Raw genomic sequence first — 56,896 nt, 5'->3', positions numbered from 1 at the left:
CCGAGATCAACCACGTGTACTACGCGACGCACGCCCGCGGCCGCTTCGGCACCACCGCCGCGCTCCGGCTGTCCGCGGACCTGTGCGCCGCGGGTGCGGCCGTCCAGCGGTGGCCGGGGATCGCGGCCGCGCACGGGCTGGGCGACATCGCACCGCTCGACCCGGACCGGCTCGCCCGGCCGTTCGCCACGACGACCTACACCGGTCCGGAGGAGTTCCGCGCGGCGGTCCGGGCTGCGGTGCAGGCGGATCGGGCGGAAGCGGCGCTCGGCAACGTGGACAGCCCGCTGAAGGCGGCGACCGACGTGTTCCGGGACGCCCGCGAGCTCATCCGCGCCGTGGTCGAGTTCGGTGGGCTGCGTCCGGAGTCCTACCGCGATTCCTTCCTCGGGCGCTTCTTCCCGGCGCTGGCGCTGCTGTCCACCGGACCGCCGGGCATCCGGGCCGAGCAGTTCCTGGCCCTGCTGGACGCGGGCGTCCTCGCCGTGGTCGGCCCCGGTGCGACGTTCCTCCCCGACCCGGAGCAGGGCAGGTTCGTCGTCGGGTCGCCGCAGGTGCCCGGATCGCAGCGGGCGGTCTCGGTGCTCATCGACGCGAAGATCCCCAAGCCGGACCTGCGCCGGAACGCGGACCCGCTGTTCCGGCGACTGGTCGCCGACGGCATCGCCACCGGGTTCGCCACCGGCGCGGGAACGACCGCGCACGACACGGGAGGCATCGCCATCACCGCCGCGGAATACCGGGTCATCGCAGGCGACGGCGAACCGAACCGGGCGCTCTACGCCGTCGGGATTCCGACGGAGGGACCGCGGTGGTTCACCCAGATCGGCAACGGCCGCCCGGGTGCTCCGACCGCGTTCGAGCGCGACGCGGAGGTGGTCGCCGTCAGCCTGCTGCGCCGCCTCGGCGCCCTTCCCACCGGACGCCGAACACCGGCGCCCGCCGATCGCCCTGCCAACTGACGTCACGGGAGTGAACACTGTGGACGGAACGAACGCCTTCGGCGATTTCCGCGCGGCCAGGGACGTCCTGCTGAAGCACCGGCTCGACCACGACGCGGCCGTCCGCGAGTTCCGCTGGCCGCGGTTCAGCACGTTCAACTGGGCGCTCGACTGGTTCGACCGGATCGCGCGGGGAAACGACCGCGAGGCGTTGCGGATCGTGGCCCCCGGTGCGGACCAGGTCCGCAGCTACCAGGAGCTGGCGCGCAGATCGGACGAGGTCGCCTCGTGGTTGCGTGCTCGGGGCGTCGGCCCCGGCGAACCGGTGCTGGTGCTGCTGGACAACCGCGCGGAGCTGTGGGAGCTGCTGCTCGCGCTCATGAAGCTGCGGGCGGTGATCGTGCCGACGTTCACCACGATCGGGCGGGACGAGCTGGCGAGCCGGATGCACCGGGCCTCGGTCCGGCACGTGGTCGCGGAGGCGGGTATCGCGGCCGGCTGGGGATCGCTCCCCGAGCCGCAGGTACGGGTGTCCGTCGGCGGGCCGGTGCCGGGCTGGTCCGATTTCGACGACTCGGACGGACCCGGCGCGTTCGAACCGGACGGGCCGACGGCGCCGGACGAACCGCTGTTCCACTACTTCACCTCCGGCACCACCGCGCGCCCCAAACTGGTCGTGCACAGCCACACCAGCTACGCGGTCGGACACCTGGCGAGCATGTACTGGAACGGGCTGCAGCCGGGCGACGTCCACCTCAACGTCGCGCCTCCCGGTTGGGCGAAGCACCCGTGGAGCTCGTTGTTCGCACCGTGGAACGCCGAAGCGAGCCTGGTGTCCCTACCCGGTGCCAGCAGCGCGCACCGGATCCTCGACGCGCTGGAGCGCACCGGGGCGACGAGCTTCTGCGCGTCGCCGAGCACGTGGCGCGCGCTGCTCCGGGCCGGTGCGGCCGATCGGACCGTCCGGCTGCGGGAGGCGGTGAGCGTCGGCGAACCGCTCACCCGCGAGATCGTCGACCAGGTCCGGGAAGCCTGGGGAGTCCGGGTGCGGAACGGGTACGGGCAATCCGAGGTCACCGCCATCGCCGGGGTCGCTCCGGGGCTCGATGGCGATCCCACCGAGCTGGGCAGGCCGTTGCCCGGCTACGACTTGGTGCTGTGCGAGCCGGGATCGGAACGCCCCGGGCGGGAAGGGGAGCTCTGCGTGGATCTGACCGCGAACCCGGTCGGGATGATGCGCGGTTACCTCGACGGGCCGACGCCCGGCGGTGCCGCCGCGATGTACCGGACCGGTGACCTCGCGCGCTGGGACGGGTCGGGCGGGCTGCTCTTCCTGGGCAGGCTCAAGGACGTGCGCCACGGCGCGGACGGTTCCCGCATCAGCCCGCCCGAACTGGAGGCCGTGCTGCTGGAGCATCCCGCGGTGAGCGAGACGGCGGTGCTGGTGCTGGACGAACCCGGCCGGGAACCGGTGCTGAAGGCGTTCGTCGTGCCTGCCGAGTGCTGGAACGCCACGTCGGTCACCGCCGAGGCGCTGTTCGCGCACACCCGCGGCAGGCCGACGCCCGGGATCGACGTGGTGGAGTTCGTCGACGACCTGCCCCGGACCGAATCGGGCAAGACCCATCGCGACGCGCTCCGCGCCTACTCGCGCCCCGCCCTGCTGGAGTTCCGCAGGAGCGCGGAGTGAGGCTCACAGCGCGGTGATCCGCGTCCCGTCCACCTCGGGCAGCGCCTCGATGACGCTGCCCAGGTGGGCGCGCATCGCCTGCTCGGCGGCCGCCGGATCACCGGCGCAGATGGCGTCGACGATCGCCAGGTGCTGCGGCAGCGAGACGCTCGGGCGGCCGGGGTGCAGGGCCAGCCGGAACTGGTGGCGCACGTTCTGCCCGCGCAGCCTGCTGAGCACCTCGTGCGCGGTCCGCTGACCGCTGACCCGCAGCACCAGGGAGTGCAGCCGCTTGTTCAGCTCGGAGTAGCTCCACACGTCGCCGCCGGCGACCGCGGTCCGCATCTGCTCGGCGATCTCGCGCAGTTCGGCCTTGTCCGCGTCGGTGGCCCGGTCGGCGGCGCGCGCCGCGCACAGGCCTTCGACGGCCATCCGCACCTCGGTGATCTCGATGGCCTCGTCGAGGGAGACCGCGCGCACCCGGGCGCCGCGGTTCTGCACGCGTTCCACGAGGCCTTCGGTGGCCAGCTGCACGAGCGCGTTGCGCACCGCACCGCGGCCCGCGTCGAACCGTTCGGAGAGCTCGGCCTCCACCAGCCGCTGGTCGGGCGCGAAGTCGCCGCGGGTGATCGCGTCGCGGATCGCGTCGACCACCGCCGACCGCCCGGACTCGCGCTTCGCTGTCGTCACTGCCCTACCCCGCACAATTGTGAACAATGTTGTCCACCGATTCTAACCACCGGCCTCGGACGCCTGCCCCGAGGAGCTCCGGGAGCGGACCCGGATGGTCGAGCTCGCCAGGGCCATCATCACGGCGCCGAACAGGCCGGTCACCGCGAACGCGGTGAATCCGAGGTCGGCGCGGCCCGCGGCGAGCAGCGCGCCGCCGAGCCACGGCCCGAACACCGCGCCGAACCGGCCCATCCCGGCGACCCAGCCCAGCGCGGTGTCCCGATCGCCCGCGTCGTGGTGCGCACCGACGGCCGCGTAGACCATGCTCTGCCCGCTGAACAGCAGCAGCCCGGCGACGAACACCACCGCGTAGAGCACCGCCACCGGCAGGTGCACGCCCAGCACGTACACGAACACCGCGGTCAGCGCGAACCAGACGACCACGATCCGCCGCGCCCCGACCAGGTCGGCGAGGCGGCCCGCCACCAGCATGCCGACGATGCCGCCGACGTTGAGCGCGGTGGAGAACAGCAGCGCGTCACCGGTCTCGTAGCCGAGATCGCCCATGATCTTCGGCAGCCACTGCCCCACCCCGTACACGAGCATCAGCCCGGCGAACGAGGTGAGCCAGAACAGCAGCGTCACCGGCCACCGCCCGCCGCTGAACAGCGCCCGCAGGCCCGCCCAGCGGTCCGGCCGCTCGGGCGCGGGCGCGGCGGGGGCGATCCCGTGCCGCGCCGAGACCGCGGCCGCCGCTTCCGGCCTGCCCCGCGCGGCCAGGATCGCCGGGGACTCCGGCAGCAGCCGGACCGCCACCGGCAGCAGCACCACCGCGGGCACCGCGCCGGCGACGAACACCCAGCGCCACCCGGCGGTGTCGACCAGCACCAGCGCGATGAGCGGCGCGAGCGCCCCGCCCGCCTGGTGCGCGGTCATGATCACCCCGGTGGCCAGCGCCCGGCGGCTCCCCGGCCAGAACTCCATGCCGTAGGCGATGGCGATCGGCAGCAGCGCGCCGAGCCCGAACCCGCACAGCAGCCGGCAGAACCCGAACACGGCGGCGCTGCCCGCCAGCCCGGAACCGAGGGTGGCCAGGGTGAACAGCGCCACCGAGGCGAACACCGCCGGGCGGCGGCCGACCCAGCGGGTGGCGGTACCGGACAGGATCGTGCCGATGAGCATGCCGAAGGTGGTGGCGCTGCCGATCTCGCCCGCGGTGGCGTCGGTGAGCCCGAGGTGCCCGGCACCGATCATCTCGGGCAGCACCGAGCCGTAGACGAAGGTGTCGATGCCGTCGAGCAGCACCAGCGCCCAGCACAGCGCGATGACGATCGCGCGGCGCCGGGCGGTCGGGTCGGTCGCGCCGGGCGGGTCGGTCGGGGGTGTGGTCCGGTTCATGGCGGGCTCCTCGTTGAGCTGTGCGCTGCCGAACGAACGACCGGTCAGTCGACCGGCGGAGTGCCGTGGGTGTGGAAGGACTCGATGGTCTGCAGGCCCCAGGCCTGCCCCTTCGCTCGTTCCCGCTCGGTCCAGGTGATCAGCGGCCAGTCGGGGGCGAGCACCAGGCGGGTGAGCGGGTTGCACAGCTCGACGCGGTTGCCGCCGGGCTCGTAGACGTAGAGGAAGAAGGTCTGCTGGATGGCGTGCTTGTGCGGCCCGGTCTCGATGAACACGCCGGTGTCGACGGCGAGGTCGGCGGCGCGCAGCACGTCCTCGCGAGTGTCGGTGGCGAAGGCGATGTGGTGCAGCCGGCCCGAGGAGCCGGTGCGGTCCTTGGTGTGCACCAGGTCGTAGGACTTCTGGGTGAAGGTCTGCCAGCGGGCGGCGATCTCGCCGTCGTCCAGCCGGATCTGCTCGGTCGGGCGGGCACCGAGCACGTCGACGAGGAAGCCGCTGGCCTGCGCGACGTCGGCGGCGAGGTAGTTGACGTGGTCGAGCCTGCGGACTCCGACGCCACGACCGGGTTTGGCCTGCGGCTGGTTCTTCAGCGCCGGGGCGAGTTCCGCGGGCGCTTCGTACCAGGACGTCTCGTGGTAGAGCGCGATCTCGTGCCCGTCCGGGTCGACCGTGGTCCACAGCGGACCGATCCCGGGTTCGTCGCGCACCCAGCGCCCGCTGCCGCCCGCGGCCTGCACGGCGGTCTTGCGGCGGTCCAGCGCCTCGGCCGAGGAGCAGCGCAGCGCGGTGCGCCCGACGCCGGGCCGGTCGCGGCGGGTCACCACCAGGCTGTGGTGCTCGTAGTCGTCCCAGGTGCGCAGGTAGGTGTGGTCCCCGTCCTGCGCGGTGGCGGTGAGCCCGAGGAACTCGGTGCAGAAGGCGACCGTGTCCGCGGGGCACGGGGTGAACAGCTGCACGTGCCCGAGGTGGGCGATGTCGCCGAGCGGCGGCCGGGTGGGCGTGTCGGCGGCCATCCGCTCGAGGGTGGTGAGGTGCTCCGGTACGGGGTGCATGCGGCCTCTCCTCCGAAGGGTTCAGCGACCGGCGGCGGGTTCCGGTTCCGCCGACTCGGCTCGCAGCCGGATCTTGCGGGTGGCAGGGCCGAACAGCGCCAGCGCGAGCGCGCCCACCACCCAGGTTCCTGCGATGAAGTAGAAGACGGTCCGGTACCCGTACCCGCTGTAGAGCGCGGCGATGATCAGCGGCCCGAACGCGTTGGACAGCCGTCCGAGCCCGTAGGAGACCGAGGTGCCCAGCGAGCGGCCCGCCGTGTCGTAGAGCTCCGGCGAGTAGGCGTAGGCCAGCGAGGTGTAGCCGCGTTCGAACAGGTTCACCAGGAAGCCGAACACCACGACCAGCACCGGCAGGAACGTCAACCCGTACAGCAGCCCGGAACCGGCGATGATCAGGCCGAACACCACCAGCGCCCACTTCCGCTCGACCCGGTCGGTGACCTGCGCGGCGAGGAAGGACCCGAGCGGTGCGCCGACGGTGGTGAGCGCGACGAAGAAGATGGAGTCCTCCACGCTGACGCCCTCGGCGGCCAGCAGGGTCGGCGCCCACGAGGAGAAGCCGAAGAACCCGATGGTCTGGGTGATCCACAGCACCGACAGCAGCAGGGTCGGGAACAGGAACCGGCGCTGCTTGAGCAGGCGCAGCCCCGGTTTCGCGGCGGGCGCGACCGCGACCGGTTCGACGGCGGCGGGCAGGGCGCCGTGCTCGGCCGACGCCGCGTCCTCCAGGCCCCGCAGCACCGCGTCGGCCTCCTCATGGCGGCCGCGGGTCTCCAGCCACTGCGGGGATTCGACGAGCCTGCGCAGGAAGAACAGGAACAGCACGCCCAGCGCGCCCCACAGGTACACCAGCCGCCAGGTCTGCTCCCCCATCGGCACGACCAGCGCGGCGATCAGGTTGGTGACCGGGGTGCCGCAGATGCCGATCATGATCACGTAGGCCTGGAACTTGCCGCGCTTCGCCCGCGGGAACAGCTCGTTGAGGTACACGACCGCGACGACGGTCATCGCGGCGAGCCCGGCGCTGGTCAGCACGCGGAACACGCCCATCGAGGCGATGTCCCAGGCGAACACCGTCGCCAGCGACCACACCGAGAACCACACCGTGGTCAGCGTCAGCGTCCGCTTCCGGCCCAGCCGGTCGGCCATCCCGCCGGCCACGACCGAGCCGAGGAACATGCCGACGAACGACAGCGAGGTCACGTAGGCGATGTGGCCGACGTCGGCGCCCCACTGCTCGCGGACCTTCGGCGCGGTGATGGCGAAGGTGTTGATGTCGGCGAACTCGAAGAAGTACGCGAACGCCAGCGCGGCGATCGTGGTCCGGTGGAACCGGGAGATCGGCAACCGGTCGAGCCGGTTCGCCGCGTTCGCGGACCGTTCGTCGCCATTGACGGGGTGCTGCACTGCGGTCTCCTCGGGGCGGGACCGGGCTTCGTCGCCCGGCCGTGGATCAGGCTTGCTCGTCCGGCCAGTAGAGGCGCATCGGGTTGTCCACCAGCAGCGCCTGCCGCTGCTGCGGGGTGACCGCGATGTGCGGGACGTGGTCGAGCAGCAGCCCGTCGTCGGGCATGTGGTCGGTGAGGTTCGGGTGCGGCCAGTCGGTGCCCCACAGGACGCGGTCCGGGAAGGCCTCGACGGCGCGGCGCGCGAAGGGCACGACGTCGGCGTAGGCGTTGCGCTCGCCGTCGAGCGCGGGCGGGCCGGTGCGGGACAGGCGTTCCGGGCAGGAGACCTTGACCCACGCGCGGTGGCGGTCCGCGAAGTCCAGGAATCGGCTGAACTCCGGGCCGTCCGGGTCCTGCTCGACGTCGGGCCGCCCCAGGTGGTCGATCACGATCGGCACCGGAAGGCCCGCCGCGAGCTCCTCGACGTCGGGCAGGTCGCGGGCTTCGAAGTAGAGCACCACGTGCCAGCCCAGCGGCGCGATCTTCTCGGCGATGGCCCGCAGCGTCCGGGTGGGCGCGGTGTCGACCAGCCGCTTGACGAAGTTGAACCGCACCCCGCGGACTCCGGCCTCGTGCAACCGGTCCAGTTCCGCCCGGGTGATGTCACCGTCCACTGCGGACACCCCGCGGGCCCGGCCGCCGGAGGCCCGCAGCGCGTCGACCAGCGCGCTGTTGTCGGTGCCGTGGCAGGTGGCCTGCACGATCACGTTGCGGGCCAGGCCGAGGTGGTCGCGCAGCGCGAACAGCTGCTCCTGGCCCGCGTCGACGGGCGTGTACTTGCGCTCGGCGGCGAACGGGAACCGCGCGGCGGGACCGAACACGTGGCAGTGCGCGTCGACCGAGCCCGCGGGCGGGATGAACGCCGGGGCGCTCGGTTCCGGGTGCCAGGGCAGCCACCCCGGGGTGACTTCGGTGCTCATGGGTTCTCCTCCTGCCGCCGGGGCGGCGTGCGTCGGTGCACGGGACCGCCGGTTCCCGTTCCGGGAGCTCAGTCCCGGTAGGTCAGTCCCATGGCCGCCAGCTTCGGGCGCATGTCGTAGAGGTCCAAGCCGAGTTCTCCCTCCTGGAACCGCGCGCGCTTGCCCGCTTCCCCGGCTTCCCGCTTCGCGGCGGCCGCCGCCACCTCCGATGCCTTCGCCGCGGGCACCACGACCACGCCGTCGGTGTCGGCCACGATGACGTCGCCCGGTTCGACCAGCGCGTTGGCCACCACGACGGGCACGTTCACCGAGCCGAGGGTCGCCTTGACGGTGCCCTTCGCGTTGATGGCGCGGGAGAACACCGGGAAGTCCATGGCGCGCAGCTCGTCGACGTCGCGACAGCCGCCGTCGATGATCAGCCCCTGCGCACCGCGGGCGCGCATCGAGGTGGCGAGCAGCTCGCCGAAGAACCCGTCCTCGCACTCGGTGGTGCACCCGGCGACCAGCACGTCGCCCTCCTGCACCTGCTCGGCGGCGACGTGCAGCATCCAGTTGTCCCCGGGCTGCAGCAGCGCGGTGACCGCGGTGCCGCAGACCTTCGCCCCCTCGTAGACCGGGCGGATGTAGGGGCGCAGCAGGCCGACCCGGCCCAGCGCCTCGTGCACCGTGGCGACGCCGAACTCCGCGAGGGCTTCGACGGCGGCGCGATCGGCGCGCTGGACGGTCCGGTGGACGATTCCCAATTCGTGCACGGTGCTCCTTCGGGGTTCAGCGGCCTTGCGCGGTCAGGCGCGCGTCCAGCCGGGGGTAGGCGCGGCGGGCGTTGCGCTCCTCGATCGCGGCGAGGGAATCGGCGGGGAGCCCGGCCTTCTCGACGTAGCGGCGGGTGTCGTCGAAGTGGTGCCCGGTGCGGGGATCGACGCCGCGCACCGCGCCGACCATCTCCGAGGCGAACAGCACCGACTCGTGCGGGATCACGTCCAGCAGCAGGTCGATGCCCGGCTGGTGGTAGACGCAGGTGTCGAAGAAGACGTTGCCCAGCAACGATTCCTCCGGTTCCGGCTTGCCCAGCGCCTGCGCGAGCCCGCGGAACCGGCCCCAGTGGTAGGGCACCGCACCGCCACCGTGCGGGATCACCAGGCGCAGCTCGGGGAAGTCGGCGAACAGGTCGCCCTGCAGCAGCTGCATGAACGCGGTGGTGTCGGCGTTGAGGTAGTGCGCGCCGGTGGTGTGGAACGCCGCGTTGCAGCTGGTGGACACGTGCACCATGGCGGGCACGTCCAGCTCGACGAGCTTCTCCCACACCGGGTACCAGTGCCGGTCGGTCAGCGGCGGCGCGGTCCAGTGCCCGCCGGAGGGGTCGGGGTTGATGTTCACCGCGACCGCGCCCAGCTCGCGCACCACCCGCTCCAGCTCGGGCAGGGTCGTCGCCGGATCGACCCCGGGCGACTGCGGCAGCATCGCGCCGGGCGCGAACCGCTCCGGGTAGAGCTCCGAGACCCGGTGGCACAGGTCGTTGCAGATGCGCGCCCACGCCGCGGAGGTCGCGAAGTCCCCGACGTGGTGCGCCATGAACGAGGCGCGCGGCGAGAACACGGTGACGTCGATGCCGCGCTCGTCCATCTGCCGCAGCTGGTGGGCTTCGAGGGATTCGCGGATCTCGTCGTCGCCGATGACCGGGCCGGCCGGGTCGGGCCGCAGCGCCGGATCGGCCAGCCCGGCGACCTGCGCGTCGCGCCAGCGGCCCAGCGGCTCGGGGGCGGTGGTGTAGTGGCCGTGCACGTCGATGATCACGCGGAACGCTCCTCGGCAACGGGATTCCAGAGGGCGGCGGGCACGAGGACCTCGCCGGACATCAGCAGGCGGGCGGTGCGCAGCAACCCGGATCGCAGCACCCGCCCCGGTTCGGCGGGGTCGAGCCCGAGGGCGACGCTGAACTCGCCGGACGGGTGCTCCACCGAGACGGTCGGTTCGGTGCCGCGGACCTCGGCGGCGACCTCGCGGGCGACGCTGCCCTCCAGCACGCACGCGGTGGCGGCGGTGACCGCGGCCAGCACACCGATGGAGCGGTGCGCGACCCGCGGGATGAGGCTGCGGGTGGACAGGTCGCCGCCGTGCCGGGGCGGTGCGACCAGCGTCATCTTCGGGTAGTTCTTCGCCTCGACGTCGCCGAGCCCCATCGCGCGGCCGCAGACCAGCCGCAGCGCCTCGACCTTCGCCTTGAGCTCCGCGTCGCCGTCGATCTCGGCGGGGTCCTCGTAGCCGGTCGCGCCGAGCCGGTCCGCGCGGACGACCACCAGCGGCTGCCCGTTGTCGATCAACGTCACGTCCACCGCGCCGAGGCCGGGGACGTCGACGGTGTCGCGCGGGTTCCCGGTCGGCAGCAGCGATCCGGCGACCGAGCCCGCGGTGTCCAGGAACCCGATCTCGACGGGGGCGGCGGTGCCCGGGACGCCGTCGATGCGCGCCTCGCCCGCGTACTCGACGTGCCTGGTCCCGTCCGGTCCGGTGGGGGTGCGGACGGTGATCTCGGCGACCATGCCGGTGTTGCGGGTGAGCACGCGGGCGGTGGTGCGGTCGGCGTCCGGGACGACCATGCCGGTCTCGACGGCGAACGGGAGCACTGCGGCGAGCATGTTCCCGCAGTTCGCGGTCGTGTCGACGCTGCTCCCACCCGGCTGCACCTGGCCGAAGGTCCACTCCACGTCGACGCCGGGCCGGTCGCCCGGGCGCACGATCCCGATCTTGCTGGTGAGCGGGTGCGCTCCCCCGATGCCGTCGATCTGCCGGTCGTCGGGCGAGCCGAGCGCGGCCAGCAGCACGGCGTCGCGGATGGGGACGTCGGCGGGCAGCGCCCGCTCGTCGAAGAACGGGCCGCGCGAGGTGCCGCCCCGCAGGAACAGGCACGGGATCGCGGTCTGCGCACCGCGGCGGTGCGAGCGCGCGGCCTGGCCGGCGTCGGCGGGCATGGCATTCCTCCTCCGGGGCGCCGCGGGTGCGGCGCCCGCCGTGGTCATGCCGAGGAACCTAAACTATGAACACGATTGTTAACAATCCCTTCGACAAAATCGGGCGTCGATCCGGGCTCCCGCCACCGGGCGCCCGACGAGGCCGCCGGCCCGGCCCGCGCTCCGGCACCAGCGCGCTTCCAGCGCTGCGACCAGCAGCGGGGCGCCATAGCATCGCACCGCCACGGCCCTCCAGCGCCTGCGAGGAGTGCGGATGTCCGAACACCACGGAGGCTCCGACGAACCGGAGCTCGCGGGCTTCGACCACGAGCCGGAACTGTCGGCGGCGGAGCGGGAACTGCGGGGCGTGCCCACCGAGACCCCCTCCGGCGACCCGATCCGGAACGTGTACTACGTGGCCTTCGTCGCCGCGCTGGGCGGACTGCTGTACGGCTACGACACCGGGGTCATCTCCGGCACCCTGATGCAGATCGCCCAGGACTTCGGGATCACCGAGTCCTACCGGCTGTTCGGCGCCACCCTCCCCAGTCACACCATCCAGGAGATGATCACCGCCTCGATCCTGGTGGGCGCGGTGATCGGCGCGCTCAGCGCGGGGTCGTTCGCGATCAGGTTCGGCCGCCGGGCGACGATCATCACCGTCGCGGTGATCTTCGGCGGCGGCGTGGTGCTGGCCGGGCTCTCCCCCGAACCGCTCACGCTGATCGGTAGCAGGCTGCTGCTGGGCCTGGCGGTCGGCGGCTGCACCCAGACCATCCCCACCTACATCGCCGAGCTGTCCCCGCCGGAGCGGCGCGGCGGGTTCGTGACCTTCTTCAACGTCGCCATCGGCATCGGCATCCTCGCCGCGGCGCTGGTCAACGTGGTGTTCCGCGAGGTCGCCTGGCACTGGAAGATCATGATCGCGGTCGTGCCCGCGGTCCTGCTGATCCTCGGCATGCTGCGAGCCCCGGAGAGCCCGCGCTGGCTGGTGCACCGCGACCACACCGGCGCGGCGCGGATGGTGCTGCGGTGGGTCCGGCCCGACGGCGCCACCGCCGACCGCGAGGTGCGGGAGATCGAGCACGTGCTGCAGCGGGAGAACGAAGCGCGGGGCGGCCCGTGGTCGGCGCTCGGCGAGAAGTGGCTGCGCCCGGCGCTGGTCGCAGGCCTCGCGGTGGCGATCTTCACCCAGATCACCGGGCTGGAGATGATGATCTACTACACGCCGGTCATCCTCACCATGGTCGGCTTCTCGTCGGGGTTCTCGCTGTGGGCCAACGTCGGCGTCGGAATCGTCTACGTGGTGATGACGCTGGTCGGCAAGCTGGTCGTCGACCGGATCGGCCGCCGCAGCCTGATGCTGGCCATGCTGCCCGGGTCGGCGATCTCCATCGCGCTGTTCGGCCTGCTGTTCCTCGTGTCCGGGCAGCGGCCGAACCCGTGGCTCGCGCTGGTGCTGCTGCTGGCGTTCATGTTCTTCCAGGCCGGCGGCATCCAGGTGGTGGGCTGGCTGATCGGCTCGGAGATCTACCCGCTGCGGATCCGGCCCGCCGCGACCGGGCTGCACGCCGCGGCGCTGTGGGGCTCGAACCTGCTGGTCACCTCGACCGCGCTCACGCTCGTCAACGCGCTCACCCTGGGCGGGGCGATGCTGGTCTACGCCGCGCTGAACGTGCTCGCCTGGGTCGTCGTGCTGTTCCGCGTGCCCGAGACGAAGGGGCGGTCGCTGGAGACCATCGAGCGCAGCCTCAACCGCGGCACCTTCCTGCCCGAACCGGTGCGGCAGAGGTCCTGACGCAGCCGCGCGGTTTCACCAGGTGCTCGCCGCGGCGCGCAGCTCCCCGAAGACCGAGCGAAGGTGGTGGCCGAGCCCACGCCGCTGCGGGTCGGCCAGCCAGTCCGCCGACGCGAGCTGGTAGGCGGACACCGCAGCCGAGGCGGTCAGCTCGGCGGCGGGCCCGGCGGACCCCCTGCCCCGGAGCGCTCCGGCCAGCGCGGCGCCGAAGGCCGCCATCTTGGCCAGCTCGCGCTCCTGCAGCTCGGCCCGGGAGTCGATGATCCGCCTGCGCTGCTGCGCCGTCTCGCGCCGCCGGTCGAACCAGTCGGTGGTCTCCAGCAGGGCGTCGACGACGACGTCCAGCGGGGACCGGTCCGAGGATGCCGCGCCGATCGCCTCGACGAGCCCGGCGATGAACCCGTCCTGGGACGGGAAGAGCACTTCGCGCTTGTCGGCGAAGTGGTTGTAGAAGGTGCGTTCGGTCAGCCCGGCGCGTTCGGCGATCTCGGCGACGGTGGTGCGCTCGTAGCCGCGCTCGGCGAACAGCTCGATCGCAGCGGCTTGCAATCGTTCCTGCGCTCGTCCCGGCCACCTGCCCATGCCCGGCAGCCTAGTCGATTGCAGGGACTGCAATCGACGCTGTAGGCTCATTTCAGTCTCTGCAATCACCTGGTCGGTCCCACCGGTCCCGGGCGGGCGGCGGCGCCCACCGAGCGCCCGTCCGCGCAGTCCGGCGGCGATCCGACCGAGCTCAAGGAGCCGCGACATGACCACCGCAGCAGGCCGGACCGGGGTGTTCTTCGGCGGGACGTCCGCGGCGGAACCGGGCATGGCGAACCTCGTCGACCGCGCCGCGGAACTGGCGCACGAGGCGGCCGCGGCGGGCGTGCGCACGATGTGGTTCGGGCAGGGCCTCGACTACGACGCGGTCCAGCTCGCGGCGCTCGTGGGCCGCGCCGAACCCCGCATCCACGTCGGCACCGCCGTCGTGCCGATGTACCCGCGCCACCCGCTGCTCGTCGCGGCGGCGGCGAAGACCGCGCAGGCCGCCACCGGCGGGCGCTTCCGGCTCGGCCTCGGACTCGGCGCGCGCACCGCGCTGGAACCCGTGTTCGGCCTGCCGTACCCGCCGCAGATCCAGCACCTGCGCGAACACCTCGCCGTCCTCCGGCCGCTGCTCGACGGCGACGACGCCCCGTTCGAAGGCGACACCCTCGCGTCCCGGCCGATCACTCCGACGTCCGTGGCCGGAGCCGCACCGCGGATCCCGGTCCTGGTGGCCGCGATGGGACCGCGGGCGCTCGCCGCCGCCGGGGAGCTCGCCGATGGCACGATGCCGTTCCTCGCCGGACCGCGAACCCTCGCCGAGCGGATCGTCCCCGCCATCACCGAGGCCGCCGCGGCGGCGGGACGACCGGCCCCGCGGATCGTGGCCGGGGTGCCCGCGGTGGTGACCGACGACGTCGCCGCGGCGCGCACCCGCGCGGCGGAGGTGCTCGGCTTCTACGACGGCATCCCCTCCTACCGCAACGTCATCGCGGCCGAGGGGAAGGCGAGTGCGGCCGACCTCCTGCTCACCGGCGACGAGGACACCGTCGCCGCGGGCCTGCGCCGCTACCTGGACGCCGGGGCCACCGAGCTCATGCTCACCCACACCGACCTGCTGGACGCGGACTCCCGCGCCCGGACCTGGGCGCTCGCCGGGCGGCTGTGAACCGCGGCGACGCCCGCGACCGACCCCGGGCCTCCCGGACCTCCCACGACGAAGGGAAGAACGACCGTGCCGACCCTCGACTCCCCCATCGCCGGGCTGCGGGCCACCAGCACCGCGCGACTGCCGTTCCAGCACAACGTGCTGCTGCGCTCGTTCCTGCTGGAACGGCCCGCGGGCACCGTGGCCGTGTACAACTCGCCCGGGCTCACCGCGGACGCGGCGGCCATCGCCGAGCACGGCGGCGCCGACCGGCTGCTGATCAACCACGAGCACGAGGGCATGTACGGCGACCCCGGCCTCGACGTGCCGGTGTTCGTCCACGAGCGCGACCGCGCCGCGACCGCCCGGCAGATGCGCGTCACCGGCACCTTCGGCGAGCGGCGGATGCTCGCCGACGACATCGAGGCGATCCCCGTCCCGGGGCACACCGCAGGCACCACCTGCTACCTCTGGGACAGCGGGGACCACCGCTTCCTGTTCACCGGCGACTTCATCTGGATCGAGGACGGGGAGTGGAAGGCCGTGGTGCTGGACCGGGGACTGCGCCAGGACTACCTGGCCAGCCTCGCCCTGGTCCGCGAGCTGGACTTCGACGTGCTGGTGCCGTGGGGCGTCACCGAAGGCGACGGCTGCGTCGCCCGGACGGACCGGTCGGACGCGCGGCAGCGGATCGACGCGATCATCGCGCGGGTCGAGGCGGGCTGCACCCGCTAGCGCCCGGCGCTCATCCGAGCGTCAGCAGCTCCTCGGCGGCGGTGGCGTCGGTGACGAGGCCGTGGATCAGGCCGGAGCGGATCGCGGCCAACATCGCCTTGATCTTCGTGGCACCACCGCCGACGGCGATCACCTCCGGAACCTGGCGCAGCAGGTCCGCCGGGATCGCGATGCACCGGTCCTCCAGCCCGGCGACCACGCCGCCCTGCACGTTGAGCAGCGTTCCGCACACCTCGGCCTGCACGCCCTTGGCGAGCAGCGCCCGCCGCTCCTCCACCGGCAGCGAGTCGTGCATCTTCGAATCCGGCGGATCCCAGCTGCCGACGCCGACGACCGCACGGGTCACCGTCCGGTGCAGCTCCAGCGCCCGGGCGATGCCGGGCTGGCTGCGCAGCCCGCGGGCCGTGGTGGTGTCGGCGACGACGAACGGCGCGTAGATCGGGCTGGCCGGGCCGCCGTTGACCGCGGACACCTGCCGCACCAGCTCGACGGTGTTCTCCGAGACCGACCCCGCGACCCCGGTCAGCTGGACCACCGGGCAGGTCGCCAGCCGGGTCAGCGACTCGGGGATCGAACCGAGCGTGCGGCCCCAGGCGACGCCGAGGCAGTCGTCCTCGGTCACCACGTCGCCGAGCAGGTCGGCGGCGACCTTGCCGAGCTGCCGCCTGCGCGTGGCCGGGTCGTCGGCGGTCACCACCGCCAGCGCTCGTTTGAGCCCGAAGTGGCGGCGCAGCCGGTCCGAGAGCCCGGCGTCCACGCCGGACGGGAGCTCGACGGTGATCCGCACGATCCCCTCCGCGTGCGCGGCTTCGAGCAGCCGTGCGACTTGGAACCGCGACAGCGCGAGATCCTCCGCGATCTGCGATTTCGTCCGCTTCTCGAAGTAGTGCTTCGTCGCGACGAGCGCGGCCAGCATCTGGCGCTCGGGACCCACCTGGTCTCCCCACTGGCGCAGTGGCCGCTCATTTGAGCGGCCGGTGTTGACTTTTGAGCGGGACGGGCTCGAAGGTAGCACCTCGTCGACATCGGGGTCCGACGCGCGAGGAGAGCAGTGCACGGCAACGCGACAGGACCGGCTCACCGGAGCCGGACCGGGCGGCAGGGACGAACCACCGCCTCCGGTCGACGCTGCCCGGCCCCTCGCAGCGAGCTCGACCCGGCCTACGAGCGCTCGGCTGATCGGCGCCTCGCCGGCCCGGCACGGCCGGGTCATCCCCGTACCCCGCTGCCCCGCACCGGCCCACCGGGCGGGGCGGCGACGACGAGCCTGCGGAACCGACCGGCTCGGGACGGCGCCGGAGGAGCGGACTCCGCGCCGAGTCCGCCCGTCCGGCCCGCCCCGGCCGCGCCGGTCTCCGCTCCCCCGTTGGCCCACGGCCCGCTGGGCGCGCGCGGTGGCGGAGTGCACCTCGCCCCCGCGTGCAGCAGCCTGCCCCTGGCAACGGAGCTGATCCGCCCCCTCCGGCGGGCGGATCGATGAACGAGAAGTGGAACCACTGGAGGCAAAGGTGCCGAACCCCATTCCCAGCCGGATGTCGGCTGTCGTCGTCCACGGCCCGGAGGACTACCGCCTGGAAGAGGTGGACGTCCCCGCACCGGCCGCGGGCGAATTGTTGATCGAAGTGGAAGCGGTCGGCGTCTGCGCGAGCGACCTGAAGTGCTACCACGGCGCCGCGAAGTTCTGGGGCGACGAGAACCGCCCCGCCTGGGCGCAGAAGGGGATCATCCCCGGCCACGAGTTCGTCGGCACCGTCGTGTCCGGTGATCAGGAGGCGCTGCAGCACCACAAGGTCGAGGTCGGCGACCGGATCGCCTGCGAGCAGATCGTGCCCTGCGAGGAGTGCCGGTACTGCCGCCGCGGCGAGTACTGGATGTGCGGGCCGCACGACATGTTCGGCTTCCGCAATTACCACGGCGCCATGGCCCAGTACACGCTGGTGCCGAAGAAGGCCCGCGCGCACAAGGTCTCGCACGACCTGAAGCCGGAGCACGCCGCCTACGCCGAACCGCTGTCCTGCGCGCTGCACGCGGTGGAGCGCGCCGACATCAAGTTCGGCGACGTGGTCGTCGTCGCGGGCTGCGGCCCCATCGGCCTCGGCCTCATCTCCGGTGCGCGGCAGAAGAACCCGATGACGCTGGTCGCGCTCGACCTCGACGACGACAAGCTCGAACTGGGCCGCCGCTGCGGCGCCGACGTCACGTTCAACCCGCTGAAGGACGACGTGGTCGCCAAGGTCGCCGAGCTGACCGAGGGCTACGGTGCCGACGTCTACTTGGAGGGCACCGGCGCCACCCCGGCGGTCGGGCAGGGGCTGAACCTGCTGCGCAAGCTCGGGACCTACGTGGAGTACTCGGTGTTCGGCTCGGACGTGACGGTCGACTGGTCGATCATCTCCGACGACAAGGAGCTCAACGTCCTCGGCGCGCACCTCGGGCCGAACTGCTGGCCCGCGGCGATCAAGCTGCTGGAGCAGGGCAAGATCCCGGTCGACGAGATCTGCACCCACCAGGTCGGATTGAGCGAATTCCAGCAGGCCCTCGACCTGGTCGCCGACACCTCGGGTGCGTCGGTCAAGGTCTCGATCCTGCCCAACGCGTGAAGGGCGGGACTGACATGACCACCACCGAGACCACCGGCGCGCGGCGCGAGACCTTCCTCGACCGGGTCGGCATCCCGCACTCGCTGCGCTGGGGATTCTTCGCCGTGCTCGTCTTCATGACCGGCAACGGCACCGAGACCAACTTCATCTCGCCGCACATCGAGACCGTGCTCGACAGCCCCGCCACCACGGTCAGCACGATCATCTCCATGTACGGCGTGTCCGTGCTGGTGGGCAGCTACCTGTCCGGCGTGCTGGCCGACCTGTGGGGGCCGCGCCGCGTGATGCAGCTCGGCGCCGCCGTGTGGGTGGTGTTCGAGGCGCTGTTCCTGGTCGCGCTCGGCACCGGCAGCATGCCGCTGGTGTTCCTGACCTACTTCCTGCGCGGGTTCGGCTATCCGCTGTTCGCGTTCGCTTTCCTGGTGTGGGTCAACGTGGTCACGCCGGTCGAGCGCAACGGCAAGGCCGTCGGCTGGTTCTACGTGATGTTCACTGGTGGCCTGCCGACGCTGGGGTCGCTCTACGCGCTGGGCATGATCCCCGTCTTCGGCGGCGGCACCGGCGGTGAGACCGGGGCGATGATCGCCTCCATCGCCCTCGTGGTGATCGGCTTCCTGATCGCGCAGTTCGCGGTGCACGAACCGCACGGTGACCGCCGCGTCGCCGCCGCGGAGCTGTCCACCGGCGAGGTGCTGACCGCGGGCCTGCGGCTCACCGCGCGGCGGCCGAAGATCCTGATGGGCTTCCTGGTGCGGCTGATCAACACCGCGCCGCAGTACGGCATGTTCATCATCCTGCCGACGGTCATCGCCGACGAGCTCGGCTGGGGCCAGTCGCGCTGGCTGGTCATGACCACGCTGGTCTACGCGTCGAACATCCTGCTCAACGCCGTGTTCGGCGCCATCGGCGACAAGTGGGGCTGGCGGCGCACCGTGCAGTGGTTCGGCGTCTTCGGCTCCGCGCTCGGCCTGCTCGCCTGGTGGTACGTGGCGCACCTGGTCCCCGCCGGTTCGGCGTGGGGCTTCTGGGCCGCGACCGCCGCGGGCTGCGTGTTCGGCGCGCTGCTCGCCGGGTTCGTGCCGATGGGCGCGATCATGCCCGCGCTCGCCCCCGAGCAGAAGGGCGCCGCGATGGCCATGTACACGACCGCGGCCGGCGGTGCGGCGTTCCTCGGTGCGGCCGTCCCGGCCGTCGTGCTCGCCATCGGGCTCGGCAACGCCGGCGTGGTGTGGGCGTTCGTCCTGCTCTACGTGGCCGCGTTCATCATGGTCGGCTACCTGAAGGTGCCGGAGGACGAGAACCGGCGGGCGGTGGCCGCGAGCCACTGACCGATCCCGCTCGACCGACGCAGGTCCGCCCGTGCTGCACGGGCGGACCTGCTCGTGTTCGGGGGTCGTGCTGGGCGACTCACGCTCGGCGGCCCGCGCTCAGCGGCCCACGCCCAGCGGCCCACGCTCGGCGGCCCACGCCCAGCGGCCCGCGCCCAGCGGCTCACGCTCGGCGGTTCGCTCTGGCGGATCGTGCTGGGCGGCCGCTCCGGCAGCTCGCACCGGCGGCTCGCGCTGGACGGCTCGTCTTCGGCGGCGGCAGCGCCTCGGCACCGTCCACATCGGCCGGACGGGTGTCCGGGATCACGCGCGGCGACGGGAGTTCGGGCGGGGATTCCGCTTGACCATGCCGCGACGGCCGGGGATGTGCTGGGCGCATGCCGCTCACCGCCGCCACCTACCTCGCTTCGCACCTGCTGAGCCTGCTCGGCAACGGGATCGCCGCGGTCGCGCTGCCGCTGATCGTGCTGCAGACGACCGGGAGCCCGCTGGGCACCGCGGTGCTCGCGGGCGCGACCGCCGTCCCGGCCGTGCTCGTCGGACTGCTCGGCGGGGTGGTGGTCGACCGGATCAACCGGCGCACCGCCTCCGCGGTCGCCGACCTCGTCTCCGCGGTCTCGGTCGCCGCGCTGCCGCTGGTCGACCTGGGGTGGGGCCTGAACCTGACCTGGTTCGTGGTGCTGGGCATCGTCGGCTCGTTCGGGGACGTGCCGGGCACGACGGCGCGGGAAGTGCTCGCGCCGGTGGTGGCCAGGCACGCCGGGATCGACATGGCCCGGCTGATCGGGCTGCGCCAGGCCGCGAGCTCCGCGGCCCTGGTGATCGGCCCGGCCGCGGCGGGCCTGCTGCTCGCCGCCTTCGACCCCACCTCGGTGCTGTGGATCACCGCGGGCACGTCCGCGCTGGCGGCGCTGCTGACGCGGACGTTGCCGCGCCACCTCGGCGAGGTCGAGGGCACCGCGGCGCCGCGCCGATCGGTGCTGCGCGAGCTGGGCGAAGGGTTCGCGGTGGTGGGGCGCAGCCGGTTCCTGCTCGGCACGTCCGGGCTCGTCGTCGGCCTGGCCGTGGCGCTCGGCGGGCTGCAGGGCATGGTGCTGCCGCTGTACTTCGACCTGATCGCCCGGCCCGACCTGCTCGGGCTCGTGCTCACCGCGCTCGCCGCCGGGATGCTGGGCGGTGCGGCGCTCTACAGCGGCGTCGGCGGCCGGTGGTCGACGCGGACGTGGCTGGCGGCCGGATTCGCCGGGACCACCGCGGGATTCCTGCTGATGGCGTCGCTGCTCTCCCCCGCCGTGGTGTTCGCCGGAGCCGCCGCGCTCGGCCTCGGCAACTCGGTGGTCGGCGCGGTCACCGGGGTGCTGCAGGTCGAGCGGACCAGCAGCGCGGTGCGCGGCCGGGTGCTGAGCTTCAAGACCACGCTGCTCACGATCGCCGCGCCCGCGGGCATCGGGTTGGCCGGGGTCGTCGCGGAGTTCGGGTCGCCGGTCCTCGCCGGGTTCAGCGTCGCCGCCGTGTGGGTCCTGGTGCTGCTCGCGGTGCTGGGCAGCCGCGCCTTGGCCGAGCAGGTACCCACCGCCCCGGTGGCCGAGCCTGTCGTTGCCCAGGGCTGACTCGCTGTTTCCCCACTCCTGTTGCGTCGCACTGGGATGGCGGAACCTCAGCGGTTCCCCCGCTGCCCGCTTTCTCGGTGTGGCCGCGATTTCTCCTGCACCAAGCCCGTGCACAGCGAAATCGCCATCCTCGCGAGGGGACCGCTGAGAACCCGCTGGTGGTCCCGGTTTGGTGGTCGGCGGCTCGGCGGCTCCGCCGCTGACAGGACCCGCCGGGCAGGGCCGGAGACCCGCAGTGCGGCCGCGGGTGCACCGGCCGGCTGGAGCGTGTGGTGGGCTGGCGGTCGCCGCCCGCTGCCCGGCCGCGGGCGGCGAGGCGATCACACCGGCGTGACCAGGAGGAACCGAACCATGCAGACCATCCGCCACGACGTCACCGACGGCGTCCTCGTCGTCACGCTGGACCGCCCGGACCAGCTCAACGCGTTCACGGTCACGATGGCCGACGAGCTGGAGGACACCTTCGTCCGGGCGAACGCCGACGACTCGGTGCGCGCGGTGGTCGTCACCGGCGCCGGTCGCGCCTTCTGCGCGGGCATGGACCTCAGCGCCGAGGGCAACGTGTTCGGCCTCGACGAGTCGAAGGAGCCGACGCTCGCCGACATGGCCGATCTGTCCGATCCGGAGCTGCACCGCGTCCGCGACACCGGCGGCCGCGTCACGCTCGCCGTGCACGACTGCGCCAAGCCCGTCATCGCCGCCATCAACGGTGCGGCCGTCGGCATCGGTGCGACCATGACGCTGGCGATGGACGCCCGGTTGATGTCGAGCCGCGCCCGCTTCGGCCTCGTGTTCGGGCGGCTCGGGATCGTGCCGGAGGCCGCGTCCTCCTGGTTCCTGCCGCGCATCGTCGGGCTTCCCCGGGCGCTGGACCTGGCCTACCGGGCGGACATCCTCGACGCGGCGGCCGCCGCGGAAGCGGGCCTCGCGAACAGCGTGCACGAACCGGAGGCGCTGCTCGACGAGGCGCTGCGGCTCGCCGACGCCTGGACCCGGGACCGCTCCCCCGTCGCGACCGCGCTGACCCGCCAGCTGATGCGCCGCGGCAGCGCCGCCCCGCACCCGCGCGACGCGCACCGGGTCGACTCGCTCGCGATGTTCTACACGAGCACCGGCGACGGGGCCGAAGGCGTCGCCGCGTTCCGGGAGAAGCGCACGCCCGACTTCCAGGGCAAGGCCTCCGACCTCCCCGCCTTCTACGCGGAATGGCTCGACGAGCAGCGGTGATCCGGGTCAGCCGTTCCGGACGAGACCGCGTTCGTCGTGGGTGACGGCGGGCCAGGGGCGGCGGGAGCGGTCCAGGGCGCGGCCGAGCACGTCGAGGACGTCGTCCAGTTCCGCGTCCACGTCCTCCTGGTCCACCGCCAGATCCGGTTCGGCGGTGCGCCGGAGGAACGCGGGCAGGTCCCGGAGGCGGTCCCGCAGCCAGGCGATCGGGTCGGCGGTGAGCTCGGCGTCGAAGACCCGGTCGCCGGGCTCGCCGTCCTCGACGCGCGGGTGCCAGTGGATGCGGTCGGCGCGGCCGGGGCCGGACTCCAGCAGATCGAGGCGGCAGAACGCGGGCCGCACCGTCCACGGGTCGGAGGCGTAGATGCTGCCCTCGCGGTGCTCGTCGACCGCGCGGAACTCGATGCGCACCCCGCGTTCCCGCACGTCCGGTCCGGTCTCGGCGGGGTCGCGGAAGTCGACCTCCTCCGCGGTGATCGCCAGTGGTCCGAACTTCCAGGCCGTGAGCATCCCGGTTCCTCCTCTCGTGGTGCCGCGGCGGATCGTCCTACGGACGTGCGCCGTCGTGTCGCAGCACGACCTTGCCGCACGAGTCCGGTTCGGCCAACCGCGCGGCGGCGCGCTCGGCATCGTCGAAGCCGAAGGTCGAGTCGACGATGGCGTGCAGGCCGCTCGGCCGGCCCGCCGCACGCACCAGGTCGTCCGCGTCCGGCACCGGCAGCGCCGACCGGTGGTCGACGGCGACCAGTTCGGCGCACGCCCCACCGGTCTGCGCCATCACCGGCTGCCCGACGTCGACGCCGCGCACCTGGGCACCGACGGCGACGACGTGACCGGCCATCTCGAAACCCACCCGGTCCGCGGGCACCCGCCAGTCCGCGCTGTCCGGCACGTAGTCGCCGCGGCGCATCAGCAGGTCCGCCCGGTTCAGCCCGGCCGCCACCACCCGGACCAGCAGATCCGCCGGTCCGATCACCGGTTCCGGGCCGTCGGTGAGCTGCCACCGCACCGGTTCTCCCGCGCTGACCACCATTCGCACCACGCCGGTATCACGCGCTAGGCGCGGTGCAGGACGCCGGAGCGGGCGGTCCCCCAGATCGGGATGTCGCGCAGTTCCCGCGGATCCACCTCGTAGGGGTCCTCGTCGAGGACGGCGAAGTCGGCGTGCTTGCCGGGTTCGAGGCTCCCCGCGGTGCGTTCCATGCCCAGCACGTGCGCGGCGTCCACGGTGATCGCCCGCAGCGCCCGGTCGACGCCGATGCGCTCCCCGGGGGCGAGCACGGTCTCGCCGTCCGCGCCGCGCCGGTTCACCGCGACCCACGCGGCGGTCAGCGGGTGCATCGGCACGGCGACCAGCGCGAAGTCCGAGTGCAGGGCGAAGGTGACGCCTTCGCGTTCCAGCGAACCGAGGCGGCCGACGGCTTCGGAGCGGTCCGGCCCGTAGCCCTCGTGGCTGTGCACGTGGCTGCGGTAGTGCACGAAGTAGCAGTTGACGCTGGCCTGGGCCCCGAGGGCCTTCACCCGGCGCGCCTGGTCCGGTGTGCTGATGCAGTAGTGCTCCAGGGTGAACCGGTGGTCGAAGCGGGGCCGCCGCTCCTGCAGCTTCGCCAGCGCGTCGAGCGCGGCGTCGATGCTCTCGTCCCCGTTGGCGTGGCAGTGGATCGGGATGCCCGCCTCCCAGAACGGCAGCATCCGCTCGTGCAGCACGTCCCACGGCACGTCGTTGCGCACCCCGTTGCTCAGGTCGAGGTAGCCGGGGAAGCGGACCCGCAGCGACATGGCCGGGAACGAGCCGTCGGCGAGGAACTTGACGCCGCGGAAGAACAACGTCTCGCTGTTGCGCTCGTGCAGCCGCGCCAGGTGCTGCGCCGCGCCGGGGCCGTGCTCGTCGTGCAGCGTCATCTCGGAGGACACCAGGCCCATCCGCAGCGGGGTCGCCGGATCGTTGAACGCGGCGTCGTGGATGCGCCACTCGTGCTCGGGGTCGGTGAGGCCGAACAGCAGTTCCGCGGTGGTGGTGACGCCGGAGCGCACCGCGATCGCGGCCATGTCCCGCAGGCCCCGCTCGCCGGTGTCGGCGACGAGGTCGGCGGCCGAGCGCCCCACGGCGGCCTTGTGCGCCGCGAATTCGATGAACTGCCCGTTGAGCCTGCCGTCGGGGTAGCGCATCACGCCGTGGACGGTGCTGTCCTCGGTGACGCGGGTGGTGCGCAGCGCGGCGCTGTTGGCGTAGAGGTAGTGCGGGGCGAGGGAGATGATGAACACCGGCCGCCCCGGCACGACCTGGTCGAGTTCGTCGCGGTGCAGGTGCCCGCCCTGCACCGCCGGGTCGAAGCCCCAGGCGACGAGCGCCTCGCCCGCGGGGGTGCGGGCGTCGAGCGCGCGCAGCTCCGCCAGCACGCTGTCCCGGGTCGGATGTCCGGGGTTGGTGCCGCACGGGCCGGGCGACTCGATCGGTCCGAGGTACGGGACGCCGAGGTATCCGGAGGACATCGCGAAGTGGGTGTGCGGGTCGATGAACCCGGGCATGATCACCTTGTCCCGCAGGCTGTCGTCCACTTCGTAACCGTGCCGGTTCAGCCACGGCTTCATGGATTCGATGCTGCCGGTGGAGAGCACGCGCCCGTCCAGCACGGCGACCGCAGGCGCGGTGGGACGGCCGGGGTCCATGGTCAGCACGCGCTTGGCGGGGAAAACCGTGATCTTCGCGGTCATGAGGTGCACGCTCCTCTGCTGGACGCGGGTTCGGTCTCGGACAGCGGTCGGCGGGAGGTCTCCGGCAGGGTCCACGCGGCGACGAGCGCGATGAGCGACGCGCCCACCAGGTAGTAGGCCGGGGCGAGCGGGTCGCCGGTGACCTCGATCAGGAAGGTCGCGATGAACGGCGCGGTGCCGCCGAACACGGCGTAGGCGAGGTTGTAGGTCAGCGCCGAGGCGGTGTACCGCACCCGGGTGGGGAACAGTTCGACGAGCAGCACCGCGGTCACCACGTTGCAGGACACGACGCCCAGCGCCAGCAGCAGCTGCCCGCCGATCGCGGGCACCACCCCGGCACCGCCCGCGAGCAGGAACGCGGGCACCGCCCCGACCACGAGCAGCCCGGCGGCGGCGGCCATGGTGGTCTTGCGCCCGAACCGGTCGGAGAGGCGGCCGACGACGGGGCACAGCGCCGCGGCGAACAGCAGCGCGACCACGTTGGACAGCAGGGTGGTGTGCGCGTCGTGCCCGGTGAGGACCTTCAGGTAGGTCGTCATGTAGGTGGTGAACATGTAGAACGACAGCGCTGTGGTGCAGATGAACAGCCCGAGTTCGAGCATCGTCCGCCCGTGCGAGCGCAGCGCCTCCCGGACCGGTGCGGGGGCGACCTCGTCCTGCTCGGCGACGTGCTGGAAGTCCGGCGTCTCCGCCAGCTTCTGCCGGATGTAGAAGCCGCAGACGCCGAGCGGGGCGGCGATGAGGAACGGCAACCGCCAGCCCCACTCGGTCATCGCGGCCGCGCCGAGCGCCCCGCTGCAGGCGAAGGACACCACGGCGGCCAGGCCGAACGCCGCGAACGTGCTCACCGGCAGGAAGCTGGAGTACCAGGCGCGGCGTTCCCGGCGGCAGTGCTCCAGCACGAACGCGCAGGCCCCCGCGTACTCGCCGCCGCTGGAGAAGCCCTGCACGCATCGGATGAGCACGAGCAGGATCGGCGCGGCCACCCCGATCGCGGCGTAGGACGGCAGGACGCCGAGCGCGACGGTGGCACCGCCCATGAGCAGGATCGTGATCGCCAGCACCCGCTTGCGGCCGACGCGGTCGCCGAGCGCTCCGAAGTACGCGCCGCCGAGGGGCCGCAGCGCGAACGCGACCGCGAACGCGGCGAACGTCTTGAGCAACCCGGCCGTGGCGTCGCCGCTGGGGAAGAAGTTGGTCGCGATCTCGGTGGCCAGGAACCCGTAGAGCGCGAAGTCGAACCATTCGACGAAGTTCCCGATGGAGGCCGCGCGGATGACCTTGCGCAGTTCCGTCGCTTCGTGGTCTTTCGTCATGGCACCTACCGGGGTCAGTCGCTGCGGAAGAGGCATTCGTCGGCGGCGATCCCGCACCGGATCTCGCGCACGGTCACGGGTTGCGGGCGGCCGGAGGCGTGCTGCAGCGCGCCTTCCAGCCACGCTTCGAACAGGTAGCAGGCTCGGTCCACGGAGCGGACCGAACCGGCGACGGGCAGCAGGGCGGAGTGCTCGACGCGCACGCACAGCTTGCCGCGCACGGGGTCGAGCACGTCGATCGCGAAGCGGCCCCAGCCGCGGCGGGTGAGCTGGTCCAGGTAGTGCTCGACGGTCGCGGTCCCGGACAGCCCGAGCCGCGCCGATTCGTGCTCGCACCAGTGCCGCGCCGAGCGCCTGCCTGCGTCCCGGTACAGCTGACCGGCCTCGTCGCGGCCGACCCGGGCTTCCACCGCGTCGAGGTTGTTCACCAGCAGGTGCTGGGGCACCAGCACCATCGGCAGTCCCCCGACCTCCCACCGCCCGGACACCGGGTCGATCTCGACCGGAACCGGTGGTTCGAACTCGCCGCGCTTCTGCATGCAGAGATAATACAAAGACTCCTCCGCAGGTCAAGGGTCGTCGATCGATGTGCCAGGATGGTCGACATGGGACGGCGGCAGCGGACGCAGATGGAGCGCGCGTACTCGGAGGTCAAGGCGCGGTACATGACGCTGCGCCTCACCCCGGGCGAGTGGATCGACGACGTGGCGCTCAGCCAGGAGCTCGGCCTGAGCCGCACGCCGATGCGCGAAGCGCTCTTCCTCATCGCCTCCGAAGGGCTCATCCGCGCCCAGCCCGGCGGCGGGTTCACCGTGCGGCCGCTGGACCTCGCCGGCATCAGCGGCCTGTTCGAGGCGCACATCGTCACCGCGAAGGCGATCGCGCGGCTGGTCGCCAACCGCGCCACCCCGGCCGAGATCGCCGAGCTCCGCGCCGCGGGCGCGGCCGTCGACGACGCCATCGGGCGCCGGGACGCACCGGACATCGCCGCGGCCAACGCCGCGCTGCACCACCTCGAAGCGCGCATCGCCCGCAACGAGTACCTCTCGGCGCTGGCCGCGCGCATCCACGACGAGGGTCAGCGGCTGGGCTACCTGGCGTTCGGCGGCGCCGAGGACTGGAACGCCCGCCGCCTCGACGACCACTTCGAACGGGTCAGCCACGACCACTCCGCGCTCATCGACGCCTACGAGGCGCGGGACCCCGACGTCGCGGAAACCGTTGCAGTGGCCCACGTCCGGCTGTTCCGGGAACGGATCCTCACCTACATCGCCGCCAGCGGTGCCGACGACGTGGACCTCTCCGGCGACCTGCTGGCCTCGGTCCGGCTCGGCACCGCCGACGTGCGCGACGCCCGCTAGCCGAACCGGCGGTGCCCGACCGGCCGGACGGGCGCACTTCTCCACCCGCGCGGACATCCGTCGTGCTGCTCTACTCGTCGGGACATCGGCGACGAGGCTGGAGGCGACGCGTGGCAGCGCAGGGGCAGGAACAGGGGCACGACCGGACGGCGTACTCGATCCCGGGCCTGACCGGGCCGGTGGAGATCGTCATCGATCGCTGGGGCGTTCCGCACATCTACGCCGACGACACCTACGACGCGTTCCGCGCGCAGGGGTTCAACGCGGCGCGGGACCGGCTGTGGCAGATCGACTTCTGGCGGCGCCGCGGGCTGGGGCGGCTCGCCGAGGTCTTCGGACCGGAGCACGTGGAGCGGGATCGCGCGGCCCGGTTGTTCCTGTACCGCGGGGACATGCGGCGGGAATGGATCTCCTACGGCTCCGACACCAAGCGCGCCGTGACCGCGTTCGTCGAGGGCATCAACGCGTTCGTCGAGCTCACCCGGCACGACCCCGAGCTGCTGCCGGTCGAGTTCCGCGAACTGGGCTGCGCACCGGAGCGGTGGGAACCCGAGGACGTCCCCCGGATCCGCAGCCACGGCCTCTTCCAGAACCTGCGCGAGGAGGTGGCGCGCGCCAGGACGCTGCGCGACCTGCCGCCGGAGGTGGAGGAGCTGCGCCGACGCCGCGAACCGGCCCGGGACCTGACGATCCCGGAGGGGCTCGACCTCGGCCTCATCCCGGACGACGTGCTGGCGGTGTACGACCTGGCCACCACCCCGCCCGCCTTCGGGCCGCCCGACCCGGCGAACCCGCCGGACCTGATTCCGCCGGAAGGCAGCAACAACTGGGTCCTCGCCGGGTCCCGGACCCGCTCCGGGCGGCCGCTGCTGGCGAACGATCCGCACCGCGCCGCCGCATCGCTGCCCGGGCTGCGCTACCTCACCCACCTGTCCGCACCGGGGTTCGACGTGATCGGCGGCGGCGAACCGGCGCTGCCGGGCGTGTCCATCGGGCACAACGGGCGGATCGCGTTCGGCCTCACCATCTTCGCGATCGACCAGGAGGACCTGTACGTCTACGAGACCGCGCCCGACGACCCGCACTCCTACCGGTACCAGGACCGCTGGGAACCGATGCGGCGGCTCATCGAGACGATCGCGGTGCACGGCGGCGAACCCGTCGAGGTGGAGCTGCTGTTCACCCGGCACGGGCCGGTCATCCACCAGGACCCGGCTCGCCGCACCGCGTTCGCGGTGCGCGCCGCCTGGCTGGAGCCCGGGATGGCGCCGTACCTCGGCAGCATGGACTACATGCGGGCCCGCGACCACGACGAGTTCCTCGCCGCGATGAACCGCTGGGGCGCGCCGGCGGAGAACCAGGTCTACGCGGACACGAGCGGCACCATCGCCTGGAAGGCGGGTGGCATGGCACCGGTCCGGCCGAACTGGGACGGCACGCTGCCGGTGCCCGGCGACGGCCGGTACGAGTGGGACGGCTTCTACGACGCCGACCAGCTGCCCGGCGCGGTGAACCCGGAGCAGGACTACCTGGTGACCGCGAACGAGTGCAACCTGCCCGCCGACTTCCCGCCCGACCGGCACCTGAGCTACGACTGGTCATCCCCGGCCCGGCGGCACCGCCTCGACGAGGTGCTGCCCCGCACCACCGACGCGACCCCGGCGGACATGGTGGTGCTGCAGAACGACTTCTCCAGCGTGCCCGCCCGGCGCATCCTCGCCGTGCTGCGGCGGCTGGACGTCCCGGCGGGCACCGACGGGCTGGCCCTGCTGCGGGACTGGGACGGCGAGCTGGCCGCGGATTCGGTGGCGGCCACCCTGTTCGAGGTCTGGTACCGGCAGCACCTGCGCCCCGCGCTGCTGACCCGGGCCGTGCGGCGGCACGTGGGCGCCGACGCCGCGGCGGAGGTGGCGCGCCGCATCTCCCCCTTCGAGGACGTGTCCACCGACTCCCGGATCGACCTGGAACTGCTGGAGGAACCGGGCGACCGGCTGGGTCCCGACCCGGACGGCTTCCTCGCCGCCACCGCGGCGCACACCCTCCCCGCCGCGATCGCCGAGCTCGAAGCGCTGCTCGGCCCGGACCGGTCGGCGTGGCGGTGGGGACGACTGCACGTGGCCCGCGCCCGCCACCCGCTCGCGGCGCTGCTGCCCGGGGTGCCCGCGGACCGGCTCACCGCGGGGCCGGAACCGCGCGGCGGCAGCGGCGACACCGTGGGGGCCACCGCGTACGGGCCGGACTTCGTGCAGAACTCCGGGGCGACGTTCCGGATCGTCGTCGACGTCGGGGACTGGGACTCCTCACTGGCGATGAACGCGCCGGGCCAGTCCGGGCGGCTGGACGATCCGCACGCGACCGACCTGTTCGGGCCGTGGAGCCGTGGCGAAGCGTTCCCGCTGCTCTACAACCGCGAGCAGGTCGAGGCGGCCGCCGAGCGGACCATCCGGCTCGACCCCGCGTGACCGGTCGCCGGGCGGCAGCTGCTCGCGGAGGATCGGCGACCGACACCTCAGTCCGAAGTGGACGAACGCGCCTCGTGGAAGCCGCGGCGAGCGCGGTGCGGCCGGGAGCGGACGGTGCCGGACGATCGGGACAGCGCTTCGGACGGCTCCTCATCGTCGAGGAAGCGTTCGGCGACGGGGATACTTCGACGCTCGTCGAGGTCCGGCATGCGGCGAACCCGCCGGACCGCGTCGACATCGACGACGTCCTCGAACGGCCCGCGAAACCGCACCGCGCAGTGCCGGCGTGGCGCGGCCGCGGTGCCCCGGTGCAGGGGTGATCCCAGCGTGCGAGTACTCCGGCGGTCGGCCATTGCACTTGCGCGGCGGGTGCCGGATCCTTCTCCTGTCAGCGGCGAGGCCGCTGCGGGGCCGGCCGCCAACCTGGTGCCGCAACGAGAGCTCCACACCGCCGATGAACGAGACGGGACCGCCATGTCCACCGCGCCACTGGCCGACCTCGCCGCCGAACTGGACGCCGCCGATCCGCTGGCGGGCGTCCGGGACCGCTTCCTGCTGCCGGAGGGGCTCGTCTACCTCGACGGCAACTCGCTCGGCCCGCTCCCGGCCGCGGTGCCGCCGGTCGTCACCGACGTGCTGCACCGGCAGTGGGGCACCGGACTGATCCGGTCGTGGAACGACCACGGCTGGTGGGACGCGCCGCTGCGCGTCGGCGACGCCGTCGGCGGGCTCATCGGCGCGAGCCGCGCTGAGTCCCCCGCACCGTCCGCCCCCGCACCGTCCGCGGAGCCGCCGCAGCGGACCGGCCGGGACTCCCCGCCGGAACCGCGCCGATCACGCGTCGTAGTCGACGGTGACCTCGTCGGAGCAGGGCAGGGTCTGGCAGGTGAGCACGAACCCGGCGTCCACTTCGGACTGTTCGAGGGCGAAGTTGCGCCGCATGTCGACCTCGCCGCCGGTGACGAGCGCGCGGCAAGTACCGCACACACCGCCCTTGCAGGCGAACGGCAGGTCGGGCCGGGACCGCTGCGCACCGTCCAAGATGGACGTGTCGCGGGGCGTGGACATCGAGGTGGCCCGGCCGTCGAGCACGACGGTGACCTCGCTGGCCGCGCCGTCCACCGCCGCGTCGGGGTGCCGCACCGGTGCGGGCGGGGCGTCGTCGACGAAGAACAGCTCCAGGTGGATGCGGTCCTCGGCGACCCCGGCGCCCGTCAGGTGGTCGCGGGCGGCGGTCACCAGTTCGAACGGCCCGCACAGCCACCAGTGGTCCACCGCGCCGAGGTCCCCGAGCAGCGGGCCGAGCGCGGCGAGCTTCTCCGGGTCGAGCCTGCCGGTGAACAGCTCGGCCTCGCGCGGTTCCCGGGACAGCACGTGGACGAGTTCCAGCCGCGCCGGGTGGCGGTCCTTCAGGTCGGCGATGTCGTCGGCGAACATCACCGTGTCGGTGCGGCGGTTGCCGTACAGCAGGGTCACCGTGGCGCCGGGTTCGCGCAGCACCGTCGCGGCGATCGACAGCATCGGCGTGATGCCGGAGCCCGCGGCGATGAGCACGTGCCTGCCGGGCACGTCGGGTTCGGGGGTGAAGTTCCCCGTGGGCGTGCCGACCTCGACCTCGTCGCCGGGGCGCAGGTCGCGCACCAGCCAGGTGGAGAACAGCCCGTCCGGGACCTCCCGCACCCCGATCCGCGGTGCGGAGCCCTCCGGGGAGCAGATCGAGTAGGAGCGGCGTTCTTCGCGGCCGTCGACGGTGCGCCGCAGCGTCAACGACTGGCCGGCGCGGAACGCGTAGCTGCCGGCGAGCTCGTCCGGCACCTCGAAGGTCACCGCCACGGCGTCGTCGCACAGCCGGGAGACGTCGGCGACGCGCAGCGGGTGGAACTCACCGCGCAGCCGGGACGCAACGGGGGTGCTCACGTCAGATCTCCTTCACGTGCTCGAACGGCTCAGCGCAGGAGCGGCAGCGGCGCAGCGCCTTGCACGCGGTCGCGGCGAACCGGGACACCTCGACGGTGTCGGGCGAACCGCACTGCGGGCAGGTCACCCGCCGCACGGTGGGGCCGAGGGTCAGCGGGATCGGCCCGGCCGTCGGCGACGGTCCGGTGCCGGGCGGCGCGATGCCCGCTTCGGCGAGCTTGCGGCGCCCGTCCGCGCTGATCCAGTCGCTGCTCCAGGCGGGCGTGAGCGCGGTGCGGATCTCCACGTCGTCGTACCCGGCGGCGCGCAGCGCGTGGTCGAGGTCGTCGCGCATGGTGTCCATCGCCGGGCAGCCCGAGTAGGTGGGCGTGATCGTGACGACGACCCGGCCACCGGACTCGGAGACCTCGCGCAGCACGCCGAGGTCGGCGAGGGTGAGCATCGGCAGCTCCGGGTCCACCACCGTCGCGGCGACGGCGCGCGCGTCCTGTCGCAGGCCGGTCACCACGTCGCCCCCGGCATCGCGCGGGCCACGCTCTGCAGCTCGGCCAGCAGGAATCCCATCGACTCGGTGTGCACGCCGTCGCGGCCGGTCCGGTGCGAGACCCCGGCGATCGGTGCCGCGTCCGGCTCGGCCAGCGTCGCGGCGGCGAACACCTGCGCCAGCACCGCGTCGAACTCGGCGCGCAGGCCCGCGGGGTCGACGCCGATGCCGTCCGCGGCGAGCGCCGCCTCCACCGGGTGGGTGGTGAACAGCTCCGCCACGTACGGCCACACCGCCGCGAAGCCCGCCGTGACGCGCTCGTGGGAGTGCTCGGTGCCGTCGCCGAGCCGAACCACCCACTGCGCGGCGTAATCGCGGTGGTAGGTGACCTCCTTGACGCCCTTGTCCGCGATCGCGGCCAGCACCGGGTCGCGGGAGCCGGTGAGCCGCTGCAGCAGCGCGAGCCGCCAGGTGGCGAACACCAGCAGCCGGGCGACCAGTTCGCCGAAGTCACCGCGTTCCAGCTCGGCGAGCCGGACGTTGCGGAACTCGTGCTCGGCGCGGGAGAACGCGTAGTCGTCCTCCCCGCGGTCCCGGCCTTCCGCCTTCCCGGCGCGGGCGAGCAGCAGCCGCGCCTGGCCCAGCAGGTCGAGGCCGATGTTCGCGATCGCCACCTCGTCCTCCAACTCGGGCGCCCGGGTGCACCACTCCTGCAGCCGATGCGAGAAGACCAGCGCGTCGTCGCCGAGCATCAGGCAGTACGCGGCGAGCTCGGCGCCGTCGACGCCGGCCGGGACGGTGGTGTCCACTCCGGACAGCGGGTCCTCGAATCCGGTGCCGAACGCCCAGCGGGCGTCGCCCTCTTCGGTGAGGGCTTCGTAGGCGTTGTCGAAGGACATCGGGGCCTCACATGTGCGGAACGGACTCGGGGATGTCGTAGAACGTCGGGTGCCGGTACACCTTGTCGCCGCTGGGCGCGAAGAACGGGTCCTTCTCGTCGGGCGAGGAAGCGGCGATCGCCGCGGCGCGCACCACCCAGATGGACACGCCTTCGTTGCGGCGGGTGTAGAGGTCGCGGGCGTGGTGCAGCGCCATCTGGTCGTCGGCGGCGTGCAACGAGCCGACGTGCACGTGGTTAAGCCCGCGCTTGCCGCGGACGAACACCTCGTACAGCGGCCAGTCGTGCCGGGCTCCACCGGAGTTCGAGTCGCTCATGCGGTCCCCTCCTCGTGCTTCTTCGCCGCGTGCGCGGCCGCGGCTTCGCGGACCCAGGCGCCGTCCTCGTGGGCGCGGCGGCGACGGGCGATGCGCTGGGCGTTGCACGGGCCGTTGCCCCGGAGCACGTTCTTGAACTCGGCCCAGTCGACGGCGCCGAAGTCGTAGTGCCCGCGGTCGGCGTTCCACGCCAGGTCCGGGTCCGGGAAGGTGACGCCGAGGGCGTCGGCCTGCGGTACGGACATGTCGACGAAGCGCTGCCGCAGCTCGTCGTTGGTGTGCCGCTTGACCTTCCAGGCCATCGACTGCTCGGTGTTCGGCGAGTCGGCGTCCGGCGGGCCGAACATCATCAGCGACGGCCACCACCAGCGGTCGACGGCCTCCTGCACCATCTCCCGCTGCTGCGCGGTGCCGCGCATCATCGTCATGAGCAGCTCGTAGCCCTGCCGCTGGTGGAAGGACTCCTCCTTGCAGATCCGCACCATCGCCCGCGCGTACGGGCCGTAGGAGCTGCGGCACAGCGGCACCTGGTTGCAGATGGCGGCGCCGTCGACGAGCCAGCCGATCACGCCGACGTCGGCGAAGGTCAGCGTCGGGTAGTTGAAGATCGACGAGTACTTCTGGCGGCCGGAGATCAGCTTCTCGGTCAGGTCCGCCCGGTCCACGCCGAGGGTCTCCGCCGCCGAGTACAGGTACAGCCCGTGCCCGGCCTCGTCCTGCACCTTCGCCAGCAGGATCGCCTTGCGCCGCAACGAGGGCGCGCGCGTGATCCAGTTGCCCTCCGGCTGCATGCCGATGATCTCGGAGTGGGCGTGCTGGGCGATCTGGCGGACCATCGTCTTGCGGTAGCCCTCTGGCGACCAGTCGCGCGGCTCGATCCGCTGGTCGCGCTCGATGTTGCGCTCGAAGTGGGCTTCGAGCTCGGTCTCGGGGAGCGTGGCGGTCATCGGTCCTCCTTCGCGACGAGGGTGAGCACGTCGTACTTCGCGACCGAGTCGCCGTCCTGGTTGGTGACGTCGGCGTCCCACCGGACCTCGCCGTAGTCCTGGTCCACGCGCGGGGTGATCTGCTTGGCCGTCAACGTCACGGTCAGCGCGTCGTCCACCTGCACCGGCGTCAGGAAGCGCAGGTTCTCCAGCCCGTAGTTCGCCAGGACCGGACCGGGTTCCGGGGAGACGAACAGGCCCGCGGCGAAGGACACGACCAGGTAGCCGTGCGCGACGATGCCGCCGAACAGCGGGTTCGCCGCGGCCGCTTCCGGGTCGGTGTGGGCGTAGAAGGTGTCGCCGGTGAACTCGGCGAAGTGGTCGATGTCGGCGCGCGTGACCGTGCGCGGCCCGGCGACGACGGTGTCGCCGATCTCCAGCTGTGCCAACGACTTCCGGAACGGGTGCACCTCGGCTTCGCGGCGAGGGGCGCCCTCGACCCAGCGGCCGGTGACGCCGCTGAGCGCGGCGGGTGAGCCCTGCACGGCGGTGCGCTGCATGTGGTGCAGCACGCCGCGGACGCCGCCCATCTCCTCGCCGCCACCCGCGCGTCCCGGTCCGCCGTGCACGAGCTGGGGCATCGGTGAGCCGTGCCCGGTAGACTCCTGCGCGTCCGCGGCGTCGAGCACCAGCAGCCGCCCGTGGAACGGTGCGACGCCGAGCACGACCTCGCGCACGAAGTCCGGGTCGGCGGACACGACGGAGCCGACGAGGCTGCCGCCGCCGCGGGCCGCCAGCTCGACGACCTGCTCGGCGGAGGTGTAGGACAGCAGCGTCGATACCGGTCCGAACGCCTCGACCTCGTGCGGTTCGGGCCGTTCCGGGTCCGCGCGCAGCAACACCGGGGACAGGAACGCGCCGGTCTCGGCGTCCGCGCCGGTGACCTCGACGTGCTCGGGGTCGCCGTAGACGACCGATCCCGCGGCGAGCAGCGCCTTCAGCGAGCGGCGGACCTCCTCGCGCTGCTCCAGGCTCGCCAGCGCGCCCATCCGGACCCCGTCGGCGTCCGGGGCGCCGACGGTGACCTTCGCGAGCCGGGCGGACGCGGCCGCGGCGACGTCGTCGAGGAGCTCGGCCGGGACGAACGCGCGGCGGATCGCGGTGCATTTCTGCCCGGCCTTGACCGTCATCTCGGTGGTGAGCTGCTTGACGAACAGGTCGAACTCCGCGGTGCCCGGGACCGCGTCGGGCCCGAGGATCGAGCAGTTCAGCGAGTCGGCCTCGGCGTTGAACCGCACCGAGTTCCGCACCACGGCCGGGTGCGCGCGCAGCTTCTGCGCCGTGGCGGCCGAGCCGGTGAACGACACCAGGTCCTGCGCGGTCACGTGGTCCAGCAGGTCTCCGGCGCCGCCCGCGACGAACTGCAGCGAGCCTTCCGGCAGGATGCCGGATTCGACGATCAGCTCGACCAGCCGGGCCGTCAGGTAGGCGGTCTGGCTGGCGGGCTTGACCAGGCTGGGCACCCCGGCGAGGAACGCGGGGGCGAGCTTCTCCAGCGGTCCCCAGACGGGGAAGTTGAAGGCGTTGATCTGCACGGCGACGCCGCGCAGCGGAGTGGCGATGTGCTGCGCGAGGAACGTGCCGCCCTTGCTCAGCGGTTCGACGGCGCCGTCGACGTAGACGGTGTCGTTGGGCAGTTCGCGCTTGCCCTTCGACCCGTAGGCGAACAGCACGCCGATGCCGCCGTCGACGTCGAACTTCGAGTCGCCGAGCGTGGCGCCGGTCTTCGCGGACAGCGCGTAGAGCTCCTCGCGGTGCTCGCGCAGGTGCGAGGCGAGCGCCTTGAGCAGCGCGGCGCGCTGGTGGAAGGTCAGCCGCCGCAGCGCGGGACCGCCGACGTCGCGGCCGTACCGCAGCGCGGCGGCGAAGTCGATCCCGGCCGAGGAGATCCGCGCGACCTCGTCCCCGGTCGCGGCGTCGTGCAGCGGCGCGCCCCCGTCCGCCGCCGTGTGCCACTCCCCGGAGACGTAGCTGCGCAACAGCTCTGTCGCGTGACCCATCAACCCTCCCCAACCATTAACCGACCGAACGTTCGGGAACTAATGCTAACGCGCCCGCCGGACCGGGGGAAGCGAGAACGCCGAAGTTCGCGCGCCACCGGCCCGGCGACCGGCTAGTCCCAGTTGTGGAAACCGCGCCCCGTCTTGCGCCCCAGCTCACCCGCCGCGACCTTGTCGCGCAGCAGTCGCGGTGGCGCGAACCGCTCCCCCAACGCGCCGCGCAGGTGCTCGGCGATGGCGAGCCGGACGTCGAGGCCGACCAGGTCGGTCGAGCGCAGCGGTCCCATCGGGTGCCGGTAGCCCAGTTCCATCGCGGCGTCGATCGCCGCCGCGTCCGCGACGCCCTCCTCCAGCATCCGGACCGCCTCCAGCCCCAGCAGCACGCCCAGCCTGCTGGTGGCGAACCCGGGCGAGTCGCGCACGACCACGTCGGCCTTCCCCAGCCCCCGGACCCACTCGCGCACCTGCTGCACCACCTCGCCTGCGGTGTCCGGCGCGTGCACCACTTCGACCAGCTTCGACGCGGGCACGGGGTTGAAGAAGTGCATGCCGAGGAACCGGGACGGGACGCGCAGCGCGGCGCCGAGTTCGGTGATCGGCAGCGAACTGGTGTTGCTGGCCAGCACGGTGCGCTCGCCGAGGACGGCCTCGGCCGCGGCCAGCACGCCGACCTTCAGGTCCGCCAGCTCCGGCACCGCCTCCACGACCAGGTCCGCGTCCGCCGGGAGCCGATCGATGCCGTCGACGACGGACACGCGCACCAGGACCGCCTCCGGGTCCTCGGCGAGCTTGCCGCGCTCGGCGGCCTTGGCCAGCCCGTCGGCCAGCCGCGCGCGGGCGGCTTCGGCGGCCGCCGCACCGTTCTCGACGACCGAGACCCGGGCGCCGCCGGTAGCGAAGACCTGGGCGATGCCCGCTCCCATCCGGCCACCGCCGATCACCCCGACCTCGCGGGGAGCTCCCTGGACGTCCTGCACGACCACCTCCGTTCCCGGAACCGGGCGGACCGGTCCCGCTCCTGCGACCTCGCGGCGGGCGCCGCGAACCCGTTGCGCCGCGCGGACTTCCGCGCTCGTGCTCCCTTGACATCCGGCGCCCGCGCCGCTTTTACTGAGCTCACATTACTTACCGTCCATTCGGTCGGTTTTCAAGGCCGCGGCGCCGCGGACCCCCACCTCGGCGGGACGTGCGGCCCGCTTCGCGAGACCTCGGCAGCCAAGGGATTCCATGACCACCACGCCCGGCAGGACCACCGCACCCCGCCCCGCGACCGCCGATTCCGGCGCCGACCGCTCCGGTGCCGCCCCGCGCTCCGGTGCCGTGCCGCGTCTCGGTCCCGCACCGCGTCTCGCCGACCTCACCCCCGACGAGCGCCTGAGCGTCGACGAACTGCGCGCCCGGCAGCTGGACCGGCTGCGGTGGACGCTGCGGCACGCCTACGAGAACGTGCCGTTCTACCGCCGCAGGTTCGACGAAGCGGACGTGCACCCGGACGACTGCCGGGAACTCGCCGACCTGGCGAAGTTCCCGTGCACCACCAAGCAGGACCTGCGGGACGAGTACCCGTTCGGCATGTTCGCCGTGCCGCAGGACCGCGTGCGCCGCCTGCACGCCTCCTCCGGCACCACCGGGAAGCCGACCGTGGTCGGCTACACCGAGCAGGACCTCGACACCTGGGCGACGGTGCTGGCCCGCTCGATCTTCGCCGCGGGAGGGCGGCCGGGGCACAAGGTGCACAACTCCTACGGCTACGGCCTGTTCACCGGCGGGCTCGGCGCGCACTACGGCGCCGAGAAGCTCGGCTGCACGGTGATCCCCGCCTCCGGCGGCATGACGGCGCGCCAGGTGCAGCTCATCACCGACTTCCAGCCCGAGGTCATCATGGTGACCTCCTCGTACATGCTGACGCTGCTCGACGAGTTCGAGCGCCAGGGCATCGATCCCCGCACCAGCTCGCCGCGCATCGGCATCTTCGGCGCCGAACCGTGGACCGAGCAGATGCGCCGCGAGATCGAGGAGCGGATGGACCTCGACGCCGTCGACATCTACGGGCTCTCCGAGATCATGGGGCCCGGCGTGGCGCAGGAGTGCGTGGAGAGCAAGGACGGCCTGCACGTCTGGGAGGACCACTTCTACCCGGAGGTCGTCGACCCGATCGACGGCGACGTGCTGCCCGACGGCGACACCGGCGAGCTGCTGTTCACCTCGCTGACCAAGCAGGCCATGCCGGTCATCCGCTACCGCACCCGCGACCTCACCGCGCTGCGCCCGGGCACCGCGCGCCCGTCGTTCCGCCGGATGGACCGGATCGCCGGCCGCAGCGACGACATGATCATCCTGCGCGGGGTGAACGTGTTCCCGACCCAGATCGAGGAGATCGTGCTCGACGTCGACGGCCTGTCCCCGCACTTCCAGCTCCAGCTGACCCGCCACGACCGGATGGACCGGCTGACGGTGCGCGTCGAGGGCCTGGACGGCATCGACGCCGACCAGCGCGCCGCGGCCGCCCGGGAGATCGGGGCGCGGGTCAAGGACGGCGTCGGGATCTCCGTCGGCGTCGAGATCCTCGAACCGGATTCGCTGGAGCGCTCGGTGGGGAAGCTGCGCCGCGTGATCGACCGCCGCGAGCCGCGGTAGCACCGCGGACTGCACCGAACGCCGCACTTCGCTCCGCCGGACGGACCCGCACGGGGGCACGTTCGCCGGTTCGGCGCCGCGAGATTCACGACTACCGTTGTTCCACGTCGGGAAACTCGACGAGCCCAGATGGAGGGACGGTCCATGCCGAAGCCCGAATCTGCCACCAAGGACCCGGACAAGGGGTATGTCGCGCTCCTCGGCTGGAGCCTGAACGCGGTGGAAGCCCTCGACCGGTTCGACCGGAGGTACGTGGTCGTCGCCCCGGACTGGGCGGAGGAGTACTGCGCCGAGCACGACATCCCCTACCTGCGCTGGAACTTCGAGCGGCTCAACGACCGCTCGATGGAGATCGCGGAGCTGTTGCAGGACCGCGGCGTCGACGTGGCGATCCCGCTGTTCGAGGAGACCGTGGAGTGGGCCGGGGCGATCAACTCGGTGCTGCTGGACAACCCGCGGCTGCTGGGCCAGGCGATGTTGTTGCGGGACAAGGCGTTGATGAAGCGGCGCGCCCAGCTCGGCGGCATCCGGGTGGGGATCTTCGAGGAGGCGCACGACCGGGACGACGTGATCAGATTCCTCAAGCGGGTCAACCAGACGCTGCTCAAGCTCGACGGCGACCCGAACGATCCGATCCACATCAAGGCCTTCGACAAGGCCGGTTGCCTCGGGCACCGGGTCATCCGCACCCCGGACGAGATCGACGCGATCCCGGACGAGGAGTTCCCCGTCCTGATGGAATCGCACCTGGACGGCTGGGAGTTCGCCGTCGAGGCGTGGATCCACAACGGGAAGATCATGTTCCTGAACATCTCCGAGTACGTCACGCTCGGGTACTCCGTGTTCGTCCCGGCGACGCCCGCGCTGGAGCGGTTCCGGCCGCAGATCACCGAGCAGGTCGAGAAGCTGATCAAGGCCTTCGACATCGAGTTCGGCTTCGTGCACCCCGAGTACTTCGTCACCAGCGACGGCGAGATGTACTTCGGCGAGGTCGCCTACCGGCCACCGGGGTTCCGGGTCTTCGAGCTGCTGGAGCGGGCCTACGGGTTCAACGCCTACCAGGGGCTGGCGCTGGCGTTCGACCCGAAGACCACCGAGGAGGAGATCAGCGATTTCTTCCCGCGCGAGGTCGTGGACGCCACCGGCGTGGCCGGGTGCTTCGGGGTGTACCCGCGGCGCCGCGTCGTCAGCGAACTCCAACTGCCGGAGGAGACCGAGGACGACGACTACTATGAGTCCCACGATCTGACGGCCCCACCGGAGGAGACCGTGACCAAGCGGACCGCGTTCGGCAACCACTGGGGCCTGGTGTACTTCTTCGGGGACGACCCGCACCGGATGCGCGACCTGTTGAAGCAGCAGGAAGAACTCGACTTCTACGTCTGAGGTCTCCGCGCACGCGGGAGGCCTCGCAGGGAGAGACCCGTGGAACCGACCGCCGACGCCGCAGGTGCGCCGACGACGCTGGACCGGCGCGTCGGTTCGCTCGACGACGCCGTCCGCGCCCTGTCCGAGACCCGTGCCTTCGGCAAACCGGCGAAGCTGCGCCGGGTGCTGGAAGCGCTGCGGCGGGTCCTGCGGCAACCGGGCGGTGCGGCGGCGGTCCAGGCCCGCGCGCAGGCGCTCGACGAGGCCGGCTTGTTCGACGGCACCGACTGGTCCTCGCCCGAGATCCTCATCCCGGCGCTGGCCGGGCCGGGACTGCGCTGCGAGAACGCGGACACGCTGGTGCTGGAGGCGACCAGCGAGCTGCGGCTGCTCGCCGTCGCGCGCGGCGAGTACGCCCACGCGTCGTTCTCCGCCGACGACGCGCACCAGTTCCTCTCCCAGGTGCTGGCGATGAACCTGGACCTGCTGTTCACCCCGCCCAACGAGGCGGAGCGCACCCGGCAGGGGCGGAACGCGCAGCTGATCCGCGACCTGTTCCAGTACCTCGCCGACGGCATCGGCTACGACAGCGTGCTGGGCGAACTGGTCGACGAGATCTGGCGCATCCTGCGCCAGCGGCCCATCCAGGTCGAGCAGGTGCAGTCGCTGATCACCCGGATCTCCATCTACCGCAGCGATCCCGACGTCGACTTCGGCGCCACCTCCGCGCAGGGCCTGGACCGGCTGATCACCAGCCTGTTCGGCACCACCGAGGCGTGCCGGGACGATCCCGGGGTCGAGGTGTTCCGGGAACGGCTGGAGGCGATGGACACCAGCGCCCTGCAGTACGAGGCCAGCGGGTTCGCCCGGGCCATGCACGACACCGGGCTGGTCTCGCCGTACCACGCCGAACTGCTGCGGTTCCTGCTGCGCGGCAGCGACTACCTGGTCCCGGAGGCGCTGGGGCTCTCCGACATCGGCCGCACCTGCCTGCTGCGCTACCGCGACCTGGTGCACCGGCTGATCGAGGACGCCGTGCACCCGCAGACGGCGCAGTGCGTCTACGGGCTCGCGCTGCTGCTGGACCGCGGCGTGCTGCACGAGGCGCCGGTGGAGCCCGCGCTGTGGCGGCAGCTGTCCCTGGAGCTCTCCCCCGTCGCCCGGGACCGCCTGACCGCCGTCTTCGGCGACCAGCCGGGTCCGGTGGCACGGCTGACCGCCGGGGTGATCTCGATGCTGGGCCAGCCGCTCGGCGTCGGGCAGGGCGACAACCCGACCTGCCAGTCCGCCCGCGCGCTGTCGATGTGGGCGTACAACGACCCCGACTACCTGCTGCAGCTGGTCGTGTGGGCGGCGCGGGACGACGAGATCACCATGCACTTCGAGGGCAACCCGGTGTCGTCGCGGGACAGTGCGGGCGGAGTCGCCAAGACGCTGCCGGTCGACCTGGACCCGGTGTCACTGGTCGTGGTGCCGCACCTGGACCGGATCTACGCCGAGATGGGCCGCCGCTGCGCCGACCGCCCCGGCGACCCGCACCGCTGGGTCAACCCCGAGTTCCACGGTTGGTGGGCGGCCCGCGGGTTCTGGATCAACGTGGACGTGGCGACCGGGAACCTGGTGGACCTGGACGAGTTCCTGCGCCGCTTCCACGCCGGCTACCACCCGGGCTACAACGGCGGACGGCCGCTGATCCACCCGCAGCCCGCCGGGATCGCCGTCACCGACAGCGCGGCCCGCTACATCGGCTGGCACGCCATCACCATCCTGCGCGTCGCACCGGATCCGCAGGACGTCGTGCGGGTGTACTTCTTCAACCCCAACAACGACAGCGGGCAGGACTGGGGCGACGGGGTCGTCGTGTCCACCACCGGGCACGGCGAGCGGTTCGGGGAGGCGTCGCTGCCGTTCGACCAGTTCGCCTCCCGCGTCTACATCTTCCACGTGGACCCGCTCGAACGCGGTGAACCGGAGCGCGTCCCCGCCGAGGACGTCCAGCGGATCATCGGCTACGTGGAGCGCAGCTGGGGCCGCGACCGGCTGCGGCCCGGCGCGCTGCAGGCCTCCGAAGGACCGCACCACGAGTCCACAGTGGACTGACTAGCCCGCGTCGGCCTCCGGATACCCCTTCCGCTCGGTCCACAGCTCCGGGCGCTTGCGGCCCGCGAACTCGTGCACGTACCCGCACCGAGCGCAGATCAGCCCCGTGGCCGACCGGTTCGCCCACGCGAGATCGAGGAACTCGGCACCACCGGTGTTCATCTTGATCTGCCGGGACCAGAACAACGCGTACTCGCACACCACGCATCGGAAAGGGCGTCGCAGCACGGTGGCGAGCTTCGGACCGGAGTTGATCGCACCCATGCGCCGATGTTGCCAGCCCTCGACCCCGAACAGGGACGAAATGCCCCGAACGGATCCCCCCGACACCCCGACGAACCAATCCGGCCGTCGGGTGCGGGGGCTCGGGGACGCTTCATCCGGGCGGACACCGGCACCACGGGCGCGGCACCTGCCGCGAAGATCCGTTCCGCACCCGCACTGCCGGACCCGCTCCGCAAGTTCCCCGTACGGCAGCAGTCCAGACACACTCCTGCTCGCAGCCGTCCGCTATGCGCGGCTCCGGCCCGGACCGCGCCCTGGCGCTGGCGACCTCCGGCGACTCCACGTCGAGTCCGGACGTGGCCGACCCGACAGCGGTTTCCGGACGGCACTGATCGCTGCGCCTGCGGGAACCCCGGCGGTCGTGGCCCGCCACGCCACCCTCGACTGGACTTGCCCACCCTCACACCGTTGAGAGTGATTCGCACGGACGTCGGTCAGCAGTGCCACTTCCAGAACTCACCGCGCTCATGCCGATCACCAACCCGAGCGGCGCCCGCCGGGTGAAGCGCGGCGACCGGCCGGATACCCGGCCCGGAAAAACGGTGTTCGAGGAAGGATCAGGCGCCGGGGCGGATCCCGTCGATCAGCATGGTCACCAGCTGTTCCACGCCGACGTGCCAGCCGTCCTTCGCCAGATGTCCGCTGAGTTCCATTCCGGCGATGCCGTGCGCGCTCGACATCAGCAGCGCACCGTAGCGGCGCGCGTCCGGTTCGCCGACGATGTCGGCGACCAGGGCGAGGAACTCGTTCTCCAGGCGGCTCGCCGCTTCGGCGGCCACCGGGGTGCCGGCCGACGTGCTGAACATCAGCGCGTACCGGTGCGGTGTCCGGCGGGCGACGTCGATGAGCGCCAGCAGGGCTCGTTCGAGTCGCGCGCCCGGCTCGAAGCCCGGATCTCCCCGCAGCGCTTCCACTTCGTCAGCCAGGGAGTTCCAGGTTCCGATGGCGAGCTCGGTCAACAGGTGTTCCTTGTTCGTGAAGTGCCCGTAGGGCGCACCGCGCGAGACTCCGGCGCTGGCGCCCACCGCGCGGAGGGTCACCGCGTCGGGACCTCCCTCGTCGAGGAGTTCGGACGCGGCGCGGATGAGAGTGCGCCGAGTCGCTGCAGCAGCCTGGGCCCGTGTCACGAGGACAACCTTACTTGACAGCGTCATCTGAATGGGGAACGGTTGCTCATGTGACACTGTCACACCAGTTGTCCGCCGACGATGCCCGCGCGCCGCGAGCGAGCCTTCCCGTCGGGAACGTCGGATCCGGCAACGAGAGCGTCGGCGCGGCCCGCACTTCGCGGCACCACACCGATCCGCTCGCACAGCAGGCTCATTCCTACTGGAGGCATCGACTCCCATGGCACCGCCGCACGAACCGCTCCCCGACCTCGCGGGGCGCACCATCGTCGTCACCGGCACGACGTCCGGCCTCGGCCTCGCCCTGTCCGGCGCCCTGGCCAGGGCCGGTGCCCGCGTCCTGATGACCGTTCGCGACGCCGAACGCGGCGCGGCGGCCGTCGAACAGGTGCGGGACGGACTCCAGGGCCGCGGCTCGGCCGAGGCCGTCCAGCTCGACCTGGCCGATCTCGCTTCGGTCCGCACCGCCGCCGCTGACGTCCGGGACCGGACCGGCGACCGGGTGGACGTGTTGATCAACAACGCCGCCGTGTCGCTGGGCCCGCACGACCGGACTCGGGACGGGTTCGAGTTGCAGATCGGGACCAACCACCTCGGCCCGGCCGCGCTCACCTGGTTGCTGATGCCGGCGTTGCGGGCTGCGGGCAGCCCCGAGCTGCCCTCCCGGGTGGTGACGACGTCGAGCCTCGGGCACCGCACCGGCGGACTCGATCTCACCGACCCGCACTGGGATCGCCGGCGCTACTCACCCACGCTCGCCTACGGGGCGTCGAAGCTCGCGAACCTGCTGTTCGCCGCGGAGCTCGACCGGCTGTTGCGGCTGACCGGGGACCCGGTGCTGTCCGTCGCCGCCCACCCCGGGCTGACGGCGTCCGAGCTGCTGAACAACAGCCTCAGCCGCGGCGGCACCTGGCGGGCTCGCCTGCTCGTGCTCCCGGACCGGCTCCTCTCCCAACCGGTCGCCGCCGGGATCGCGCCCCAGCTCCGCGCGGCGACCGGACCGGTGCGCGGCGGCGACTACGTGGGCCCCACCGGGCGGTTCGAGACGCGCGGCCCAGCCGGGCCCGCCCGCCGCTCGGCGGCCGCCCGAGATCCGGAGCTAGCCCGCGAGCTGTGGGAGTTCACCGCCGCCGGCACCGGCGTCGCCCCCGATCCCGAGCCGCCGATCCGCGCGTGACGTCGCCCCTGCGGACGCCGGTGCAGCCCCACCGGACCGCGGGGCCACGACGAGCGAGCAGTCAGGACGGCGATCTGATCCCGCGCCCGCATCGACCGCCGGCCAGGCCGCCGCGGTCACCGGAGTGCTCCGCGGCGGCAGGCCCTCACGCTTCCTGCAGGAACCGGTCGAGGACGCGGACGCCGAACCGCAGCGCCTCCACCGGAACGCGTTCGTCGACACCGTGGAACAGGGCGCTGAAGTCGAGTTCGGCGGGCAGCCGCAGCGGCGCGAAGCCGTAGCAGTTCATGCCGAGCCTGCTGAAGGACTTCGCATCCGTGCCACCGGACATCATGTACGGCAACGTCTTCGCCGCCGGGTCCTCGGCGATCAGCGAGCTGCTCATCGTGTCGACCAAGCGGCCTTCGAACTTGGTCTCGACCGGCGGCAGCCCCACCCATTCCCGCTCGACGTCCGGGCCGAGCAGTTCGGCGAGCTCCCGGTCGAACGCCTCTTCGCGCCCCGGCAGGATCCGGCAGTCCACGGCGGCCTCCGCGACCGACGGGATCACGTTGTGCTTGTACCCGGCGGTGAGCATCGTCGGGTTCGCCGTGTCGCGCAGCGTCGCCCCCACGATCCGCGACAGGTTGCCCAGCTTCGCCATCGACCCGTCCAGGTCGTCGGCCGGGAAGTCCCAGCCCGTGAGCTCGGTGACGCCGTCGAGGAACTCGCGCACCGAGTCGTTCAGCACCAGCGGGAACCGGTGCCGCCCCAGCTTCGCGACGGCCTCGGCGAGCTGGGTGACCGCGTTGTCGTCGTGCACCATCGACCCGTGCCCGGCCCGCGCGCGCGTCCGCAGCTTGAGCCAGCGGATGCCCTTCTCCGCGGTCTGCACCAGGTAGGCGCGCACGCCGTCCTGGAAGGTCACCGAATAGCCGCCGACCTCGCTGATCGCCTCGGTGCAGCCCTCGAACAGCTCCGGGCGGTGATCCGCCAGCCACTGCGCGCCCTGCAGCCCACCGGCCTCCTCGTCCGCGAGGAACGCGAACACGATGTCCCGCTTCGGCGTGATCCCGTCCCGCTTGAACCGGCGCGCGACGGCCAGGCTCATCGCCAGCATGTCCTTCATGTCCACCGCGCCACGGCCCCACACGTAGCCGTCCTGCACCGCGCCCGAGAACGGGTGCACCGACCACTCCGAGGCGTCCGCGGGCACCACGTCCAAGTGCCCGTGCACCAGCAGTCCACCCCGATCCGAGCCCGACCCCGGCAGCCGCGCGATCACGTTCCCGCGGCCCGGGTGATCGCCCGACTCCACGTAGGTCGTCTCGTACCCGACCTCCGCCAGCTTCCCCGCGACGTACTCGGCGGCCACCCGCTCACCCGCGAGCGTCGCCGGATCGCCTGTGTTCGTCGTATCGATCCGGATCAGCTCGCTCGCCAGCTCGACGACCTCGTCCTCGGCCAGCCGCAGCCCCGCCCCATGATCGTCCGCAGCGGTCTCCATATGCTCGTTCACCAGGCCTTTCTATCACTCCGAACCCCTACAGGGGGGTGGGTCCCAAGCCCTGAAATCGATCAGCTAATCTAGTGTCACAACAGAACGGAGCCGCCGAGGAACACAGGCGGCGCTGAGGCGTCCGAGTGGCGGAATGGCAGACGCGCTAGCTTGAGGTGCTAGTGCCCTATTAATGGGCGTGGGGGTTCAAGTCCCCCCTCGGACACGCACACTATTCACCCGGCTTCGTGCCGGGTGAATTTTTATGTCCGCTGCGCGGACTTCGTGCTGGTAGCGGACCTGGAGGTCCACGGCGGTGTACAGGCCCGCCAGGTGGTCCGGTTTCCCCTGGTGAAGCGCGGCGCCGACGTCGCCGAGCGAGTCGATCATGGCGTGGATCTCGGCGTCGGTGAGCGTGCTCGGTGTGGGCGCGTGCTCCAGTTCGGCTCTGAGCGCGGCTCGTTCGTTCTGGGCCGCGTTGATCGCATCGACCATCGCGGCGGGATCAACTCCTGCCTCGATGGCGGCGGTGAACCTGCTCAGCCGTGATTCGGTGTCGGCGAGTTTCTGCTTCAACCGACCTTGTTCGCTCGGGACACCTCCGGACACACCTTGTGAGGCGACCAGGGCCGCCACGGTGCCATCCACGTTCCGGCGATCGAACAGGTGCCCGAGCCAGCCGTTCACCGCCTCGCGGATGAGGTCTTCGCGGAGGTACACCGCGGGCGGATGCGACTCCAGCACCGGCGAGCCGGGCGCGAGGGTGCGGGCCGGGCACCGGTAGTACATGCCGTGCGCCCGAGGACTCGCCTCCATCTTGCGCCCGCACAGCGCGCAGCGGATCCGGCCGCGGAACAAGTAGGTGCGCTTCGTGTCCCGACCGCTGCGCTCGGTCTTGCGCGCGGTCTTGAGCCCACCGGAGGCTTTCGAGCGGCGCAGCAGTTGGGCCTGCGTGAACTCCTCGATCGAGACGATCGGAGGGTGCGCGGGTTCCCTCGATCGCACGATGCGATCCGGAGCCGATCGCCGGAACCGGACAGTGTTCCCGGCAGCCACGTCGTCCGGGTCGATCAACATTTCCTGCCGGGTCCAGCGGCCGAAGAACGCATAACCGGTGTAGCGCGGATTCTCCAAGATCGCTCGAACCGTGCTGGCCTGCTATCCGTCCGCGATGCGATGCCGGTTCTGCTCGGGCCGCCGCTCCGACGGGCACGGGATGCGATCGCGGTTGAGCGCGTTCGCGATGGCGCGGTCACCCTTGCCGTCCAGGTACTCGGCGAACATCCTTCGCACGACCACCGCGGCATCCTCATCGATGGCCAGCACCCGCAGCCGGTAGCCCTCCGCCGCCTTCCTCGGGTTCGGGTGCGGACCGCCGTCCGCCGTGACGTAGCCGTACGGTGCCCGCCCGCCTTGGTGGCGCCCCTCGTTCACGACCTGTGCATCCATCGCGGCCCGGACACGGGCCTGCACGTGCTGGCGTTCGGACTCGCTCATGCCGCCGAGCACGCTCATCAACATCTTGTGCGAGGGGTTGCGGGCGTCGAACTTGCCGCCCAGTTCAGGAACCCACAGCTCGACCCCGTGCGCGGCGAATTTCGGTGCGATCAACGAGAACTGGTTGCCGAACCAGCACCGCGTTCCTTCCCCGACGACCACGGCGCTCCACCCGCGGTTCGGGTTCTTCAAAGCCGCCAGCAGGCGCCCCGCTTCGTCCCTGCGCTCCCACGGCACCGACCGGGACTGCCCGATGTCGAAGTACTCGGCCGCCACCGTCGCGCCGAGGGGTTCGACGAACTTGCGGGCGGTGTCGAGCTGCCAGGCGTGCGAGGTCTCCGGGTCCTGGTTGTCCTCGGTCGAGCACCGCCCGTAGAAGGCGACCGGCCCGATCGCCTGGTCGACGGGCTCGACGGCTTCCACGCCCATCAGGTCGTCGAGCGTCGCCCACGGATCACTGATTTCAGCAGTCACGTGCACCTCCCTCCCGAGGCCGTTCCGGGGCCTCGTTCGTCGTGATGTCGACCAGTATGGCAAGCAGCGCGCGGCAAGTCTGCTGGTTGAGATCCGGAAGTTCTGCCGGGACGCGGACGGTGATGGTCAGCTCGGTGTCGTTCGCGCCGCTCATGCCTCCTCGTCCTCTGCCTCCGCATTAGAGCCGATTTCATCAGCCGTGAAGCGCTGGACGGCCGCGCGGATCTCGGCGGTGAAGTAGCCGCGGACCCGCCGGGTCTCGCCGTTGTCGGCGGGAACCCGGTTGCGGGTGGGTCGACACCCGAGCTCGCCCATCTGCTGCGCGAAGATGCCGGGCACCACGTCGAGCGCGGCGGTCAGCTCCGCGGACGGTACGAAGTCCCGTTCGTCGAGCCCGGAACCGAGGTGGTGGCACACGGCCGCGAGCGGTTCGGGCAGGTTCTCCGAGACCGGTGTGCGCGCGATACCGGCACCGATCGCCTTGACCACCACGGTCTCGTCGATGGCCTGGTGCGCGTCGTCGCCGCTGGCGTGGCCGCTGAGTGTCCCGGCGGCTTCGCGGAGCGCTCGGCCGCGCTGGCAGATGCTCCGCCATTCGGCGTTGAGCAGGTAGAAGGTTCGCACGGTCAGCGCCAACGTCTCCTCGCCCGCGTCGGTATCGCCGTCCGGGCGGAGGATGCCGACTCCCTTGTGGTGGGTGAGCAACGTCGAAGCGTCGAACCCCCGGGTGTTCATCTGCTCGCCGAGCACGATGTTGGAGTCCCGCCAGTCCATCACCCTCAGCGCGAACCGGGACCCGAGCACCGCGCGCAGCCGGGACGGGATCGTGTTCGAGTCCGGCCGCTGGGTGGCGAGGATGACCACCACGCCGACCGCCGGCCCCTTCCGGGCGAGGTAGGTCAGCAGGTCCGCGATGTACCCGCCGAGCGTGGTCTTGCGCCCGCCCACGTCCTCGCGTTCCGGGTTCTCCAGGTACACCTGGACCTCATCGATGATCACGGCGGTGAGCGGCATCCCGAGCGCCGAATCCTTCGATATGGCAGGGGTGATCTTCGACTCCGGGCATACCTCGTCGTCCAACTTGGACATCCGCGCGTAGCGGCTCTGCACCTCGGCGACGAGCTCGGCCAAGTGGTCGCGGACGGCGTTGGTGTGCTCGATCTCGTCGCCGCAGACGAAGCGGTGCGCGACCGATTCGGCGGCCTCCCAGTCCTTGCCGCCCTTGCCGTCGAAGACGTAGAGCCGGGTGTGCGGGTCGAGCACGAGCCCTGCCGCCGGTACTCGCACCGCGGAGGTCTTGCCCTGGCGCGGGATCGCCCCGACCAGCAGCGAGGTCCACACCAACGGCAGGTCGACCCGCCGGTTCCGCGCGTCCACCCCGAACGGGACCGGCCGCCAGGCGTCCCACCACTCCGCGTCGAGCAACGGGAACCGCACCGGCGGACCGGCGTAGGGGTCCTCATCCGCCACCCACAGGAACACCCGACCCGCGTGGCCGCCACGGCCGCGAACCCGCTCGACGATGAGCTGAACCTCGTCGACAGCCAGCGCCGAGGCCAACACCTCCCGGTTCTTGATCGCGTCGGCGGCCTTGCGGGTGGCCGGGAGATCCACGGTGATCGCCCAGCCATCACCCGCCCGCGCCGCCCGTTCGACCAGGCGCAGCGATTCGTCCTTGCCGATCAGCTTCGCGTCGCGAAAGGCGTCGATGAGCACTTGCGGTTCCATCGTCCACGCGAACGACCGCGGACCCGACAGCACGGACTTGCGGCCCGGCACGCCTTCCTTCCGCCGACCGGCGACGGCGAGCGCGACCGCCGCGATCCCGCCCGCGCTCCACAGCGCCACCGACCCGAAGCACAGTTCGGCCACCAGGAGCGCTGAAGCCGTGAACAGTGCGACGGCAACCGTGAGCTTCCAGCGGAACAAGGTGAGTTCACGGATCTCGATGAACTTGTCCGCCAGCTTCTCGGACTGCTCGGCCGCCTCCCGGTAGTCCACGACGCGGACCCACCGGCGCCACGCCCGCACGGCGAGCACCAGGCCGCGCCACACCGCGCCGAGCAACGCCTTCGGCGAGCCGAGCAGGAACACCGTCGCGTCCACTGTGGCGTTCTTCGCGGCTGCCCGTGAACGCAGCGCGGCGGGGACATGCGTGGAGTGCCGCCACCACTCGGCGAAGCGGCGCCCGCGGCTCGGCTTCGGCATCTCGTCGACGAGGTCCGCCTCGAACACGTGGCGTTCGACAGGTCCGGTGCTCATCCGCGCACCTCCTCCGCGAGCGTGGCGGCGAGCCGGGACGACAACCCGCGCGAGCACCCGGAGACCTCCCGAACCCAAGCGGGTGTGACGTCCGTTCCGGGAGCCCACGCCGACCGGGCGCAGTCCAAGTACTCCTCGAAGCTCACCCGCCGCTTCGGCGCGGCGTTCCCGTCCGGCGCGGGGTGTTCACCGCCGTTCACGACCGTTCCCCGCGCGGCCTCGCCGAGCTTGTCGCGGAGGTCCGTCACCGCCTCGGCCGCGACGAACACCACCAGCGGCGGCACCGAGTGCAGCACCACCAACGCCGCCGAAGCGTCCGCGAACGCCTGCCAGGTGTTCATGACGTAGGTCGCGGCGAGCGTGAACCACTTCGCCCCGCGTACCCACCCACCGGTGCGGATTCCGTAGCGGGCGGTGGCCTGCTCGGCGCGCAGCACCGCGAGCAGCACCAGCGACACCATCGGATCGAGCAGCCACGCGGCCCACCACGGCAGCGACCAGGTGGCGCGCCCGCGGCGGCGAAGCTCTGGACGTTGGTCATGGTGAACGCGAGCCCCAGCAGGATTCCCGTCCAGCACAACCGGTCCACCTGCGCCCTGGTGCGCTCGATCGCCTCGGCCTCGGCCTCGGGTGAGGGTTGGCTCCTCTCAGCTTCCCGCCGGTTCATCGTCGGCCGCCCTTCCGGCGCGGCGTCTCCACGGTGACGGTCAGCGCCTTGGTGACGGTGTAGGCGGCGAGCAGCGCGGGAACGGCGAGCACCGTCCAGAGGACCGCGCGGTTCTCGGCGTGGGTGATCGCGATCCACTGCACGCCGACGATCACCGCCGCGCCGAGCAACACCCGGCTCGCGAGCGACATCACCCGTGTCCCGACCTGCGCGGCGTCGTGCGCCCGCTTCGCGGCCCGCGCGCTGGCCCGCCGCAGCGCGACCAGGGCGACGAGCACGGCGGCACCGATCAGGATCTCCACCGGAGTCAGTTGGGCCATCATGGTCAGTCACCTCCTTCGGCGCGTTCGCCGCGCTGGCGCCAGTGCATGAGCAGGTCGCGCCGGTCGTCCTCGGGCAGTGCGCCGAAGACCCCGGCGGTGTTCTCGCCCGCGGTGCGCAGGTCCAGTTCCAGGCACTCGTCCTGGACCGGGCAGCCCGCGCAGAGCCGGGCGGCGAACTCCCGGTCCGTGCGTGCGTCGGCGGGCGGTTCGTCGTGTGGGTCGCTGGTCAGGCAGCTGCCGTCGCGGCCGACGATCTCGGCGAGCGAGTCGGTCGGCGCCCAGCGCAGCCGGTCCAGCCGCCAGGCGATGCCGATCAGCCGGGGGTCGTTGAACGGCGTGTTCATCGGCCACCCCCGTTCTCGGCGGGCTCGCCGAGCAGCCGGGTGAGCGAGCTGGCCGGGACCACGAGCCGTCCGCGACGGAACACGGCCCGCAGGTTCCCGACCCGGACGGCGCGGGAGACGGTCGCCGTCTCAACGCCGAGGATCGAAGCGGCTTGCCGGACCGTGTAGGTCGAGCGGTCGGAAGTACGAAGTGCGGAACGCATCAAAAATCCCCTTGGATTAATGATTTCATCACTATATTGATGAAATCAGCGCAGAATGGGACGTGTTGATTCACCGCGTCACCACGAGTGCGGTGTCACGGGTGGGAAGTGGGGGAAGAACCGTTAACCTCGGCGCCGAGGCGGAGCGCGGAGGAATTAGGTGTCGGAAGACTGGGCGGCAGTCGCCAAGGCCATCAACGAGCGCGTCAACGCGCTCGGGTGGCGGCAACGGGAACTCGCGGACCGATCGCGCGTCTCACAAGCGATCGTCAGGGAGATCCAGCACCACACGGTGGAGCGCCGGCGGAGCGCGCGAACGCTGGAATCCCTGTCCAGCACCCTCGGGTGGCACCCGCAGCACTTGGACGCCGTGCTGCACGGCCGCACACCCCCTGAGCAGGGCGAGGACACCGGTCACGTAGATCCGCTGGCGTCCCGGCTGGACGCCGTCGAGGACCGCCTGGCCGAGATCACCGAGCGCCTGGACGACTTGAAGACCGACCTGAGAGCGGTGGCCGAGAATGTGCGTCCGAAGCGGTAGCCGGGAATTCGTGTTCGTGCCGTTTTCCATGCCATTGATTCCACCGGGAATCGCCGCCGAGACCCATGCGGCTTCGACGCACTTCCAGTGCAGGAGCAGTGCGGAACCGGTGCACGACGGATACGTGGAGCGCTGAACGGTGGACTTGACCAGCGGATGGACCGGCGAGACCGCGTGCGCATTGCAGGCGGCGTTACGGCTGAGCAATGAGGGCTTCGCCGAACACCTCGGAATCGGCGTGCGCACGGTGGCCGGATGGCACCAGAAACCGGACCTGCGCCCGAAGTCCGAGATGCAGCAGCTCTTGGACACGACGTTGGAGCAGGCCGCCGCTCAGGTGAAGGACCGCTTCGCCGCGCTCACCGGCAGCTCGGACGCGGCGGACGAGCCCGCGACCACCGACGCCGAGGACAGGTTGAGCGCCGACCGGAACATCGGCGCGGCGCTGGACTGGATCGACGAACGCGCGGGCTGGGAGCCCGGCACCGCCCGCCGGAAGACCGCGGCCCGCCTGGTCCAGCTCGACGCGCGGTCGCTGGAGGACCGGGGCAAGAAGCGCGGTCGCGTCAACCAACGCGACATCGCGCACGCCCTCGCCGAGTACTACGCGAACCGACCGGAAGGCCACGGCCTCTACAGCGCGCGGTACGGCGACCACGAGTCGGTGACGAGCATCCTCACCAACCCCGACTGGCTCGACCTGCGAGTACCGCTGATCGCCGCCCACGATCGGCTCCGGGCTACGACCGCCACCGACGCCGAGCTGTCGTTGGACGAGGAGGCCGCGGCGCGCGCCGTCGACCGGCTCGCGGAGACGTTGACGCTGGGCGTGCGCATGGTCGACATGCCGCTGTACCGGCTGCTCGGCGCGGACTTCGACGGCGGCCAGGTGGGCGGGTCGCTCGGCGTGACGCGGTTCGTCGAGTACGCGCTGACGATGGACCTGCTCGAAGGCGAACTGGTCGACACACTCGCCGCGGGACGGGCGCCGGAACCGGGTGCGTTGCCGCTGCGGGATCGCCACCTGCCGGACGTGGCCGCGGTGCTCGATCTGCCCGCGCGGATCTGCGCGGGCGGCACGCTGGCGCTGTGCGCGTTCGCCCGCCCGGCGAGCCCGCTGCGCGGCGAAGCGGACTTCCTGCTGCTGGTCCAGGAGCGTTCCGGCCACGTCGTGAACGCCTCCCGCCGCCTCGCGGTCACACCGAAGGGCTTCCACCAGCCGTTGACCGACGTGCGCGCCGACGCGCAGATCGGCGCGACGCTGCGGCGCGAGATGGAAGAGGAGCTGTTCGGCCGCGACGAGATCGACAACACCGTTGGCGACCAGCGCAAGGCCGACCCGATGCACCCGAGCAGACTGACCGAGCCGATGCGCTGGCTGCTCGACGAACCCGGCCGGCTGCGGATGGAGAGCACCGGATTCGGCTTGAACCTGGTGAGCGGGAACTTCGAGTTCCCCGGTCTGATCGTCGTCGAGGACGAGGAGTTCTGGCACCGCTTCGGCGGGCAGGTCGAAGCGAACTGGGAGGCGTCGAACCTGCGCCAGTACTCCAGCCTCGACGGCGAGGCGCTGGCCGACCTGGTGCGCGATGTAGCGTGGAGCAACGAAGGATTGTTCGCGCTGCTGCAAGGACTTCGGCGGCTCGCGGACCTCGGCGGCGAGCGGGTGAACCTGCCGGACATCGAATGGGAGCTTCGCTAGTGGGCGACAACTGGTACAGCGGGAACGCCGCCGAAGACGGCCAGGAAACCCGCGGCTGGCTGCTCGGCCACTTCCGCCCCGAAAACGACGTGCGGCACTCCACCGACGCCGAAGTGAAGTGGGGCATCCACGAGCCCGGCGAAGCCCGGACGGAGTGGGCATCCGACGCCGACCGCACCACGATGCTGCTGCTCGTCCAGGGCCGTTTCCGGCTCGATCTCGTGGACACCAGCATCACGCTGGAAAAGCGGGGCGACTACGCGGTGTGGGGTCCGGGACACGAACACAAGTGGGAGGCGTTGACCGACGCCGTGGTGATCACCGTCCGCTGGCCGACTTCGTGAACGTGGTCGTCACCTCGGGGATGTTCAGCCGCGGGTCGTCCTGCCCGTTGAGCCTGCGGAGCCCCTGAAGCAGCGCGAAAAGCCCTTCGTTGCTCCACGTCTCGTCCGCGATGAGCTGGTTCAACAGCTCGCGGTCCAACGTGGAATACAGGCGCAGTCCGGACGCTTCCCAGTTGGCTTCGATGTCGCCGCCGAACCGGGTCCAGAACTCCTCGTCCTCGATGACGACCAGGCTCGCGAACTCGTAGTTCCCGCTGACCAGGTTGAGGCCGAAACCGGTGCACTCCGCGCGCAGGCGGCCGGGTTCGTCGAGCAGCCAGCGCATCGGGGCGGAAAGCCTGCTCAGGTGCATCGGAGCGGCGACGCGCGTTCCCGACGTTCCGTCGACTTCGGGGCGGCCGAACAACTCCTCTTCGAGTTCCCGGAACAGCGTCGAACCGATACGCGTTTCCGCCCGCGCTTCCTTCAACGGCTGGTGGAAGCCCTTCGGGATCACCGAGAGCTGACCGGTCGCGTTGAGCACGTTGCCGGAGCGCTCCTGGACGAGCAGCGCGAAGTCCGCCGGGCCTCGGTAGGGGTCGGCCGGTCGCGCGATGGCGCAGAGCGCCAAGACTCCGCCGACGCAGTTCCTCGCACTCAGATCGAGAACTCCGGAGAGGTCCGGCAGGTACTCGTCCCGAAGCGGTAACTCGCCAGGCCGGGTCGGTTTCCCCTGGCTGATCGCATCCAGCAGCTCGCCTTCGAGGAGATCCGAGGTGAGCGCGTATTCGGCGAACGGGGAGAGGCTCAGCGAACCGTTCACCGTGTCGTCGGTGAAATCGACATCATGCAGCCGGTACAGCGGGGCGTTGGTCATGCGCACGCCGAGCGCGGTGGCTTCGGCGAGGCGGTGCACCGCTTTCCTGGTGTCGATCGGCTGCGCCGCTGGGGCTGAGTGCTGTTCGGCCAACGCCAGCACGTCGCGTTCCGCTGCGAGTGGGATACCGAGCCCGGTCCAGTCCGGCCGGGTGAGAAGGCTGGTGCCGAACTCACGGCCGTCCGCTCTCGCCCGGTGGACCGAATGTCCGTTGGCGACGCCTTCCCCGTAGTACTCGGCGAGCGCGTCAACGACCGTGGTCCGTCCCACCCGCGAGCGGCGGGCGTTCCGGTCGAGCAGGTCTCCCACGCTGAGCCGGGACAGCCGGGATCGCACCTTCCCCCTGGTGGTCCCGGCTGCCCGTCCGGAGTGCTGATCGAGCCAATCGACGGCGGAGAGCAGATCTCCGGACGGCTCGGTCTTGGTCGTCGGCGGTTCCGTCCCGGCCGTGCGCGGCGGCTCTGTCCCTGCTCCCGACTCCGCCAGTGCCCGGCGCGGACCGGTCGGACGTCCTTCGCCGCGGTCTGCCGCCGAACCGGTCACCGCAGTGGCTGGACACGAGGCGGGCTCGCTGAGCAGCGCCTCGATGCTGTCTCCGAAGATCCGTTCCAGCAGCCGCGCCGTAGCTGGCCGCACCGGTCCGAGCGGCTTCCCACGAGCCCCGCGCCCGGCGACGAGCCGTTGCAGGTGCCGGACACCGAGCGTGCCCACCTCACCGTGCTCGCGCGCGAACGCCTCCGCGTACTCGGCGAACTCCTCCAACGTCTGCCGCCGCTGGCGTATCCGCTGTTCGAGCACCGTCCGGTAGCTCCACACCGCCGATCCCTCCCCGAAGAGGCCGCCCCGTGTCGTCCGCAAGTCGCCCCGAAGTCGTTCCGCCCTGATTTCGACAGCAACAAGCTGATTTCAGTGTGACTGGTCGCTGCGCGAAGTGCTCGACGGCACCGCCGAACCGGAGCTGGCCGAGCGGGTCGACGTGGTGGAACCGCTTGTGCGCCACCGATTTCCCGCCTGCCGTGTTGCGCGCCCACAGCC

At 71.9% G+C, this 56,896-nt stretch carries 51 protein-coding genes, 1 tRNA gene and 2 pseudogenes (1 of these 54 cut by a window edge); 19 read left to right on the top strand and 35 right to left on the bottom strand.

The genetic code is table 11. From position 1 onward, the window contains the following. A protein-coding gene (locus tag ABZ805_RS07345) for an FAD/NAD(P)-binding protein (protein ID WP_358435726.1) crosses the window boundary here: on the top strand, positions 1-962 show its 3' portion. Its footprint begins 1,087 nt before the window's first position; 962 of the gene's 2,049 nt are visible here — the last part of the coding sequence; the start codon falls outside the window, past its left edge; its stop codon occupies positions 960-962. Between the two features lie 19 nt (positions 963-981). Then, a complete protein-coding gene (locus ABZ805_RS07340) occupies positions 982-2,631 on the top strand; it encodes an AMP-binding protein (protein ID WP_358435723.1) in 1,650 nt (549 codons plus the stop codon). Positions 2,632-2,634: 3 nt separating this feature from the next. On the opposite strand, the gene ABZ805_RS07335 is transcribed toward ABZ805_RS07340, so the two are convergent. The 8 genes from ABZ805_RS07335 to ABZ805_RS07300 form a co-directional block, all read right to left on the bottom strand. Beyond that, complete coding sequence (locus ABZ805_RS07335) at positions 2,635-3,300, bottom strand: GntR family transcriptional regulator (protein WP_358435720.1); 666 nt, start codon at positions 3,298-3,300, stop codon at positions 2,635-2,637. Between the two features lie 42 nt (positions 3,301-3,342). After that, positions 3,343-4,680 (bottom strand): MFS transporter, encoded by a 1,338-nt coding sequence (locus ABZ805_RS07330; protein ID WP_358435717.1) that lies wholly within the window; start codon positions 4,678-4,680, stop codon positions 3,343-3,345. 44 nt (positions 4,681-4,724) lie between these two features. After that, entirely contained in the window at positions 4,725-5,732 is a 1,008-nt protein-coding gene (locus ABZ805_RS07325; RefSeq protein ID WP_358435714.1) for a VOC family protein, read from the bottom strand. A 21-nt stretch (positions 5,733-5,753) separates the two neighbouring features. Then, on the bottom strand, positions 5,754-7,139 hold the full coding sequence (locus ABZ805_RS07320) for an MFS transporter (protein ID WP_358435712.1): 1,386 nt from the start codon (positions 7,137-7,139) through the stop codon (positions 5,754-5,756). A gap of 46 nt (positions 7,140-7,185) precedes the next feature. Next, the gene (locus ABZ805_RS07315; RefSeq protein WP_358435709.1) at positions 7,186-8,100 is read right to left on the bottom strand and encodes an amidohydrolase family protein; all 915 of its coding nucleotides are present in this window, start codon (positions 8,098-8,100) and stop codon (positions 7,186-7,188) included. Between the two features lie 68 nt (positions 8,101-8,168). After that, positions 8,169-8,852: a 4-carboxy-4-hydroxy-2-oxoadipate aldolase/oxaloacetate decarboxylase gene (gene ligK / locus ABZ805_RS07310; RefSeq protein ID WP_358435707.1), complete on the bottom strand. Its 684-nt coding sequence runs from the start codon at positions 8,850-8,852 to the stop codon at positions 8,169-8,171. A 16-nt stretch (positions 8,853-8,868) separates the two neighbouring features. After that, positions 8,869-9,894 (bottom strand): amidohydrolase family protein, encoded by a 1,026-nt coding sequence (locus ABZ805_RS07305; RefSeq protein ID WP_358435705.1) that lies wholly within the window; start codon positions 9,892-9,894, stop codon positions 8,869-8,871. Then, positions 9,891-11,069 carry a 4-oxalomesaconate tautomerase gene (locus ABZ805_RS07300; RefSeq protein ID WP_358435702.1) on the bottom strand — a complete coding sequence of 393 codons (1,179 nt, stop codon included), beginning with the start codon at positions 11,067-11,069 and terminating at the stop codon, positions 9,891-9,893. Before ABZ805_RS07300 ends, ABZ805_RS07305 begins: the two co-directional genes overlap by 4 nt. Before the next feature lie 253 nt (positions 11,070-11,322). Here ABZ805_RS07300 and ABZ805_RS07295 point away from each other — a divergent pair, with 253 nt between their 5' ends. Next, positions 11,323-12,846 (top strand): sugar porter family MFS transporter, encoded by a 1,524-nt coding sequence (locus ABZ805_RS07295; protein WP_358435699.1) that lies wholly within the window; start codon positions 11,323-11,325, stop codon positions 12,844-12,846. Between the two features lie 15 nt (positions 12,847-12,861). On the opposite strand, the gene ABZ805_RS07290 is transcribed toward ABZ805_RS07295, so the two are convergent. Next, a complete protein-coding gene (locus tag ABZ805_RS07290) occupies positions 12,862-13,428 on the bottom strand; it encodes a helix-turn-helix domain-containing protein (protein ID WP_358435696.1) in 567 nt (188 codons plus the stop codon). Positions 13,429-13,594: 166 nt separating this feature from the next. Here ABZ805_RS07290 and ABZ805_RS07285 point away from each other — a divergent pair, with 166 nt between their 5' ends. Together ABZ805_RS07285 and ABZ805_RS07280 are read left to right on the top strand one after the other, a co-directional pair. Beyond that, complete coding sequence (locus ABZ805_RS07285; RefSeq protein WP_358435694.1) at positions 13,595-14,542, top strand: TIGR03564 family F420-dependent LLM class oxidoreductase; 948 nt, start codon at positions 13,595-13,597, stop codon at positions 14,540-14,542. A gap of 66 nt (positions 14,543-14,608) precedes the next feature. Beyond that, positions 14,609-15,256 (top strand): MBL fold metallo-hydrolase, encoded by a 648-nt coding sequence (locus ABZ805_RS07280; RefSeq protein ID WP_358435691.1) that lies wholly within the window; start codon positions 14,609-14,611, stop codon positions 15,254-15,256. A gap of 10 nt (positions 15,257-15,266) precedes the next feature. Here ABZ805_RS07280 and ABZ805_RS07275 read toward each other — a convergent pair whose 3' ends face one another. Then, positions 15,267-16,190 carry a sugar-binding domain-containing protein gene (locus tag ABZ805_RS07275; RefSeq protein ID WP_358435689.1) on the bottom strand — a complete coding sequence of 308 codons (924 nt, stop codon included), beginning with the start codon at positions 16,188-16,190 and terminating at the stop codon, positions 15,267-15,269. A gap of 574 nt (positions 16,191-16,764) precedes the next feature. Between ABZ805_RS07275 and ABZ805_RS07270 the strand changes: the two genes are divergently transcribed. The 4 genes from ABZ805_RS07270 (at position 16,765) to ABZ805_RS07255 (ending at position 22,021) form a co-directional block, all read left to right on the top strand. Next, entirely contained in the window at positions 16,765-17,856 is a 1,092-nt protein-coding gene (locus tag ABZ805_RS07270; protein ID WP_358435686.1) for an alcohol dehydrogenase catalytic domain-containing protein, read from the top strand. A 14-nt stretch (positions 17,857-17,870) separates the two neighbouring features. Further along, complete coding sequence (locus ABZ805_RS07265; RefSeq protein ID WP_358435683.1) at positions 17,871-19,184, top strand: RbtT/DalT/CsbX family MFS transporter; 1,314 nt, start codon at positions 17,871-17,873, stop codon at positions 19,182-19,184. Positions 19,185-19,561: 377 nt separating this feature from the next. Beyond that, positions 19,562-20,794, top strand: coding sequence for an MFS transporter (locus ABZ805_RS07260; RefSeq protein ID WP_358435680.1), 1,233 nt, complete (start codon positions 19,562-19,564; stop codon positions 20,792-20,794). Positions 20,795-21,145: 351 nt separating this feature from the next. Next, positions 21,146-22,021 carry a crotonase/enoyl-CoA hydratase family protein gene (locus ABZ805_RS07255; protein WP_358435677.1) on the top strand — a complete coding sequence of 292 codons (876 nt, stop codon included), beginning with the start codon at positions 21,146-21,148 and terminating at the stop codon, positions 22,019-22,021. 6 nt (positions 22,022-22,027) lie between these two features. Here the strand turns inward: ABZ805_RS07255 and ABZ805_RS07250 are convergent, their stop codons facing one another. Genes ABZ805_RS07250 through ABZ805_RS07230 form a run of 5 tightly spaced genes read right to left on the bottom strand, consistent with a single transcriptional unit; the run spans position 22,028 to position 26,591 of the window. Beyond that, positions 22,028-22,531, bottom strand: coding sequence for a hypothetical protein (locus ABZ805_RS07250; protein WP_358435674.1), 504 nt, complete (start codon positions 22,529-22,531; stop codon positions 22,028-22,030). Between the two features lie 37 nt (positions 22,532-22,568). Continuing rightward, entirely contained in the window at positions 22,569-23,054 is a 486-nt protein-coding gene (locus ABZ805_RS07245; protein ID WP_358435898.1) for an alcohol dehydrogenase catalytic domain-containing protein, read from the bottom strand. 23 nt (positions 23,055-23,077) lie between these two features. Next, positions 23,078-24,736 carry an amidohydrolase gene (locus ABZ805_RS07240; protein WP_358435671.1) on the bottom strand — a complete coding sequence of 553 codons (1,659 nt, stop codon included), beginning with the start codon at positions 24,734-24,736 and terminating at the stop codon, positions 23,078-23,080. Then, positions 24,733-26,052: an MFS transporter gene (locus ABZ805_RS07235; RefSeq protein ID WP_358435668.1), complete on the bottom strand. Its 1,320-nt coding sequence runs from the start codon at positions 26,050-26,052 to the stop codon at positions 24,733-24,735. Before ABZ805_RS07235 ends, ABZ805_RS07240 begins: the two co-directional genes overlap by 4 nt. Positions 26,053-26,066: 14 nt before the next feature. Next, complete coding sequence (locus tag ABZ805_RS07230; RefSeq protein WP_358435665.1) at positions 26,067-26,591, bottom strand: DUF5943 domain-containing protein; 525 nt, start codon at positions 26,589-26,591, stop codon at positions 26,067-26,069. Positions 26,592-26,657: 66 nt separating this feature from the next. Here ABZ805_RS07230 and ABZ805_RS07225 point away from each other — a divergent pair, with 66 nt between their 5' ends. After that, complete coding sequence (locus ABZ805_RS07225; protein WP_358435662.1) at positions 26,658-27,413, top strand: GntR family transcriptional regulator; 756 nt, start codon at positions 26,658-26,660, stop codon at positions 27,411-27,413. Positions 27,414-27,523: 110 nt separating this feature from the next. Further along, positions 27,524-29,875, top strand: a complete 2,352-nt coding sequence (locus ABZ805_RS07220) for a penicillin acylase family protein (RefSeq protein WP_358435659.1) — start codon at positions 27,524-27,526, stop codon at positions 29,873-29,875. A 47-nt stretch (positions 29,876-29,922) separates the two neighbouring features. On the opposite strand, the gene ABZ805_RS07215 is transcribed toward ABZ805_RS07220, so the two are convergent. From ABZ805_RS07215 to ABZ805_RS07180, 8 genes are all read right to left on the bottom strand, one after another. Further along, positions 29,923-30,084, bottom strand: a complete 162-nt coding sequence (locus tag ABZ805_RS07215) for a hypothetical protein (RefSeq protein WP_358435657.1) — start codon at positions 30,082-30,084, stop codon at positions 29,923-29,925. Positions 30,085-30,709: 625 nt separating this feature from the next. Further along, on the bottom strand, positions 30,710-31,792 hold the full coding sequence (gene paaE, locus ABZ805_RS07210) for a 1,2-phenylacetyl-CoA epoxidase subunit PaaE (protein ID WP_358435655.1): 1,083 nt from the start codon (positions 31,790-31,792) through the stop codon (positions 30,710-30,712). A 1-nt stretch (position 31,793) separates the two neighbouring features. Continuing rightward, positions 31,794-32,300 (bottom strand): 1,2-phenylacetyl-CoA epoxidase subunit PaaD, encoded by a 507-nt coding sequence (gene paaD, locus ABZ805_RS07205; RefSeq protein WP_358435652.1) that lies wholly within the window; start codon positions 32,298-32,300, stop codon positions 31,794-31,796. Continuing rightward, a complete protein-coding gene (gene paaC / locus ABZ805_RS07200; protein ID WP_358435649.1) occupies positions 32,294-33,175 on the bottom strand; it encodes a 1,2-phenylacetyl-CoA epoxidase subunit PaaC in 882 nt (293 codons plus the stop codon). Before paaC ends, paaD begins: the two co-directional genes overlap by 7 nt. Before the next feature lie 7 nt (positions 33,176-33,182). Then, complete coding sequence (paaB, locus tag ABZ805_RS07195; RefSeq protein WP_358435646.1) at positions 33,183-33,491, bottom strand: 1,2-phenylacetyl-CoA epoxidase subunit PaaB; 309 nt, start codon at positions 33,489-33,491, stop codon at positions 33,183-33,185. Then, entirely contained in the window at positions 33,488-34,438 is a 951-nt protein-coding gene (gene paaA, locus ABZ805_RS07190; protein WP_358435643.1) for a 1,2-phenylacetyl-CoA epoxidase subunit PaaA, read from the bottom strand. The genes paaB and paaA overlap by 4 nt, the downstream gene beginning before the upstream one ends. Beyond that, complete coding sequence (gene paaZ / locus ABZ805_RS07185; RefSeq protein ID WP_358435640.1) at positions 34,435-36,477, bottom strand: phenylacetic acid degradation bifunctional protein PaaZ; 2,043 nt, start codon at positions 36,475-36,477, stop codon at positions 34,435-34,437. Before paaZ ends, paaA begins: the two co-directional genes overlap by 4 nt. Before the next feature lie 113 nt (positions 36,478-36,590). Beyond that, positions 36,591-37,454, bottom strand: a complete 864-nt coding sequence (locus ABZ805_RS07180) for a 3-hydroxyacyl-CoA dehydrogenase family protein (RefSeq protein ID WP_358435637.1) — start codon at positions 37,452-37,454, stop codon at positions 36,591-36,593. Positions 37,455-37,704: 250 nt separating this feature from the next. Here ABZ805_RS07180 and paaK point away from each other — a divergent pair, with 250 nt between their 5' ends. The 3 genes from paaK (at position 37,705) to ABZ805_RS07165 (ending at position 42,582) form a co-directional block, all read left to right on the top strand. Beyond that, positions 37,705-39,114 carry a phenylacetate--CoA ligase PaaK gene (gene paaK, locus ABZ805_RS07175; RefSeq protein WP_358435634.1) on the top strand — a complete coding sequence of 470 codons (1,410 nt, stop codon included), beginning with the start codon at positions 37,705-37,707 and terminating at the stop codon, positions 39,112-39,114. A gap of 144 nt (positions 39,115-39,258) precedes the next feature. Continuing rightward, positions 39,259-40,500: a carboxylate--amine ligase gene (locus ABZ805_RS07170; RefSeq protein ID WP_358435631.1), complete on the top strand. Its 1,242-nt coding sequence runs from the start codon at positions 39,259-39,261 to the stop codon at positions 40,498-40,500. Between the two features lie 39 nt (positions 40,501-40,539). Further along, positions 40,540-42,582, top strand: a complete 2,043-nt coding sequence (locus tag ABZ805_RS07165) for a hypothetical protein (protein ID WP_358435628.1) — start codon at positions 40,540-40,542, stop codon at positions 42,580-42,582. On the opposite strand, the gene ABZ805_RS07160 is transcribed toward ABZ805_RS07165, so the two are convergent. Next, a complete protein-coding gene (locus ABZ805_RS07160; protein WP_358435626.1) occupies positions 42,583-42,846 on the bottom strand; it encodes a hypothetical protein in 264 nt (87 codons plus the stop codon). Positions 42,847-43,424: 578 nt separating this feature from the next. After that, positions 43,425-44,021, bottom strand: coding sequence for a TetR/AcrR family transcriptional regulator (locus ABZ805_RS07155; protein WP_358435623.1), 597 nt, complete (start codon positions 44,019-44,021; stop codon positions 43,425-43,427). Positions 44,022-44,214: 193 nt separating this feature from the next. Between ABZ805_RS07155 and ABZ805_RS07150 the strand changes: the two genes are divergently transcribed. Next, positions 44,215-45,171: an SDR family NAD(P)-dependent oxidoreductase gene (locus ABZ805_RS07150; protein ID WP_358435620.1), complete on the top strand. Its 957-nt coding sequence runs from the start codon at positions 44,215-44,217 to the stop codon at positions 45,169-45,171. 145 nt (positions 45,172-45,316) lie between these two features. On the opposite strand, the gene ABZ805_RS07145 is transcribed toward ABZ805_RS07150, so the two are convergent. After that, positions 45,317-46,657 (bottom strand): M20/M25/M40 family metallo-hydrolase, encoded by a 1,341-nt coding sequence (locus ABZ805_RS07145; protein ID WP_358435895.1) that lies wholly within the window; start codon positions 46,655-46,657, stop codon positions 45,317-45,319. Positions 46,658-46,788: 131 nt separating this feature from the next. Between ABZ805_RS07145 and ABZ805_RS07140 the strand changes: the two genes are divergently transcribed. Continuing rightward, positions 46,789-46,874, top strand: a tRNA-Leu gene (locus ABZ805_RS07140). Here the strand turns inward: ABZ805_RS07140 and ABZ805_RS07135 are convergent. From ABZ805_RS07135 to ABZ805_RS07100, 8 genes and pseudogenes are all read right to left on the bottom strand, one after another. Beyond that, positions 46,856-47,506, bottom strand: a complete 651-nt coding sequence (locus ABZ805_RS07135) for a zinc ribbon domain-containing protein (protein ID WP_358435892.1) — start codon at positions 47,504-47,506, stop codon at positions 46,856-46,858. The genes ABZ805_RS07140 and ABZ805_RS07135 overlap by 19 nt on opposite strands. An 84-nt stretch (positions 47,507-47,590) precedes the next feature. Next, positions 47,591-48,574, bottom strand: a pseudogene (locus tag ABZ805_RS07130) (recombinase family protein); the annotation flags it as partial. Between the two features lie 34 nt (positions 48,575-48,608). Next, entirely contained in the window at positions 48,609-48,773 is a 165-nt protein-coding gene (locus tag ABZ805_RS07125) for a hypothetical protein (protein WP_358435618.1), read from the bottom strand. Next, positions 48,770-50,881: an FtsK/SpoIIIE domain-containing protein gene (locus ABZ805_RS07120; protein WP_358435617.1), complete on the bottom strand. Its 2,112-nt coding sequence runs from the start codon at positions 50,879-50,881 to the stop codon at positions 48,770-48,772. The genes ABZ805_RS07125 and ABZ805_RS07120 overlap by 4 nt, the downstream gene beginning before the upstream one ends. Further along, positions 50,878-51,548 (bottom strand): annotated as a pseudogene (locus ABZ805_RS07115) (hypothetical protein). Before ABZ805_RS07115 ends, ABZ805_RS07120 begins: the two are co-directional and overlap by 4 nt. After that, positions 51,545-51,871, bottom strand: a complete 327-nt coding sequence (locus ABZ805_RS07110; RefSeq protein ID WP_358435615.1) for a hypothetical protein — start codon at positions 51,869-51,871, stop codon at positions 51,545-51,547. Before ABZ805_RS07110 ends, ABZ805_RS07115 begins: the two are co-directional and overlap by 4 nt. Before the next feature lie 2 nt (positions 51,872-51,873). Next, the gene (locus ABZ805_RS07105) at positions 51,874-52,215 is read right to left on the bottom strand and encodes a WhiB family transcriptional regulator (protein WP_358435612.1); all 342 of its coding nucleotides are present in this window, start codon (positions 52,213-52,215) and stop codon (positions 51,874-51,876) included. Beyond that, on the bottom strand, positions 52,212-52,418 hold the full coding sequence (locus ABZ805_RS07100; RefSeq protein WP_358435609.1) for a helix-turn-helix domain-containing protein: 207 nt from the start codon (positions 52,416-52,418) through the stop codon (positions 52,212-52,214). Before ABZ805_RS07100 ends, ABZ805_RS07105 begins: the two co-directional genes overlap by 4 nt. Before the next feature lie 160 nt (positions 52,419-52,578). Here ABZ805_RS07100 and ABZ805_RS07095 point away from each other — a divergent pair, with 160 nt between their 5' ends. The 3 genes from ABZ805_RS07095 to ABZ805_RS07085 all read left to right on the top strand — a co-directional run bounded on the left by ABZ805_RS07095 (position 52,579) and on the right by ABZ805_RS07085 (position 55,005). Further along, the gene (locus ABZ805_RS07095; protein ID WP_358435607.1) at positions 52,579-52,959 is read left to right on the top strand and encodes an XRE family transcriptional regulator; all 381 of its coding nucleotides are present in this window, start codon (positions 52,579-52,581) and stop codon (positions 52,957-52,959) included. A 139-nt stretch (positions 52,960-53,098) separates the two neighbouring features. After that, entirely contained in the window at positions 53,099-54,661 is a 1,563-nt protein-coding gene (locus ABZ805_RS07090; protein WP_358435604.1) for a transcriptional regulator, read from the top strand. After that, the gene (locus tag ABZ805_RS07085; RefSeq protein WP_358435601.1) at positions 54,661-55,005 is read left to right on the top strand and encodes a signal peptidase I; all 345 of its coding nucleotides are present in this window, start codon (positions 54,661-54,663) and stop codon (positions 55,003-55,005) included. The genes ABZ805_RS07090 and ABZ805_RS07085 overlap by 1 nt, the downstream gene beginning before the upstream one ends. On the opposite strand, the gene ABZ805_RS07080 is transcribed toward ABZ805_RS07085, so the two are convergent. Beyond that, on the bottom strand, positions 54,980-56,677 hold the full coding sequence (locus ABZ805_RS07080; protein ID WP_358435598.1) for a transcriptional regulator: 1,698 nt from the start codon (positions 56,675-56,677) through the stop codon (positions 54,980-54,982). The two genes, ABZ805_RS07085 and ABZ805_RS07080, sit on opposite strands and share 26 nt — an antisense overlap. Between the last annotated feature and the right edge of the window lie 219 nt (positions 56,678-56,896).

Origin of the sequence: Saccharopolyspora sp. NPDC047091, assembly GCF_040643635.1 — a bacterium.
Lineage (GTDB): Bacteria > Actinomycetota > Actinomycetes > Mycobacteriales > Pseudonocardiaceae > Saccharopolyspora_C.
Note: the sequence above shows the minus strand (reverse complement) of the source record. Positions and strands in the feature narration are given on the sequence as shown.

Excerpts from the sequence above, each read along its gene's own strand:
- ABZ805_RS07300 (WP_358435702.1), bottom strand. The coding sequence starts at position 11,069 with ATGCCCGCCGACGCCGGCCAGGCCGCGCGCTCGCACCGCCGCGGTGCG.
- ABZ805_RS07145 (WP_358435895.1), bottom strand. The coding sequence starts at position 46,657 with ATGGAGACCGCTGCGGACGATCATGGGGCGGGGCTGCGGCTGGCCGAG.
- ABZ805_RS07225 (WP_358435662.1), top strand. The coding sequence starts at position 26,658 with ATGGGACGGCGGCAGCGGACGCAGATGGAGCGCGCGTACTCGGAGGTC.
- ABZ805_RS07285 (WP_358435694.1), top strand. The coding sequence starts at position 13,595 with ATGACCACCGCAGCAGGCCGGACCGGGGTGTTCTTCGGCGGGACGTCC.
- ABZ805_RS07110 (WP_358435615.1), bottom strand. The coding sequence starts at position 51,871 with ATGATGGCCCAACTGACTCCGGTGGAGATCCTGATCGGTGCCGCCGTG.
- ABZ805_RS07170 (WP_358435631.1), top strand. The coding sequence starts at position 39,259 with ATGCCGAAGCCCGAATCTGCCACCAAGGACCCGGACAAGGGGTATGTC.
- paaA (WP_358435643.1), bottom strand. The coding sequence starts at position 34,438 with ATGACCGCCACGCTCCCCGAGACCGAGCTCGAAGCCCACTTCGAGCGC.
- paaC (WP_358435649.1), bottom strand. The coding sequence starts at position 33,175 with ATGTCCTTCGACAACGCCTACGAAGCCCTCACCGAAGAGGGCGACGCC.
- ABZ805_RS07325 (WP_358435714.1), bottom strand. The coding sequence starts at position 5,732 with ATGCACCCCGTACCGGAGCACCTCACCACCCTCGAGCGGATGGCCGCC.
- ABZ805_RS07255 (WP_358435677.1), top strand. The coding sequence starts at position 21,146 with ATGCAGACCATCCGCCACGACGTCACCGACGGCGTCCTCGTCGTCACG.
- ABZ805_RS07250 (WP_358435674.1), bottom strand. The coding sequence starts at position 22,531 with ATGCTCACGGCCTGGAAGTTCGGACCACTGGCGATCACCGCGGAGGAG.
- ABZ805_RS07100 (WP_358435609.1), bottom strand. The coding sequence starts at position 52,418 with ATGCGTTCCGCACTTCGTACTTCCGACCGCTCGACCTACACGGTCCGG.
- ABZ805_RS07105 (WP_358435612.1), bottom strand. The coding sequence starts at position 52,215 with ATGAACACGCCGTTCAACGACCCCCGGCTGATCGGCATCGCCTGGCGG.
- ABZ805_RS07315 (WP_358435709.1), bottom strand. The coding sequence starts at position 8,100 with ATGAGCACCGAAGTCACCCCGGGGTGGCTGCCCTGGCACCCGGAACCG.
- ABZ805_RS07150 (WP_358435620.1), top strand. The coding sequence starts at position 44,215 with ATGGCACCGCCGCACGAACCGCTCCCCGACCTCGCGGGGCGCACCATC.
- ABZ805_RS07330 (WP_358435717.1), bottom strand. The coding sequence starts at position 4,680 with ATGAACCGGACCACACCCCCGACCGACCCGCCCGGCGCGACCGACCCG.
- ABZ805_RS07125 (WP_358435618.1), bottom strand. The coding sequence starts at position 48,773 with ATGAGCGGCGCGAACGACACCGAGCTGACCATCACCGTCCGCGTCCCG.
- paaK (WP_358435634.1), top strand. The coding sequence starts at position 37,705 with ATGACCACCACGCCCGGCAGGACCACCGCACCCCGCCCCGCGACCGCC.
- ABZ805_RS07245 (WP_358435898.1), bottom strand. The coding sequence starts at position 23,054 with ATGGTGGTCAGCGCGGGAGAACCGGTGCGGTGGCAGCTCACCGACGGC.
- paaB (WP_358435646.1), bottom strand. The coding sequence starts at position 33,491 with ATGAGCGACTCGAACTCCGGTGGAGCCCGGCACGACTGGCCGCTGTAC.
- ABZ805_RS07230 (WP_358435665.1), bottom strand. The coding sequence starts at position 26,591 with ATGCAGAAGCGCGGCGAGTTCGAACCACCGGTTCCGGTCGAGATCGAC.
- ABZ805_RS07160 (WP_358435626.1), bottom strand. The coding sequence starts at position 42,846 with ATGGGTGCGATCAACTCCGGTCCGAAGCTCGCCACCGTGCTGCGACGC.
- ABZ805_RS07260 (WP_358435680.1), top strand. The coding sequence starts at position 19,562 with ATGCCGCTCACCGCCGCCACCTACCTCGCTTCGCACCTGCTGAGCCTG.
- ABZ805_RS07120 (WP_358435617.1), bottom strand. The coding sequence starts at position 50,881 with ATGAGCACCGGACCTGTCGAACGCCACGTGTTCGAGGCGGACCTCGTC.
- ABZ805_RS07215 (WP_358435657.1), bottom strand. The coding sequence starts at position 30,084 with ATGCCGGACCTCGACGAGCGTCGAAGTATCCCCGTCGCCGAACGCTTC.
- paaZ (WP_358435640.1), bottom strand. The coding sequence starts at position 36,477 with ATGGGTCACGCGACAGAGCTGTTGCGCAGCTACGTCTCCGGGGAGTGG.
- ABZ805_RS07295 (WP_358435699.1), top strand. The coding sequence starts at position 11,323 with ATGTCCGAACACCACGGAGGCTCCGACGAACCGGAGCTCGCGGGCTTC.
- ABZ805_RS07235 (WP_358435668.1), bottom strand. The coding sequence starts at position 26,052 with ATGACGAAAGACCACGAAGCGACGGAACTGCGCAAGGTCATCCGCGCG.
- ABZ805_RS07290 (WP_358435696.1), bottom strand. The coding sequence starts at position 13,428 with ATGGGCAGGTGGCCGGGACGAGCGCAGGAACGATTGCAAGCCGCTGCG.
- ABZ805_RS07155 (WP_358435623.1), bottom strand. The coding sequence starts at position 44,021 with ATGACGCTGTCAAGTAAGGTTGTCCTCGTGACACGGGCCCAGGCTGCT.
- ABZ805_RS07240 (WP_358435671.1), bottom strand. The coding sequence starts at position 24,736 with ATGACCGCGAAGATCACGGTTTTCCCCGCCAAGCGCGTGCTGACCATG.
- ABZ805_RS07265 (WP_358435683.1), top strand. The coding sequence starts at position 17,871 with ATGACCACCACCGAGACCACCGGCGCGCGGCGCGAGACCTTCCTCGAC.